The organism is uncultured Cellulomonas sp., assembly GCF_947494015.1.
Classification (GTDB): domain Bacteria; phylum Actinomycetota; class Actinomycetes; order Actinomycetales; family Cellulomonadaceae; genus Pengzhenrongella.
This window is the reverse complement of record NZ_CANLTL010000022.1, coordinates 1-50379: the sequence shown is the minus strand read 5'-3', so window position 1 is coordinate 50379 and position 50379 is coordinate 1. Positions and strand designations below refer to the sequence as shown.

Below are 50379 nucleotides of genomic sequence, written 5' to 3'. Positions count from 1 at the left end.
CCGCCGGCCCGTCCACCACCGTCAGGTCCAGACCGGCCAGCACGTCGACCGCGGCCTCCATCGCCGACAACGCCGCAGCCACCTGGGGAGAAAGGCACGAACCGTCGTCGGATCCGGCGTCGTGGAAAGGCGCAGGAACAGAGTCGTCGATGTTCATCGCGCACCGCCCTCCTGCCCGGGTCGCCCACGTAACGCTAATCCGATGGTGCAATTCTAGGACGGCCCACCGACACAGCCGACAGGGCGTGAAATCCTGGGGACGGAATCCATGACCACCAGCTCTGTGGTCGGCGCTGATGGCGTCGGCCGCGTGCCCTCCCGAGAAGACCGCGACGCTCCTGGACGCATCTCGACTTGCGGTCGCCCTCCGGTCGACGCCGAAATCGCTTCTCCGCATCGTGGCTGGGCGGCCGCCGACGGTGCGCGATGGCCCGGCATGCTGTGCCGGCCCGGCGCACATCGCAAACCCGGCACGCACCTGCGGGCCGGACCCGCCTCGCGGACTCGGCACCCCGGTGGTCGCCCGCACCAACCGCGCGGGCGCGGACATACCTCGCCGGCCGGCACCCACGCCGGGCCGACGGACCTCGTGCGCCGACACGACCTCGTGCGCCGACGTAACCTCGCGCGCCGATGCACTGCCCCGACACCCACCTCGCGTCGGCGCCGGGCGACACCCACCATCACCACCACCGGCCACCACCACAAGCCGCGCACCACGACCCCGGCCGCCACCACGACCGCCGGCAGCCCCAGCCCTACCCGCCGATGGCGCTCATCGGCCGGACCGGCTGGAGGAAGAGCGGGTCGTCGATGTCGTGCCCGGCCCGCTTCCCGGCCAGGCACGCACGGAACGCGTCCGCGAGCGCGTCGTCGTCGGCGCCCTCGCGGACCAGCGAGCGCAGGTCGGTCTCCGTCTGGGCGAACAGACAGGCGCGCAGCTGGCCGTCCGCGGTCAGCCGGACCCGGTCGCACGCGCCGCAGAACGGAGCCGTGACCGACGCGATGACGCCGACCGTGGCTGGGCCGCCGTCGACGTACCAGAGCTCGGCGGGAGCCGACCCGCGACCGGGGACCTCGGTGAGCGTGAAGGCCGTCCGCAGGGACGCCAGCACCTCGGCCTGGGTCACCATGGTCGTGCGCTCCCAGGTGTGCCCCGCGTCGAGCGGCATCTGCTCGATGAAGCGCATCTCGTAGCCGCCGTCGACGGCGTACCGCACCAGGTCCACGACCTCGTCGTCGTTGACGCCGCGCATCGCGACCGCGTTGAGCTTGATCGGCGTGAACCCGGCGGCCTTGGCCGCGGCGATCCCGGCGAGGGTGTCGTCCAGCCGGTCCCGGCGGGTGAGGTTCGCGAACCTCTCCCGGTCGAGCGTGTCGATGCTGATGTTCACGCGCGCGAGCCCGGCGTCGCGCAGCGGCGCAGCGAGAGCCGGCAGCCGCAGCGCGTTCGTGGTGATCGAGACCTCGGGGGACCCGCCCGGCCCCTCCAGCGCGGCCATTCGCCGCACGACGTCGACGACGTCGGCGCGCAGCAGCGGCTCGCCCCCGGTCAGCCGGATCTCGGTGACCCCGAGGCCCACCGCGACGCCCGCCACCCGGACGAGCTCGTCGGTGCTCAGCATCGTCGACCGCGCCAGCCACGGCACGCCCTCGGCCGGCATGCAGTACGTGCAGCGCAGCGAGCACCGGTCGGTCAGCGAGATCCGCAGGTCGCGGTGGACCCGGCCGAAGCGGTCGACCAGTCCGGCCGGCACCGGCGAGGCGTCGGGGGTGCTCACAGGCCCACCCACACGTGCGACCCGTCGCGCAGGACTTCGCGCTTCCACACCGGCAGCTCGGCCTTGACGGTCTCGACGAGGTCCCGGCACACGTCGAAGGCGAGCGCGCGGTGCGCGGTCGCCACCGCGGCGACGATCGCGACGTCCCCGACCGGCAGGACGCCCACCCGATGGCTCACGGCGACGCCCAGGACGCCGTCGACCCGCGCGGCGTCGCCCGCGATCCGGCCGAGGACGGCCTCGGCGTCGGGGTGCGCGGAGTAGTCCAGCGCCACCACCTCGCCCTCGACCGACGGGTCGTGGTCGCGCACGGTGCCGAGGAAGGTCGCCACGGCACCGGCGCGCGGGCCGGTCACCGCCGCGACGTGGGCCGCCAGGTCCAGGGGGGCGTCGACGACGCGGACGAGGGTCATCCGTGGTCCCCTCCGAGGAGCTGGTCGAGCAGATGGGGAAGCAGCGGGATCAGGACCGCCAGCCCGTCGGCGACCCCGCCGGGAGACCCCGGCAGGTTCACCACGACGGCGCCCGCGTCGGTGACGCCGGCGATGCCGCGAGAGAGCACCGCGGTGGGCACGTGGTCCGCGCCGCCCCGGCGCAGCGCCTCGGCCAGGCCGGGCAGCTCGCGGTCGACGACGGTGCGGGTCGCCTCGGGCGTGCGGTCCCTCGGCGCCACGCCGGTGCCGCCGCTGGTCACCACGACGCGCGCGCCCTCCGCGAGGGCGTCCCGCAGGGCGGCCGCGACGGGCTCGACGCCGTCGGGCACCACCCGGACCCGACCGACCTCGAAGCCGGCGGCACGCAGCGCGTCGGCCGCACGAGGGCCCGAGCGATCGTCCGCCTCACCCCGGGCGCACCGGTCGGACGCGACCACGATGGCTGCCCGGGTGGACGTCGCGACTGCCGCGGCCGGTCTCGGGTCGTTGCTCACTGGCTCCACGCTACGCCCGCCGCGGCGCGTCGGGCGCGCCGGACCGCGGGACCAGGACGGCCGACCGCCTCGAGTGGACCACCGAGGAGGTCGGAGCGTGGCCCGAGGGGCTCGACCCGGCGGGCCGGCGGCTGCCGCCCGCGGTTCGGCGGCCGACGCACGGTCCGCGACCTCGGACCCAGACCACCCCGCACCGTCACTGAAACGATTCACGCGTCCGCGATCCCGTCCCCGGAGGCCCCCATGCCGATCACCGAGCCGTACCCCGAGCTGGACGACCTGCTCACCGCGATGGGCGTGGCCGGCGCCCGCATCAGCGAGATCGACGCGAGCGAGGCGGGAGCCGGCAACATCTCCGTCTACGTCGGCTGGGACCTCGAGCTGCGGCGCCGGTTCCCGGTCCAGGAGGAGATCACCCTCCCGTTGCCCGCGGTCGCGCTGGCCGGACGCACCGTCCTCGTCACGGGCTCGGGCCGCCGCCTGCGGCAGATCCAGCATGACCCGCTGGCGAACGTCGGTGCCGTCCGGGTGCACGACGACGGCCGTACCGGGACCCTGCACACCTCGCCCCGGCGTCTGTTCGAGCGACTGACCAGCGAGCTCAACTCGCACCTCGCCGTGCACGACGACCAGGTCGGGCGCCGCCACCCGACCTTCCAGGCCGTCGTCCACGCCCAGCCGCCGCACCTGACCTACCTCAGCCACATCCCGGCGTACCGAGACCCGGCGGTGCTCAACCGCCGCATCCTGCGGTGGGAGCCGGAGACCGTCGTCGCGCTGTCCGAGGGCGTCGGCGTCCTGGAGTTCATGGTCCCGGGGTCGCCCGAGCTCATGGCGGCCAACGTGGCGGGCCTGCGCGAGGCGCAGGTCGTGCTGTGGAGCAAGCACGGGGTGATGGCGCGCTCGGACCTGTCCGTGACGCGCGCCGTGGACCGGATCGAGTACGCCGAGACCGGAGCCCGCTACGAGTACATGGACCTGGTGGCCGGTGGCCGGGCCGAAGGACTCACCCAGGCCGAGATGGGCCGGGTGGCGACGGAGTTCGACGTCCGGTCGCCCTGGGTCGACGGGGGCTGACCAGACGTGACGGGGACCTTGGGCCCACGTCGGCGACCCGGGCGGCGGGCAGGCTCGTCCCCGGCCGGCCCGGCGCGCGCGCGGGCCCGCCGCCCGAACCCTCCCACCGGCAGGAGCCGTCGATGACCATCGTCGTGTGCGTCAAGCAGGTCCCCGACGACGCGTCCGACCGCGGGTACACCGCGGACGGCCGGGTGCGCCGCGACGCGGACGACGCGACGCTGAACGCCGCCGACGAGGACGCCGTCCGGGTCGCCGTCGGGCTGGCCCCGGGGGCGGGCGCCGAGGTGACCGTGCTGACGATGGGACCGCCGTCCGCCGCCCGCGCGCTGCGGCGCGGACTGCAGCTGGGGGCGCACCGCGCCGTGCTCGTGACCGATGCCGTCCTGGCGGGGTCGGACGTCTTCTCGACCGCCACCGTGCTGGCCGCGGCCGTCCGTCGGCTCGCCGCCGACGGCGGTGTCGACCTCGTGCTGACGGGCGCCGCGTCGCGGGACGCCCGGACGGCGGTGCTGCCCGTCCTGCTCGCCGCCGAGCTCGACATGCCGTGCGCGACCGGTGCGACGGAGGCCGCCGTGACCGGCGGCGTCGTGCGGGTCCGTCGCCGGGCCGCCGGCCGGCTCGAGGTGCACGAGGCCGACGGGCCCGCGGTCGTCGCGGTCGCCACGGCGGTCACCGACGACCAGCCCGTGACCACGGCCGCGATCCGGGCGGCGCGTGCGGTCCCCGTGGTGACCTGGACGGTCGCCGACCTCGGGCTCGACCCGCTCACCGTCGGCCACCCGGCGGCGCGGACCCGGGTCGCCGAGGTCGGCTCGTGCCCGCCCGCGGGCCGGGTGCTGCTCGTCGACGACGGCACGGCCGGTGAGCGGCTCGCGGACTACCTCATCACGAACGGACTGGTGCCGTGACCGCCCGCTGCACCCCGTGCCGCATCCCGTCCGCGGGACCCGGCCGGCCGGCGGTGCTCGTCGTCCGGCACGCCCCCGACGCCCTGGACGCTCGTTCCGGCGCCGACCCGCAGGAGGCGGCTCGCCTGGTCACCGCGGCCCGCGCCCTGGGGGAGGTGCACGTCGTGCGGCTCACCGGCGCAGGCGGCGGCGCGTCGGACGACGCCGAGCGGGTCGGCCGGTACGGCGCCCGGGCACTGCACGACGTGCGCGTCGGCGGCGACGCCGCCCACCCGCGCACCCTCGCAGGCGCAGGCGCAGGCGCAGGCGCAGCCGCGGTCGCGGACCTGGCGGCGGCCCTGGGTGTGACGACCGTGCTGCTCGGCGCCCGACCGCACGAGCAGGAGCTCGCCGCGCTGGTCGCCCACCGCCTCGGCGCCGGGCTGGTGACCGGCGCCGAGCGCGTCGAGCCAGGCCCCGACGCCAGGCCGGTCGCCGTGCGTCGCAGCTTCGCCGGGACCTGGGCCGCCCGGGTGACGGTCGAGCGCCCCCGGGCGGTGGTGACCCTCCGGACCGGCGGGCTGCCCGCCGTCCCCGTGCCCGACGCCGCCCCGGCGCCGGTGTGCCCGCACGTCGCCGGGCCGCCGGCCGGCGACCGGGGATGGCGGCTGGTCGAGCGCGCCGAGATCGCGACGGGGGACCGGCCGCCGCTGGTGGGCGCGGACGTCGTCGTCGTCGGCGGGGGCGGGACCGGGGGCGACTTCGGGCCCGTCGACGAGCTCGCCGACGCCCTCGGCGGTGCGGTGGGAGCGACGGGGGTCGCGGTGGCCGAGGGCTGGGCCGACGCGGCGACCCTCGTCGGGCAGAGCGGCGTGACGGTCTCGCCCCGGCTGTACGTCGGGGCGGGTGTGTCGGGCGCCGTGCACCACAGCAACGGCGTCGCCGCCGCCGCGACCGTGGTCGCGGTCAATCCCGACCCGCAGGCCCCGATCTTCGCCCATGCGCACCTGGGCATCGTCGGCGACCTGTTCGACGTCCTGCCCCAGGCCGCCGCCGCGTTGCGCCGCCTGCGGACCTGACCCCGGAGCGGCGCGGGCGGCCCGGGCCCTGAGATCCCGGCATTCGGACGCCGTTGACCCACTCGCTGAGACTGCATACCGTCGCCGCAGGTCAAGAGTGCCAGCGTTGAGCCCCGGCTTGCTGGCCGGCAACCCCTCCCGTCGTGGGGGTGCTCCGGGTGAGGACCTGACCCGTGCCGCCCGGCACGGGTAATGACGACCAGGGCGCCGGCCCTGCCGGGAGGAGACCCGCCATGCCCCGCCGCATCGTCCTCAACGCGTTCGACATGACCTGCGTGACGCACCAGTCCGCGGGCACCTGGCGTCACCCCGACAGCCAGGCCTGGCGGTACAACACCCTCGACTACTGGACCGACCTGGCCCGGCTGCTCGAGCGGGGACGGTTCGACTCGCTCTTCATCGCCGACGTCGTGGGGGTCTACGACGTCTACCGCGACTCCGTGGCCGCGTCGCTGACGGACGCGGTCCAGGTGCCGGTGAACGACCCGTTCGCCCAGGTGCCCGCGATGGCCGCTGTCACCGAGCACCTGGGCTTCGGGATCACCAGCGCGCTGACCTACGAGCAGCCCTACGCGCTGGCCCGCAAGTTCTCCACGCTCGACCACCTCACCGGTGGGCGCGTGGCGTGGAACGTGGTCACCGGGTACCTCAACAGCGCCGCGATCAACCTCGGCTTCGACAAGCAGCTGGGCCACGACGAGCGCTACGACCTCGCCGACGAGTTCCTCGACGTCACCTACAAGCTGTGGGAGGGCTCGTGGGACGACGACGCCGTCGTCCGCGACAAGGAGCGCGGGGTGTTCACCGACCCCACCAAGGTGCACCCCATCGGGCACCAGGGCGAGTACTACAGCGTCCCCGGCATCCACCTGACCGAGCCGAGCCCGCAGCGCACGCCGGTGATCTTCCAGGCCGGGGCGTCCCCGCGCGGACGGGCCTTCGCCGCCAAGCACGGCGAGGGCGTGTTCATCAGCCCGGCGACCATCGACCAGGCACGGTCCACGAGCGACGACATCCGCGACCGCGCCGAGGCGCTGGGCCGCTCCCGGGACTCGGTGAAGATCTTCGTGCTGGTCACCGTCATCACCGCCGAGACCGACGAGGCGGCGCACGCCAAGTTCGCCGACCTGCTGTCCTACGCGTCCGCGGAGGGCGCGCTCGCCCTGTACGGCGGGTGGACCGGGGTGGACTTCTCCCAGTACGACCCCGACCAGCCGCTCGTCGAGATCGAGAACGACAGCCTGCGCTCGGTGCTGGCCTCGCTGGCCAACATCGACCCGGCCCGGCGGTGGACGCCGGTGGACATCGTCGAGCAGCGCAGCATCGGCGGCATGGGCCCGGTCATCGTCGGCTCGCCCGGGACGGTCGCCGACCAGCTCGAGCAGTGGGTCGACGACGGCGGCGTCGACGGCTTCAACTTCGCCTACGCCATCACCCCGGGCACCTTCGAGGACCTGGTGGACCTCGTGGTCCCCGAGCTGCAGCGCCGGGGACGGGCGCGGACGCAGTACGAGGGCTCGACCCTGCGCGAGAACCTGTACGGACCGGGCCGGGTGCTGGCCGAGGACACCCACCCGGCGCGCCGGTACCACGGCGCCTTCACCGGCGGACCGAGCGCCGCGGACGGCACCCGGGGCTCGCGGGTCTCCGAGCGGCTGGCGGACGGGCCGGCGCCCGGGGGTGGCGCGCCGGCCCCTGCTCCACGAGCGTGACGCTGGACCCGAGGCCCAGCCGGGCCGCGACCCGGCGGGCGGTCTCGACGGCGACGGACGGGTCGGACGCGTCCACCCGCAGCGGGAGCTGCTGCGCATGGTGATCTCCTGGTCGACGTCGGGTGTGCGCCTCCCGGCCTGACCCCCGACGGCGGCCGCGACCACCCGACCGTCACGACCGCCGTCGTGCCGGGCGGCGGTGGAGGTGCGACGCTGGCCCGGCAGGTCCGTGCCGGTGGCGATCGTGGACCCGCACGTCCCCGTCCCCGCCGAGAGGTCAGCACGATGTCGATGATGGAGCCGTTCATCCCGCACCCGGACCACGACGACGAGACGATCGCCGCGGCCGACCCGGGCGCCGGCGCACCGGACGCGGCGCCGGGATTCGGCGTCGGCGGCGAGGAGTCGGACGTGCGGCCCGGTGGCGAGGCGACGCCGGTCTCCGACGCGGCGGCCGGCCCGGACGGTGACGTGCCGTTCCGCACGCCCGACCCGGACGACGTCGGGGCCACCGCGGCCGGGACGTCGACCGGCACCTGACCGTGCCCGCCCGCCCGCCGCCGGGGCGCTAGGGTCTGCGGCCTGTGAGCCGACTCGTCGAGACCGTGGTGCCTGCGCGGCTCGGCACGAGCTTCCGGTGGCTGCTCGCGTCCTCGTGGGTGAGCAACCTGGGGGACGGCATCGCGCTGGCCGCCGGTCCGCTGCTGGTCGCCTCGCTGACCCACGACGCCCGGCTGGTCGCGCTCGCCGCGACCTTGCAGTGGTTGCCGCCGCTGCTGTTCGGGCTGTTCGCCGGGGCCCTGGCGGACCGCGTCGATCGCCGTCGGCTCGTGGTGACGGTCGACCTGGTGCGCGCCGCCGTGCTGACCGTGCTGACCGTGGCGGTCGCGACCGACCGGGTCTCGATCGCCGTGGTGCTCGTGGCGCTGTTCCTGGTCGGCACCGCCGAGGTGTTCGCCGACAACACCTCCCAGACCCTGCTGCCGATGCTGGTCGGGCGCGACGACCTCGCGGTGGCGAACTCGCGGCTGCAGGCGGGGTTCATCACCGTCAACCAGCTGGCCGGGCCGCCGATCGGTGCGGCGCTGTTCGCGGTGGGGACGGTGTGGCCGTTCGGCGCGCAGGCGCTCGTGGTCGGCGCGGGCGCGGTCCTGGTGTCGCGCATCGTCCTGCCGCGCCACGGACCCGACCGCGGCGTGGCGCCGGCGCGGCTGCGACACGACATCGCCGAGGGGTTCCGCTGGGTGCGACACCACGCGGCGGTCCGCACGCTGGTCCTGACGATCTTCATCTTCAACATCACGTTCGGCGCCGCGTGGTCGGTGCTCGTGCTGTACGCGACCCAGCGCCTGGGCCTGGGCGCGATCGGGTTCGGGCTGCTCACCACGGTGATGGCCGCCGGCGGGCTGGTGGGCCTGGCAAGCTACGGCTGGATCACCCGCCGGGCCAGCCTGGGCAACCTCCTGCGGGTGGGCCTGGTCACCGAGACGCTGACCCACGGGGCGCTCGCCGTCACGACGCACGCGTGGATCGCCGTCGGGGTGTTCTTCGTGTTCGGTGCGCACGCGTTCATCTGGGGCACGACGTCGATCACGGTGCGCCAGCGCGCGGTGCCCACGGCCCTGCAGGGCCGCGTCGGCAGCGTCAACCTGGTGGGGTCCTTCGGCGGCCTCGTGGTCGGCTCGGCGATCGGTGGGGTGCTGGCCGAGCGGTGGGGTGTCGTGGCCCCGTTCTGGTTCGCCTTCGCGGGCTCCGCGCTGTTCACCGTGCTGATCTGGCGCGAGCTGGTGCACGTGGCCCATGCCGACGAGGCGCGGGCGGCCGAATCGGCCTGAGGGTGCCGGCGTGCGGGCTACCTGGTGCGGCGCGCCGGGCACGCCTGCCCGGGGCTCACCGGGCGCGGTCGGACGCGTCCTGGTGCCGGGCGATGGTGTCGAGCAGCGTGCCGGAGAACTCCTCGGCGATCCGCAGCTGGTCGCGCAGGCTGCGGCAGCGCTCCTCGGCGGCCACCTGGTACATCGCGAGCTGGTCGAGCCGGCGCGCGCGCACGTCGGGGGAGACGCCGGGCTCGTCCAGCCGGCTCATGATGTCCAGGAGGTCTCGCATCTCCTCGAGGCTGAAGTCCAGCGGCTTCATCCGCTTGATCACCTCGAACCGGGCGATGTCGGTGTCGGAGTAGAGCCGGAAGCCGCCGTGCGTGCGGCTGGACGGCGTGACGAGGCCGACCTCCTCGTAGTAGCGGATGGTGCGCAGCGACAAGCCCGTGCGCTCGGCCACCTCGCCGATCTTGTGGTTGTCCACCTGACCTCCCTCGGAACTGCCCTCGACTCTACGGGGCGGTGCGGGGCCGGTCCGTCCGGGGCGCCGCGGCTGGACGTCGACGAGCGCACCGGGTCGCGCTCACGCCCGCGCGCTCACGCCCCCGGCGTCACGCCGACTCGCGCCAGACGACGTAGGTGTCCAGCAGCAGCCCGTCGAGCGCGGGCGGCGTGCCGCGCAGCTGGGCCAGGACCTGCTCGGCCGCCTGGCGGCCGAGCTCCCCGGCCGGCTGGTGGACGGTCGACAGCAGCGGCTGGCACCGCAGCGCCCACGCGCTGTCGTCGAAGCCGACGATGCCGACGTCGTCGGGCACGCGGCGACCGGCGGCGCGCAGCGCGTCGAGGGCACCCGCCGCGACGACGTCCGACGCCGCGAACACGCCGTCGAGCGCGGGTTCGCGGGCCAGCAGCTCCGCCATGCCGTCGCGGCCGGTGCCGTACTCGTACAGCGAGCGGGACACCACCAGGTCCGGGTCGAACCGGTCGCCGAGGGCGGCACGGAAGCCGGCCAGGCGGTCGGCGCCCGAGTCGCGGTCGAGCGCCGCGGCGACCATGCCCACCCGCGACCGTCCGGTGGCCAGCAGCCGCTCGGTGATGGACCGGGCGGCGGCACGGTTGTCGATCGCCACGAACGGGACCGCCGGCATGCCGGGCGGGCGTCCCACCACGGCCGCGGGGATGCCGAGGCGCGCCACGGCGGAGAGCAGCGGGTCGTTGCGCCGCGCCGAGACCACGACGACGCCGTCGACGAACCCGCCGCTGAGGTACCGCACGACCCGGCGGCTGTCGCGTTCGGAGTCGATCACCAGGCTGACCATCTGGTGGTCGGACGCCGACAGCGCCGAGTTCGCGCCCAGCAGGATGGCGCCGATGTTGGGGTCCTCCAGGAACAGCGTGTGCGGCTCGTGGACGACGATGCCCACGGCCTGCGACCGCCGCCGGGCCAGGTTGCGTGCGGCGGTGTTGGGCACGTAGCCGACCTTCGCCACGGCGCGCTCGATCGCCTCGCGCGCCTGCGCGGACACATACGGCTCGCCGTTGAGGACGCGCGAGACGGTCCCTCGGGAGACGCCAGCCTCCAGTGCGACGTCCCGGATCGTGGCACGCCGCGGGCGGGCGGACGGGGGTGGCATGCGCAGGATGCTAGCGGCTCGCGGTGGCCACGGTCCGGGTCGGACGTTGACATCCGCGACGCGCTGTTCCTACTCTGGGACCGGTCACAGAGAGCGCTCGTCGTCGCGCGCAGATCGGTCTGTGACCGGTCACAGACGGTGACCGAGACGCACGCAAAGGAGCGACATGCCTCCGTCGGCCCTGCCGGACACCTCTGCCCCCGCCACACCCGCGGACCTCACCGGTCGGCTCTACCTGGGCTGCGACTACAACCCCGAGCAGTGGGACCCGGCGGTGTGGCGCGAGGACGTCGTCCTCATGCGCGAGGCGGGCGTCTCGCTGGTCGCGGTGAACGTCTTCGGCTGGTCGGACGTCGAGCCCGCAGCGGGCCGGTACGACTTCTCGCGTCTCGACGCCGTGCTCGACCTGCTGCACGCCCACGGGATCCGGGCCAACCTGGGCACCGGGACGTCGTCGCCGCCGCCGTGGCTGACCGCCGCGCACCCCGAGGTCCTGCCGGTGATGGCGGACGGCACCACCCGGTACCCCGGCGGTCGCCAGGCCTGGTGCCCGAGCTCGCCGGTCTTCCGCCGCCTCGCCCTGGACCTGGTCGAGCAGGTGGCGCGCCGCTACGGCTCGCACCCGGCGGTCGCGCTGTGGCACGTCTCCAACGAGCTGGGCTGCCACAACGCGCACTGCTTCTGCGACGAGTCCGCGCGAGCGTTCCGCCGGTGGCTGGAGCACCGGCACGGCAGCGTCGACGGGCTGAACCGGGCGTGGGGGACGAGCTTCTGGAGCCAGCGCTACACCGCCTGGGACGAGGTCCTGCCGCCCCGGCTGACCGTCTCGACGCCGAACCCTGCGCAGGTGCTGGACTTCCACCGCTTCAGCTCCGACGAGCTGCTCGACCACCTGCGCGCGGAGACCGCCGTGCTGCGCCGGCACAGCAGCGTCCCGGTGACCACGAACTTCATGGTGACCGCCCACCAGCGGCAGATGGACTACTGGGGCTGGGCGCCGCACGTGGACGTGGTCGCCCAGGACCACTACCTCGACCACCGCCTGCCCGACCCGGCCGCGGAGCTGTCCTTCACCGCCGACACCACCCGGGGCCTGGCCGGTGGGGGCCCCTGGATCCTCATGGAGCACTCGACGAGCGCGGTGAACTGGCAGCCGGTCAACGTGGCCAAGGTCCCCGGCGAGATGCTGCGCAACTCGCTGACCCACCTGGCACGCGGGGCCGACGGGCTGTGCTTCTTCCAGTGGCGTGCGTCCGCCCAGGGGGCCGAGAAGTTCCATTCCGCGCTCGTCCCGCACGCCGGCACCGACTCGCGCGTCTGGCGCGAGGTGCTCGAGCTCGGTCGCACCCTCGAGGCGCTGCAGGAGGTCGCGGGCACCACCGTCCAGGCGGACGTCGCGCTCGTGTTCAGCTGGCAGTCCTGGTGGGCGGCCGACGGCGAGGGGCGACCGTCGACCGAGGTGCGGTACCTCGAGCAGGTGCACGCCGCGTACGGCGCTCTGCGGGCCGCCGGTGTGACGGTCGACGTCGTCCCGCCGGGGCGCAGCCTGTCGGGCTACCGCCTCGTCGTCGTCCCCGAGCTGTACCTGGTGACCGACGACGAGGCCGCGGCGATCACCCGCTACGTCGCCGACGGCGGGCACGCGCTCGTGACGTTCTTCAGCGGGATCGTCGACGAGGACGACCGGGTCCGGCTCGGCGGCCACCCCGGTGCCTTCCGTGACCTGCTGGGGGTCAGCACGCAGGAGTTCCACCCGCTGCCCGTCGGGCGCGAGGTGCACCTGGACGACGGCGCCCGCGGGCGGCTGTGGGTCGAGGACCTGGCGACCCTCACCGCGAAGCCGGTCCGTACCGCCGTCGACGGGCCGCTGCCGGGCGTGCCGGTCGTGACCCGCAACGACCACGGCGCGGGCGTGGGGTGGTACGTCGCGACCGCGCTCGACCCCGCGTCGTACGCCGCCCTGGTCAGCGAGGTGGCCGCCGCGGCCGGCGCGCGCGTCGAGCCCGCGGCCGGCCCGCTCGTGGAGGTCGTCCGGCGGGCGGGCGCCGAGCGGCGCTACGTCTTCGTCGTCAACCACTCGGCCGACCCGGTCGACGTGCCCGTCATGGGTCTCGAGCTCATCACGGGCGAGGAGGTCCGAGGCCTGCGCGTGCCCGCCGGAGCGGTCCGCGTGGTCCGTGAGAAGGAGGAGCTGTGACCACTGCAGTCGTCCCCGGCCGACGCCGGGCACCGCGGGTGACCCACAAGCGCGCCATCGCCGTCTTCGTCGCGCCGTTCGCCACCCTGTTCACCCTCTTCTACCTCGTGCCGATCGGGTACGCGGTGTACCAGTCGACGCTCGTGGTCGAGCGCGAGGGCACCTTCGGTCCGCCGACGCAGGTGTTCGGGGGCCTGGCCCAGTACGCGCAGGTGATGCAGAGCAGCGCGTTCTGGGACTCCGTGCTGCGGGTCCTGCTGTTCGGCATCGTCCAGGTGCCGGTGATGCTCGGCCTCGCGCTGCTCTTCGCGCTGCTGCTGGACTCCCCACTGGTCCGCGGACGCCGGTTCTTCCGGCTGGCGTTCTTCGTCCCGTACGCGGTCCCCGGCGTCATCGCCGCGATCATGTGGGGCTTCCTGTACTCGCCGAACCTGTCACCGTTCCGACCGGTCACCCAGTCGGTCGACCTGCTCTCGGCCGACCTCGTGCTGTGGGCCATCGCCAACGTCGTCACCTGGGTGTTCGTCGGCTACAACATGCTCATCATCTACTCCTCGCTGCTGGCCATCCCGGCCGAGGTGTACGAGGCGGCGCGGCTCGACGGCGCCTCCCAGGTCCGCATCGCGTGGTCGATCAAGATCCCGCTGGTGATGCCGGCGATCATCCTGACCGCGATCTTCTCGATCATCGGCACGCTGCAGCTGCTCGCCGAGCCGCAGGTGTTCCGCACCTTCTCCTCGGCGGTGACCAGCACCTTCACCCCGAACCTGCTCGTGTACTCCACGGCGTCGGTGCCCAACGTCCCGCTGGCCGCCGCCTTCTCGGTGGTGCTCGCGCTGGCGACCTTCGTCCTGTCCTTCACCTTCCTCAAGGTGACCCAGCGGAAGGCCTTCCAGTGAGCACCACCGCCCGGCCCTCGGTCCCCGCCGTCCCCGGACCCGCCACGGGCCGGACCCGTACGCCCGACCGGCCACCCGCACGACGTGCGGCCGGCGGCCCGCACGAGAGCCCGGTCTCCCGCACGGTCGCGATGACGATCATGGTCGTCTTCACCGTCTACTTCCTCATCCCGATCTGGTGGCTGCTCGTGGCGGCCACCAAGGAGCGCGGCGACCTGACGACCACCAACGCGCTGTGGTTCAGCGACCTGAACCTGGTCGAGAACCTGGCCGCGACGACCGGGTACGGCGGGGGAGTGCTGCCGCGCTGGCTGCTGAACAGCGTGCTCTACGCCGGCGGCGGTGCGCTGCTGGGCACCCTGCTGGCGGGCATGTGCGGGTACGCGCTGGCCAAGTACCGCTTCCCCGGGCGCGAGCTCGTCTTCAACGTCGTGCTCGGCGGCGTGCTGGTGCCGGCCACGGCCCTCGCGCTGCCGCTGTTCCTGCTGTTCAGCCAGGTCAACGCCACCAACACGTTCTGGTCGGTGTTCCTGCCGAGCATCGTCAGCCCGTTCGGCGTCTACCTCACCCGGATCTTCGCCGCGTCCGCCGTCCCCGAGGAGCTGCTCGAGGCCGCCCGGCTGGACGGCTCCGGGGAGGTCCGGACGTTCTTCACCGTGGCCGTCCGGCTCATGTTCCCGGCCCTCGTGACCGTGTTCCTGTTCCAGTTCGTCGCGATCTGGAACAACTTCTTCCTGCCGCTCATCATGCTGCGCGACGAGCGCCTGTTCCCGGTGACCCTCGGTCTCTACACCTGGAACACCCAGGTCAACCAGGTCCCCGAGCTGCGCCTGTACGTGCTCACCGGCGCACTGCTGTCGATCGTGCCGCTCATCGTCGTGTTCCTGCTGCTGCAGCGCTTCTGGCGCGGCGGGCTGGGAACCGGCGCCCTCAAGTGACCACCCACCACCCCTCGCCAGCCCCGACATCCCCCGTCCCACCCTCCGAGAGGACCACCATGCGCACCACCACCCGAGCGGCCGGCGTCGCCCTGCTCGCGCTCACCGCCGTCACCGCCTGCTCGTCCGGGTCCGGCGACACCGGCGCCGCGGCGTCGGGCGCCGCCGCCGCCTGCGAGCCCGCCGGCGAGCCGGTCACCCTGACCTTCACCTCCTGGATCCCCGGCATCGAGGACGTCGTCGCGCTCTGGAACGAGGACAACCCCGACATCCAGGTCGAGGTCCAGACGGGCCCCAACGGCAACGGCGGCACCTACCAGAACTTCTTCAACCAGCTCGAGGCCGGCAACGCCCCGGACCTGGGGCAGGTGGAGTACGACGCGCTGCCCAACTTCCGCGTGCAGGACGGTCTGGTCGACCTGTCCGCGTGCGACGACGTCGTCGCGGCCCAGGACGAGTTCGTCGACTGGACCTGGCAGCAGGTGCAGCTGGGCGAGGACGACGCGGTGTACGCCATCCCGCAGGACGCCGGTCCGATGGCGCTGTTCTACCGCGCCGACCTCTTCGAGCAGTACGGCATCGAGGTGCCCACGACGTGGGAGGAGTTCGCGACCGCGGCGGAGCAGGTGCGCGCGACCGGCGGCTACATCACCAACTTCTCCCAGGCGGACGTCAACCAGTTCGCCGGCCTGGTGTGGCAGGCGGGCGGCTCGTGGTTCGGCAACGACGGCGACCAGTGGACGGTGGACCTGACCAGCGAGGAGTCGGAGAAGGTCGCCGCGTACTGGGACGACCTCATCGAGCGCGACCTCGTCTCGACCTACCCGGGCTGGACCACCGAGTGGGACAACGCCTACAACACCGGCGAGGTGTGGACGTGGAACTCGGCGGTCTGGGGCGCCAACTCCATCATGACCGGGGCACCGGACACCGCCGGCGCCTGGCGGGTCGCGCCGTCCCCGCAGTGGGAGGACGGCGGGGAGTCCGCCGGCAACTGGGGCGGCTCCACGACCGTGGTGTTCCAGGGGACCGAGCACGTCTACGAGGCCGCGCAGTTCGCCCTGTGGCTCAACACCTCCGAGGAGGCGCTGACGGCGCTCATCGAGGCCGCCAACCTCTACCCCGCCACGACGGAGGGTGCGGCGCTGCCGGCGCTCGCCGAGGGCGTGGAGTTCTACGGCGGCCAGCCGATCTACGACGTCTTCGCCGAGGCCAGCACCCAGGTCTCGCCGGACTTCGTCTGGGGACCGACCATGACGCAGGTCTACAACGACGTGTCGGACGGCTTCTCCACCGCCATCTCCGGTGACCAGACCCTGCCGGAGGCGCTCGCGGAGGCGGAGGAGTCCACCGTCGCCGCGCTGGAGGCGCAGGCCATCCCGGTCGCCTCCTGATCGCGGGCCGGCGCCGACCAGCGCGCCCGCCGACGCCGGCTGACGCGGGCTGACGCCGGTCTGTCGGCGTCACGGCCCGGTGCCGCGGGTGCCACCCTGACGGGTGTGCGCCCGCGGCACACCGCTGTCCCGGCGACCACGGCCACCACCCATCCCGAGGAGATCCGCGTGACCCCACCCTCCACCTGCGCGCTGCGTGCCGCCGGCGTCAGCCTCGTCCTCGACCTGGCCGGGCCCGGCCTGCCGGTCGTCCTGCACTGGGGTCCGGACCTGGGCCCGCTGGACGACGACGCCCTGGCCGCGCTGCGCCGGACGGCCGCCGCACCGGTGGCCGGCAACGGGATGGACGTGCCGGTCGCGGTCTCGCTGGTGCCCGAGGCGAGCACGGGCTGGACCGGCACGCCCGGGCTCACCGGCCACCGGCCGGACGGATCGGCGTGGTCGAGCGCGTTCCGCACGGAGCGGGTCGTGCTCGAGCCGCTCGACGCGGAGCCGGACGCAACCTCGGACGCCGGCCCCCGCGTCGCCGCGACGGACCCGACCGGCGCCGGCGGACGCGTCGTCGTGCACGCCGGGGACGACCACGCCGCGCTCGGCCTCACCCTGGAGGTCGAGCTGCTCGCCGCGGGGCTGCTGCGCACCCGGGCCACCGTGACGAACCGGGGCGAGACCCCCTACGACGTCGGCGGGCTGGCGCTGGCCCTGCCGGTCCCCGCGGTGGCGACCGACGTCCTGGACCTCGCCGGCCGCTGGGCCAAGGAGCGCGTCCCCCAGCGCCGGCCGCTGACCGTGGGGACGCACCTGCGCGAGGGGCGGCACGGCCGCACCGGTGCCGACGCCGCGACCGTGCTGGTCGCCGGCGAGCACGGGTTCACGTTCGCGCGCGGGCCGGTGTGGGGCGTGCACGTCGCCTGGAGCGGCAACCACCGCACGTACGCCGAGCGGGTGCCGACCGGTGAGCGGCTGCTCGGCGGCGGCGAGCTGCTGCTGCCGGGCGAGGTGCGCCTCGCGCCCGGCGAGGACTACCGGTCGCCGTGGCTGTACGGGGCCCACGGCGACGGCCTCGACGCGCTCGCCGCGCGGTTCCACACCCACCTGCGCGCCCGTCCGTCGCACCCGAGGTCACCGCGGCCGGTCGTGCTGAACGTCTGGGAGGCGGTCTACTTCGACCACGACCCGGCGCGGCTCGCCGAGCTGGCCACCCTCGCCGCCGAGGTCGGCGTCGAGCGCTTCGTGCTCGACGACGGCTGGTTCCGCGGGCGCCGCGACGACACCGCCGGCCTCGGGGACTGGTACGTCGACCCCGACGTCTGGCCGGACGGCCTGGCGCCGCTCGCGGACCACGTGCACGCCCTCGGCATGGAGCTCGGGCTGTGGTTCGAGCCCGAGATGGTCAACCCGGACTCGGACCTGGCCCGGGCCCACCCCGACTGGCTGCTGCAGGTCCCGGGGCGGCTGCCGGTGCCGTCCCGCAACCAGCAGGTGCTCGACGTCGCCAACCCCGCGGTGCACGCCTACCTGCTCGAGCGGATCGTCGACGTCGTGCGCGCGGCCGGCGTCGACTACGTCAAGTGGGACCACAACCGCGACCTGGTCGACGCCGGCTCGCTGCCGTCCGGCGCACCCCGGGTGCACGCCCAGACGCTCGCCGTCTACGCCCTGCTCGACGCCGTCCGCGACGCCTGCCCGGGCGTCGAGATCGAGTCGTGCTCGTCCGGCGGGGCGCGGGTCGACCTGGAGATCCTCGAGCGCACCGACCGCGTGTGGGCGTCGGACTGCATCGACGCCCACGACCGGCAGCACATCCAGCGCTGGACCGCCCAGCTCCTGCCGCCCGAGCTGGTCGGCAGCCACGTCGGCTCCGGACGCGCCCACACCACCGGGCGCACGCTCGACCTGTCCTTCCGCGCCGCCACGGCGCTGTTCGGCCACTTCGGCATCGAGTGGGACCTCGCCCGCGCGACCCCGGCCGAGCGCGCCGAGCTCGCCGGCTGGGTCCGCACCTACCGCGAGCACCGGGACCTGATCCACACCGGCCGCACGGTCCGCGCGACCGCGGCCGACGACGCCGTCTGGCTGCACGGCGCGGTCGCCCCCGACGGCGCCGAGGCGCTCTACGCCGTCGTCGTGCTCGACCGCCCGGTCACCTGGCCGCCGGGACGGCTGGCGCTGCCCGGCCTGCGGCCCGACCGCACGTACACCGTCCGGCCGCTCGTGCCCGGGTCCGTGCCGGACGACGTCCGGGTCGTCCCGCCGTGGTGGCCCGGACCGGTCACCCTGCCGGGCTCGGTGCTGCTGGCGGCCGGGGTGCAGCTCCCGGCCCTCGACCCCGACCACGCGGCGGTGCTGCACGTGCGGGCGGTGGACTGAGGGGTCGACATGATGCCCGGCGCGGTCAGCGCACGGGTACCGGCCGGAGCACACCGCGCGCCACCAGCTCCAGCGTGACGGCGACCGCGATCGTCTCCGCGGCGAGCAGGGCGACGAGCACGAGCAGCTGAGTGGCGCCCGCCTGGACCGGGGACCCACCGCCGAGCAGCACCCCGACGAACGCGCCGGGCAGGGTCACCAGCCCCACGGTGCGGGTCTGGTCGAGAGCCGGGACGAGCGCCTGCGCCGCGCCGGGGCGGCAGAGCTCCAGCACGGCGTCGCGGTCGGCGAGCCCGAGGGCCAGGGCCGCCTCGTACTCCCCGTGCCGTGCCCGCAGCTCGTCGACCGCACGCCGGCCGGCCAGCGACGTCGCCGTCATGGCACCGCCGACCAGGATGCCGGCGACCGGCAGGACGCTGACGGTGGCCAGCGGCATGGTCCCCGCCGCCACGACGGCCAGCGCGACCGGCAGGGCGCCCGCGGCGATCGGCGCGGCGACGCTCCACCGGTGGGACCGCGACGCGACGCGCCGGGCCGACGTCGCCGAGGCGACCACGAGCATCAGCGCGAGGAACGCGCCCGTCGCCCACCACGAGCGCAGCACGGCTGCGATGAGGAGCGAGACCATCCCGAGCTGGAGCACCGCACGCAGGGCCGCGGTCGCGACGCCGCGGCTCACCCCGATCCGTCCCGCCGCCGCGACGGCGGCCGCCACCGCGACGAGCACCACGAGCAGCACCAGGTAGGCCGGCGAGACCGAGACTGCTCCCTGGCCGGCGGCTGGGTCCACCCGGGGCCTCCTGGGTCAGGTCGTGCTGCGCGCGGGCGTCTGGTCGAACTGGCGGGCGACCACGACGTCGGTCGAGGAGTGGGCGAGGATGGACAGGAAGATGACCAGCCCCACGAGGTGGAACAGCTGGTCGCTGAGGCCGATCCCGGACTCCAGCACGATCAGACCGTAGACGACCGACGCGAAGCCCTTCGGGCCGAACCACATGGCCGCCACCTTCTCCCGTCCGGGCAGGCCCGAGCCCCAGAACGACACCTGCAGCGCCACCGGACGGGCCACGACGAGGGCCAGCACCGCGAACACCCACCCGGCCGCGTCGATCTCCCGGAACAGGAACACCGGGGTGATGAGCGCCCCGAACACCAGGATCGCGCCGAGCTTGAGCAGCTCGGTCACGAGCTCGCCGAACTGCTCGAACTCGTGACGCAGCCCCGGGCTCAACGAGGCCAGCGTGATGCCGGCCGTGAACGCCCCGAGGAACAGGTTGGCGTGCGTGGCCTGGCACACCGCGAGCACGAGCAGACCCACCGAGACCGCCACCAGCGGCTGGAGCGCCCGCGTGGCCTGCAGGAAGGGCAGCCGTTCGAGCCGGACCACCACGACCGGGACGAGCAGACCGACGAGGACCCCCAGGCCGATCTCCTCGGCGAGCTGCCAGCCGCTGGTGTCCCCGCCGGCCGCCGCCGCGAGCAGGACCAGCACGATGGGCAGCGCCAGCCCGTCGTTGACGCCGGACTCCACGTTGAGCAGGTGGCGCAGGCGCCGCGGGACCTCCTCCCGCCCCACGATCGCCGAGGCGAACACGGGATCGGTCGGGGCGAGGACCGCACCCAGCAGGAACGACTCGAGCCAGGGCAGCCCGGCCACGTAGTGGGCCAGGGCGGCGGTCACCACGAGCGTCAAGGGCAGACCGAGCAGCAGCGCACGGCCGGGCAGTCGCCACGCGCGGCGCAGGTCGTGCACGCCGACGCGCATGCCGTCGGTGAACAGCACCGAGAACAGGGCCAGCTCCGCCAGTCCGCCGACCACCGGGTCCCCGGTCTCGACGTCGATGACGCCGAGCACGCCCTGTCCCAGCACGAAGCCGCCCAGCAGGAAGAGCACCGCCGTCGACAGCACGGTGCGGTTCGCCCGCTCCGAGATGAGGACGGCCGCGAGCAGCAGGACCGAGAAGCTCAGCAGCAGCGAATCCACACGGGTCCTTTCGGTGACGAGCCGACGGTCCCCACCGGCGGCCAGCGGCCATCGGACCACGTCGCGGACACCGTCGCGCGTCGGCGGCCACCCCGACCCGCCCGGTGGCCACCCGTCGCGCTCGGCCCGCGCCGCCGCGGCTTCCCGCCCGGGGAGGCGCCGGCCGTCGCCGCGAGCCGCGGCGTCGAGGCGATGGCGGGCTCGCGCAACGGTCGCTACCTGTCCCCGATCGTCGAGGCCGCGCTGGTGGGCGACCCGGACCCGCGTCGCCGCGTGGTGTACGAGCTCGACACCCGCACCGGTCGGTACACCGGTGACACGTGGAGCGTGCGATCCGGCCGCGACGCCAACGTCGTCGGGGACGCGTCCATGACCGGCGACGAGGAGATGCTGGTGGTCGAGCGCGACGAGTTCCGGGGCGCCGCGTCGGTCACCAAGCGCATCGACGAGATCGACCTGCGCCGGGAGGACGACGACGGGTACGTCAGCAGGACCCTCGTGCTGGACGTGGTGAAGATCGCGAGCCCGGACGACCTGGCGGCCGGCGCCGGGTACGGCACCGGGAACCCCTTCTCGCTGCCCGTGCAGTCCCTCGGGACGGTCGTCCAGCTCCGCGACGGCCGACTGCGGTACGGACCGGCACGGTGCCTTCCCGCACCGGCGCTGACACCCCGCTGTGACGCCCCGCACGGCCGTCCTTGACACCCACCTGGACACGCAGTTGAGTGACCGCGGACCATGTCGACGGCGACGTGGCCGACGTCGGGGAGACGCCCATGCGCAGCTGGCCGAACCGTCACCGCCGGACCTCCGCGCTGACCGCCGCCCTCGCGCTGGTGGCCGTCGGGATCCCCACCGCGGCGCAGGCGGATCACGTCCCGACGCCAGGATCGGTGACCCTGGTGGGGGACCTCCAGTCCGAGCTCGGCTGCCCCGGGGACTGGCAGCCCGAGTGCGCCGCGACCCACCTGGCCGACGCCGACGGGGACGGGGTCTGGTCCGCGACGTTCGAGGTCCCGGTCGGGACCTGGGCCTTGAAGGTGGCCCTGGACGACTCGTGGGACGTCAACTTCGGCGCCAACGGCGCCCAGGGCGGCGCCGACATCGCCCTGACCGTCGAGACCGCCGGTGCGGTGACGTTCTCCTACGACCACGCGACCCACGGGGTGACGGCGGACGGCGAGGGGCTGGCCGGCCCGGCCCTGACCGAGGCGCGCGCGCACTGGCTCACCGAGGACCTCATCGCCTGGGACGTGACCGACCCGGCCGCGACGTACACGCTGCACCTGTCCCCGGACGGCCTCGAGCTCGGCGAGGACGGCGTGACCGGCGGCGTCGAGCAGCCGCTCACCTGGGTCGGCGACTCCCTGCCGCCCGAGCTCGCGCAGCGCTGGCCGCACCTGGCCGACCTCGCGCTGCTCCGGGTGCCCGACGCCGTGGCGGCCCGCACCGCGCTCCTGGGGGCGCTCGCGGTCTCGGCCGAGGTCGACGGCGCGTTCGTCGACGCGACCGGGCTGCAGGTCCCGGGTGTCCTCGACGACCTCTACGCCGCCGACGCGCGGGACGCCGAGCTCGGCGTCAGCTGGGACGACGCCGGCGTCCCGACGCTGCGGCTGTGGGCGCCCACGGCGCGCTCGGTGACCCTGCACCTGTTCGACGACCCGGACGCCCCGCCGCCCGGCCAGACCGTGCCCATGACCCTGGACGTCGGCACCGGCATCTGGACGGTGGTCGGCGCCCCGGGCTGGGACCGTCGCTTCTACCTCTACGAGGTCGAGGTCTTCGTGCCCTCGACCGGCCAGGTCGAGCACAACGTCGTGACCGACCCGTACAGCGTGAGCCTCGCGGCCAACTCCACCAAGAGCCAGGTCGTCGACCTCTCCGACCCCGACCTGGAGCCCGCGGGCTGGGACGCCGTGGGCACCCAGGCCCCCCCGACGCCGGAGCGGATCGACCTGTACGAGCTGCACGTGCGCGACTTCTCGATCGGCGACGAGTCGGTGCCCGCCGAGCACCGGGGCACCTACCTGGCGTTCACCCACCCCGAGACCGACGGCATGCAGCACCTGCGCGCCCTGCGGGCAGCCGGCCTGACGACGGTCCACCTGCTGCCGACCTTCGACATCGCCTCGATCGAGGAGGTCCGCGCCGAGCAGGCCGAGCCGCAGATCCCGCAGGCAGCGCCGGACTCGCCCGCGCAGGGTGAGGCCGTCCTGGAGGTGGCCGCGGACGACGCCTTCAACTGGGGCTACGACCCGTGGCACTACAACGCACCGGAGGGGTCCTACGCCACCGACCCCGACGGCGCCCGGCGGATCCTGGAGTACCGGCAGATGGTCCAGGGCCTGAACGGGGCCGGTCTCGGCGTGGTCAACGACGTCGTCTACAACCACACCGCCGCGGCCGGGCAGGCGGACAGGTCCGTGCTGGACCGGATCGTGCCCGGCTACTACCACCGCCTGCTGGAGGAGGGCAGCGTGGCGACGTCGACGTGCTGCCCGAACACCGCCACCGAGCACGCCATGATGGAGAAGCTCATGGTCGACTCGGTCGTGCTGTGGGCGACGCAGTACAAGGTCGACGGCTTCCGTTTCGACCTCATGGGTCACCACTCCCGCGACAGCATGCTCGCCGTCCGCGCGGCCCTGGACGCCCTGACGCCCCAGGACGACGGCGTCGACGGCTCGCAGGTCTACGTGTACGGCGAGGGCTGGAACTTCGGCGAGGTGGCCGACGACGCGCGGTTCGTCCAGGCCACGCAGGCCAACATGGCCGGCACCGGCATCGGCACGTTCAGCGACCGGCTGCGGGACGCCGTGCGCGGCGGCGGCCCCTTCGACGAGGACCCGCGGGTGCAGGGCTTCGGCTCCGGCCTGCTCACCGACCCCAACGGGGCCGCCGTCAACGGTGACGCCGCCGCGCAGCGTGCGGCGCTGCTGCTGGCCATGGACCAGATCCGGGTCGGCCTGGCCGGCAACCTCGCGGCGTACACCTTCACCGGCCGCACGGGGGAGACGGTCACCGGCGCCCAGGTGCCCTACAACGGGCAGCCCGCCGGGTACACCGCCGACCCGCAGGAGAACGTCCTGTACGTCTCCGCGCACGACAACGAGACGCTGTACGACTCCAACGCCTTCAAGCTGCCGCCGGGCACCTCGATGGCCGACCGGGTTCGGATGCAGCAGCTCGCGCTGTCCACCGTGGCGCTCGGCCAGGGCGTGTCCTTCTTCCACGCCGGCTCGGACATCCTGCGGTCGAAGTCCCTGGACCGGAACAGCTACGACTCCGGTGACTGGTTCAACGCCCTCGACTGGAGCCTGCAGAGCAACAACTTCGGGGTCGGGCTGCCCCCGGCGCCGGACAACGAGGCCAAGTGGCCGTTCATGCAGCCGCTGCTCGCCGACCCGGCCCTGGTCCCGACGCCGACCGACATCGCCGCGTCCGCGGCACGGTTCCGCGACCTGCTCGCGGTCGCCGACTCCAGCCCGCTGTTCTCGCTCACGACGGCGCAGCAGGTGCAGGCGAAGGTCCGGTTCCACAACACCGGCCCGGACCAGGTGCCCGGCGTCATCGCCATGCACCTGGACGACACCGCCGGCGTCGACGTGGACCCCGCCCTCGACGGCGTCCTCGTGGTCTTCAACGCCTCCGACGAGCCGGTCAGCCTCACCCTCGACGAGCTCACCGGCCACGCCTTCGCGCTGTCGCCGGCCCTGGCCGACGGGGCCGACGACGTCGTCCGCGGCACCACGTGGGACCCGGCGTCCGGCACCGTGACGGTGCCCGCACGGACGACCGCGGCGCTCGTGGAGGCTGCGCCCCGCGCGCCGCAGCGCATCCTGGACGTCGCGGCGGTGACGCCCGGCACCGTCCACTGCGTCGGTGTGGCGGGGGAGCACGGTGTGCCGTCCGGCGCGGCCGGCGTCGTGGTCAACGTCACCGCCGTCGCGCCGTCCGGGCCGGGGTACGCGGTCGTGTTCCCCGACCGCCGGGGCGGCGGGACGACGCCGATGCCGGCCACCTCGACGGTCAACTTCGAGCCCGGCCGCGACGTCGCCAACTCCACGTTCGTGCCCCTGCCCGCCGACGGTGACCTCTGCTACGCGACCCAGGGTGCCGCCGAGGTCCGGCTGCTCGTCGACCTCACCGCCGTGGTCGCGGCCGACTCCGGCGTCGTGCTCACGCACCCCGCCCGGCTGCTGGACACCCGCCCGCTGGGGGTCGGCGAGATCGACGGGCCGGTCCCCGGCCGCAGCGTGCGGACCATCCAGGTCGCGGGCGTGGGCGGCGTCCCCGCCGACGCCAGGTCGGTCATGCTCAACGTCACGGTGGCCGGCGCGACGGAGCTGGGCAACCTGCGGGTCTTCCCTGGCGGCGCCCCGGTGCCCGACACCTCGGTGCTGAACTACGCGCCGGGCGTCGACAGGGCCAACGCGACCGTGGTGGAGCTCGCCGACGACGGGACGATCTCGCTGTGGTCGGACACCACCGCGCCCGTGCACGTGATCCTCGACGTGCTCGGCCACACCGCACCAGGGTCGGCGTACACGCCGGTGAGCCCGACCCGGGTGGTCGACACCCGCGCCGGCACGCAGGTCGGTGCGCTGACCGGGCCGCTCGCGGCCCGCCACGTGCACACCCTGCCGGTGGCGGGCGCTGCGTCGACCGGCGTGCCCGCCGGCGCGACGGCGGTCGTCCTCAACGTGACCGCCATCGACCCGACCACGGCCGGCAACCTGCGGGTCTACCCGGGAGCGGGCGCGCCGCCGTCGGCGTCCGCGATCAACTACGTCGTCGGACGGGACATCCCGAACCTCACCGTGGTGCCGCTGGGCCCGGACGGCCGGGTCAGCTTCTGGTCCGACCAGGAGGGTGGCGCGGTCGACCTCGCCGTCGACGTGCTCGGCTACCTGGCTCCCTGATCCGTTCTCTCCTGACGCGGGCCGGTCAGCGATCGGGCGCCCCGACGGCGACCACGCGGTCCGGCTCGCCGTCGGGGCGATCCGGGGCGCCCGTGTGGTGCCGGCCGATCGGGACCATGAGCGGCCGGCCGGAGACCGGGTCCTCGACCACGCGGCTGTCCAGACCGAAGACGGCGCGGACGGTGTCCTCGGTCAGCACCGCCGCCGGGTCCCCGGCCGCGTGGATGCGCCCGCCGACCAGGGCGATGAGGTGGTCGGCGTAGCGCGCCGCGAGGTTCAGGTCGTGCAGCACCATGACGATCGTCGTGCCCCGCGAGCGGTTGAGGTCGGTCAGCAGGTCGAGCACCTCGACCTGGTGGCTGACGTCGAGGAACGTGGTCGGCTCGTCGAGCAGCAGCACGTCGGTCTGCTGGGCGAGCGCCATCGCGATCCAGGCCCGCTGGCGCTGCCCGCCGGACAGCTCGTCCATCGCCCGGTCGGCCAGCTCGACCGTGTCGGTCGCCTCGAGGGCCTCCGCGACGGCGACGTCGTCGGCGTGGCTCCACCGCGAGAACAGGCGCTGGTGCGGGTGGCGCCCGCGTCCCACGACGTCGGCGACGGTGATGCCCTCGGGTGCGACCGGTGACTGGGGGAGCAGCCCGAGCGTGCGGGCCAGCGCGCGGGCCGGCAGCCGGTGGATCGCCGTGCCGTCGAGCAGCACCGCGCCCGAGCGGGGCGCGAGCAGCCGGGACATCGCCCGCAGCAGCGTCGACTTGCCGCACGCGTTCGGTCCCACGACGGCCGTGATGCGCCCCGGCGGGACGGTCACGGACAGGTCCGCGACGACGGTGCGGTCCCCGTAGCCGACGGTCAGGGCCTGCGCGGCGAGGGTGTGCGAGGTCGTCACAGCGAGGCTCCGGAGCGGTGGGTGCGGACGATGAGGAGGAGCAGGTACGGCGCGCCGAGGACGCCGGTCACCACACCCACCGGGAAGCGGGTGCCCAGGGCGTACTGGCCCACGAGGTCCGCGGCGAGGACCAGCAGCGCACCGACGAGCGCCGCCGGCAGCAGCAGCGAGCCGCGCGGCCCCACCACGCGTGCGGCGATGGGGCCGGACAAGAAGGCCACGAACGCGACCGGCCCGGCGGCCGCGGTCGCGAACGCGATCAGACCGACCGCGGCGACCACCACGAGCAGCCGGGTGAGCCCGACCCGCACGCCGAGCGCGGCTGCGGTGTCGTCGCCGAGCTGCAGGGCGCCGAGGTGCCGCCCCCGGCTGAGCAGCACGGGGCCCAGCACGGTCAGGGCCAGCACGGTCGGCACCGTCGTGCCCCAGGTGCTCCCGTTGAGGCTGCCGGTGAGCCAGCGCAGCGTCTCCTGCAGGTCCCACTGCCCGGCCAGCGACAGGATGTGGACCGTCGCGCTCTCGAGCATGGTGGCGACGCCGATGCCGACCAGCACGAACCGCGCACCGGCGCTGCCGCCGCGGGCCGACAGCCCGTGCACGACCAGCGCGACGGCGAGGCCGGCGACGATCGCCACGGCCGAGACGGTGCTCCCGGACAGGCCCAGCACCACGATCGCGAAGGCTGCGGCGGCGCTCGCCCCCGCCGTGATGCCGATGATGTCCGGGCTGGCGAGCGGGTTGCGCAGCAGGGTCTGGAAGGTGACTCCGCCGAGCCCCAGGCTCAGGCCGGTCGCCACGGCGAGCACCGCGCGGGGCAGCCGCAGCGTGCCGACGGTGAAGGTGGCGCCGTCGACGTCCTGCCCGACGACGACGCGCAGGACGTCCATCGGCGGGTAGAACGTGCGGCCCACCATGAGGCTGGCTGCGAACGTCGCCGCGACGAGCACGACGAGGGTGAGGACGACGGCACGACGCCGGGACGCCCGCCGACGACGTCCCGAGGCGACGAGCCGCACCGTCGCCGGCGACGCGGGGCCCGAGCCGGCCGCGGCGCGGACGGCCGGCTCGGTCTCGGTCCCGGTCACAGCGCACGCACCTTCTGCCGGCGGACGACGTGGATGAAGAACGGCGCCCCGACGAGCGCGGTGATGATCCCGACGTCGATCTCGCCGGGCCGGGCGACGACCCGGCCGAGGACGTCGGCGCCGACCACCAGGCAGGCCCCGGTCAGCGCCGAGAACGGCAGCAGCCACCGGTGGTCCACGCCGACCAGGAGCCGGCACAGGTGCGGCACGACGAGCCCGACGAACCCGACGGGACCGGCCAGCGCGGTCACGGTCCCGCACAGCAGGACCGCGCCGAGGGCCGCCACCCCCCGGGCCAGCGCGACCCGCTCGCCGAGCCCGGCCGCGACGTCGTCGCCGAGGGCGAGGGAGTTGAGGCTGCGGGCGCACAGCAGGCTGACCGTGATCCCGACGGCGAGGAACGGCACGACGGGCTCGATGGTGGCGAAGGAGGCCCCGCCGACCCCACCGACCTGCCAGGACCGGATGGTCGCCGAGATGTCTCCCCGGGGCAGCGACACCGCGGTGATGATCGAGGCCAGCGCCGCCGACGTCGCGGCCCCGGCCAGGGCGAGCTTGAGCGGCGTCGCACCGCCCCGTCCGAGCGAGCCGATCGTGTAGACGACGACGGCCGCGACGCCGGCACCGGCGATGCCTGTCCACACGTAGCCGGTGGCGGTCGACAGGCCGAACCAGGCGATGCCGACCACGACGGCCAGGGATGCGCCCATGTTGACGCCGAGGATGCCCGGGTCCCCGAGCGGGTTGCGCGTCACGCCCTGCATGACGGCACCCGACAGCCCCAGCGCGGCACCGACCGCGACCGCCAGCACCGTGCGCGGGACGCGCTTGGCGACCGCCGCCTGGCCCAGGCCGTCGGTGCCGCCGCCCACACCGGCGACCACGTCGGACCAGCCGACCACGCGGGACCCGACGGTCACCGACAGGACGGCGAGGACGACCAGGACGGCGACGACGGCCAGCAGCCAGAGCGCGCGCACGCGGCCCGGCCGCCGCACGGGTCCGGGGGCCGGGCCGGGTGTCGTGGCCACCGACGGCGACGCGGTGGTCACGAGGAGGCGTCGGCGGCCCGAGCGAGCAGCTCCAGGTAGTCCTCGAGGACCCAGGAGATCGCGAGCGGCGTGGGGTTGGCCGCGGTGCCCAGCGGGCTCGTGCCCGGCAGGGAGACGATCGCCCCGGTCGCGACGGCCGGCATCTGCGACAGCAGGGGATCGGCCTCGAGCGTCGACACCAGCGCGTCGTCGCCGTAGGTCACCACGATGTCGACGTCGGCGAAGGTGTCGACCTGCTCGGCGCTGATCGTGCCCGAGAACTGGTCGCTCGCCGCAGAGGCCTCCGCGACGCTCGCCGGCGTCGCGAGCCCGAGGTCCTCGAAGAACGCCGTCCGCGTGTCGTGCGTCGTGTAGAAGCTGACCTCGCTGAGGTCCGCCGGGTCGACGTGGGTGAGGAACATCGTCGACCGGCCCTCGAGCTCCGGGTACTTCGCGACCGCCTCGGCGATCTCGCCCTCGATGCTCGCGACGAGCTCGGCACCCTCCTCGGCCATCCCCATCCCGGCCGCGTTGGTGGTGATCACCTCGCGCCACGGCGTGGACCACGCGGCCTCGGGGTACGCCACGACCGGCGCGATCTCGCTCAACGTGTCGTAGTCCTCCTGGGTCAGCCCCGAGTAGGCGGCGAGGATGACGTCGGGATCGGTGTCGGCGACCGCCTCGAAGTCGATGCCGTCGGTCTCGTCGAACAGCACCGGCGTCTCGGCGTCGAGCTCCTCGAGCCGCTCCTCGACCCACGGCAGCAGCCCGTCCCCGTCGTCGTCGCCGAAGTTCGCGGCGGCCATGCCCACCGGGACCACGCCGAGCGCCAGCGGCACCTCGTGGTTCGCCCAGTTGACCGTCGCCACGCGCTCGGGCCGCTCGTCGAACGTCGTGGTGCCGAAGGCGTGCTCGATCGTGATGGCTCCCTCCCCGGCGGACGGCGCACCGGAGCCGTCCGCCGCCGGGGCTGCGGTGCTGGAGCTGCACGCGCTCACGGTGAGGGCCGTCGCGACAAGGGCGGCGGACGCGGACAGGGTCCGGCGAGCGGGCATGGAGGCTCCGGTCTGTGAGCTGCGACGGCGGTCCGGGACGATCACCCCGAGGACGTCGCCGTTAGGTAAGGCTTACCTGCGAGCGGACGCTAGGGCACGCAGCGGTCGCGGCGCAAACATCCCTCGTCCGGGCGGCACGACGCCCGCTCCGCAGTGCCCGGCGAGCGCGAGCGCGTAGTCGATGCTTAGGTAACGGTCGGATAACGACTCTGACCGACGAACCTGAGGAGGGTGCCGTGCACTCCGTCGCGAACGACGGCCGCGCGGTCGTGCACGTCGCCGGTCAGCTCGACGTGGCGGGCGCCGCACCGCTGCGCCGCGAGCTCGTGCGCCTGGCCGACGCCGACGTCAGCGACGTGCTCGTGGACCTCACCGCGGTCACCTTCATCGACTCCACCGGCGTCGGCGTCCTGGTGGGAGGGCTCAAGCGGTTCCGCGGCACCGGCGGACGACTGGAGCTCGTGGTCGACGACGCCCGGGTGCTGCGGGTGCTGCGCATCGCCGGGCTGCTGCGGACGTTCACCATCCACGCGTCCGTCGAGCAGGCCCTCGCCGCCGAGGTGTGAGGGACGGGCCCGTCAGTGCCCGACTGCGCGGTCGGGCGCGGTCATGTCACCCGTGGCGGGTGTGCCGGCAGCGAGCGCGTACCGCAGGAGCACCGTGCCGCTCGGGCCGGCCACCGGCGGCTCGAGCAGCGTGAGGTTGGTGGGGACGACGCCGCCCGCCAGCACTCGCTTGCCGGTGCCGAGCATGATCGGGTGCACCCACAGGTCGAGGCGGTCCCACAGCTGGTCCCGCAGCAGGGTCTGCACCAGGTCGAGGCTGCCGACGACTCTCACGTGCTCGTGCCGGTCTCGCACCTCGCGCACCGCGCCGGCCAGGTCACGGCCGAGCTGGGTGGACCGGTTCCAGGAGAGGTCCGGCCTACCCCGGGAGGCGACGTACTTGGGGACCCGGTTGAACAGGGTGGCGATGCTCCTGTCGTCGCCGTGCACCTGGTGCGGCCAGTAGGCGGCGAAGATGTCGTACGTCCGCCGGCCCAGCAGCAGGGCGTCGGTGCCCTGGTACGCCGACGCGACCTGGCCGCCGCCGACGTCGTCCAGCAGCGGTGCCTGCCAGCCACCGAACGCGAACCCGACCGGGTCCTCGTCGGGGCCGCCGGGCGCCTGCCCGACGAGGTCCAGGGTGGCGAACAGCTCGAGGTGGATCAGTCCCACGGTGCACTCCGGTGTGGTCGGTGGCGGATGCGGTCAGGGAAGGGACCGGCCGGCGCGCCGAACCTCATCGCCGCCCCCGCTACCCGGTCACGACCGCGCTGAGCACGGCGTACCCGACCTCCCTGCCGGTGACGGCGCTGTGGTCGGCGATGAACTCGTCCGACCGGAGGTTCGTGATGGTCCGCGGGGCGAAGTCGTAGCTGGCGCCCACGGCTCCCAGGGTGCCTCCCGGTCCCCGCGCCGCTGACGACTTCAGCGCGCCGTTGCGGCCGATCCCGCCGTAGACGTCGTCGGCGTCGCCGAGGCCGGCGGCGACCTGGTTCGCCAGCCGGGAGGCGATGGCGTAGGCCAGGCCGATGGCCGTGTCGTTCCGGGTGTGGGTGACCAGCAGCGGCCCGGACAGGCGCGCGGGCACGGCCTGGAACAGGCCCCGCCCGCCGGCGCCGTCCCAGTCCTCGGCGAACCCGTAGTGGCTGAACGCGCCCTGCAGCAGGCTGACCGAGTGCACCGTCGCCCCGGTGTGCGCGGCGGCGGCCGCGGCGACCCGGGCGCCGAAGGAGTGCCCCAGCAGGTGCACCCGCACGTGCTGCCCCCGCCGCCCGGTCTCGGTCACGATCGTCTCCAGCAGGGACGCGACGCCCCGCGTGCCCACCGTCCCCGCCCGCGCCTTCATCGCGTAGTACGTCACGGTGTTGAGCAGCTTGCGGGCGCCGTCGAGGAAGCCGCCGAGGCTGAAGCCGGCGGCGCCACCGCCGAGCTCGGGGGCGTTCTCCAGGTCGGTCGCCGAGCCGGCGAGGTCGAACGCCACGTCGGCGTCCGCGGCCCGGTCCCGCAGGGCCGTGGGGACCGCGTCGTCGTCGTCCACCAGGTCCGCGGGGGGCAGCAGGTCGCGCAGCACGCGCAGGTACTCACGCCGGGCCTCGGGGTCGGTCTCCAGGCGCGGCACGAGGTCCTCGAGCCGGGCGGCCGCCGTGGTGTCCTCGACGCGGTCGGCGATGTCGGCCCGCAGGCGGGTCTCCCCGTCGGCGAGGCCCACCCCACCGCCCGCGACGTCGTCGGCCCACCTGATGGAGGGCCACAGCACACCGACCACGGCGATCCGCCGGGTCCGCGCCGCCGCGACGTGCGGCCGGGCGGCGTCGATGCTGTCGGCGAGCGCGTCGTACATCCGGCGGGCGGCGGGCATGTCGTTGTTCCAGCCGTGGATCATCAGCAGCACGTCGGTGGCGCGCTCGTCGTCGAGCATGCCCAGGACGGCGTCCACCTGGGCGCTGTCGTGGACCGTCCCGTCCTTCTCGAACTCCACCTCGCGGTACGGCAGGCTCATCGACCTCTCCTCTCAGATGCTCTGGATCGCCCGCATGGCGTCGACGAGGCCGCTGCCCTGGAAGGTCCGGGCGCGGCCGAGGTCGGACGCGGTGCTCATGAGGATCCGTTTGACGTCGTCCGGCCGGCCGACGAACTCCCGGTGCACGGACAGGAAGGCGGCGGCGACGCCCGACACGTGCGGCGCCGCCATGGACGTCCCCGAGTCCTCGACGTAGAGCGCGTCCGGCACCGCCCGGCGGGCCGCCTGCAGCAGCTCGCCGGTGCCGGCGCTCAGCACCCGCTCACCGGGCGCGACGAGATCGGGCTTGAGCCGGCCGTCCCCGGTGGGGCCCTTCGAGGAGAAGTAGGAGATCCCGGTGGAGTGCGGGGACGTCGACGTCGCCCCCACCGTGATGGCGTGCTCGGCGTTGCCCGGGTCGTTGATCGTCATGTCGAACCCGAGCTGCATCTGCCGCTTCTGCCGGTCCAGGGCGTACCCGCCACCGGTGTTGCCGGCCGCGACGACGACCACCACCCCGCTGCGGACCAGCCGGTCGACCTCCCGGCACACCGGCGTCAGCCCGGTGGCGAACCACTCGGGGTTGAACGGGTAGCCGACGGACAGGTTGACGCCGTGCACGTGCAGGTCCGCGCCGCCGCGGTTGAGGGTCTGGATGTACTCCAGCGCGTCGAGCAGGGCGGCGACGTCCCCCGAGCCGTCGTCGCGCAGCACCTTGCAGGACACGAGCTTGCACAGCGGCGCCATGCCGGAGATGCGGGGGAGCAGCACACGCTCCACCCCGGTCATCTCGTTGCCCGTGCGGTACCACGTCGCGGCCACGATCGGCTTGGTCTTGGACGCCGCCTTGTGCTCGCCGGCGATGATCCCGGCGACGTGGGTGCCGTGCCCGCTGGCGTCCCGGAGCGCGTCCGCGTCGGTCTCACCGGGCACGAAGCTACGGTGCAGATCGCCCTCCAGGGTGTCGTGCTTGGCGAAGTGCGGATGCGTGGCGTCGATCCCGGAGTCCAGCACCGCCCACACCACGCCCTCCCCGGACGCGTCGAAGGACCGCTGCGCCGCGGCGCACTTGGTCGTGATGATCGTGCGGTGGATCAGCTGGTGGGTGCGGAAGTTGGGCCAGATGCGGTGGATCGCCCGACGTGGAGCGCCGGCCGCGGAGCGGCTGCGGCGTGCGTGGTGGGCGTGCAGGGCGGCGCCCTCGTCGGCCTCGACCAGCGCGCGGATCTGGTCGGCCGTCAGGTCCAGGGTGACGTACAGGGTCGTGACCCGGGCAGGCCGGGTGACGCCCAGCGCGTGCAGCACCGCCTGCACGTCCTCCAGGGCGCCGCCGATGCCACCGGGGTGGGAGGTGTTGAGCTCGATGGTGACGTCGAACAGCGCGGCGGGGGGCGCGTCCTGCAGCTCCTCGGCGAGCGGACGGGCGATCACCGAGTCGGCGACGAGCGACGGGGACGACGGCACCGGTGGTCGGGCGCCGTGCACGCTCGCGGGTTGCTCGCGCCTCCTGGTGACGTCGGCCGGGTCGGGCGTCCCCGCGCGTTCGTCATCCGCGCCTGTCGGCTCCATCGTCGCTCCCCGGGCCGCGCCGTCGGCGGCGGGTCACCCGCCGGTCCGCGACCGCCGGGCCCCGAGATCCGCCGTCGCTCGGGACGCTACTCGCGGTGATCGCCGCGGCGCCAGAGTCCCGGTCGCCCCCGTCCGCGTCCCGGCGTTCGCCGCGGTGCGCGCAGCGGCGACCTGCTCCCGTGGCCCCGGGGACCGACGCCGTCAGGTGTCGTACCAGAGCCCGTCGAACGGATCGTGGTCCGCGATGACGTCGCCCGGTTCGACGTCGATGTCGTGCGTGCCGTCGTCGTACTCGCCGATCCGCCAGCCGAACGTCACGCCGTCGAGCGTCACCGTGAACGGCTCCACGTCGATGGGCTCGAGGACGTAGTCGCCGAGCTCCGCCAACCGCGCGTCGACGACGTCCTGGGCGTCGGCCGGGACCGCTTGGCCACCGGGAACACCGTTGGGGCGAGCGACGTCGTCCACACGGATCTCGTCGAACGTGCCGTCCGCGTCCCACAGGAAGAGCCCGACGAATGCGGAGCCGTCCGGCGAGAAGAGCTCGTCGATGAGGAGGAACGTGCGTCCGTCCTGCGCACGAACCGGCTGCGGGTGCGTCCCGCCTCACTGACGCATCGGCTGCGACCAGGCGCACCTGAGTGCGTGCGACCACCGCCCGCGCCCGGCCGACGACGACGACCCGCGGGCTCGTCGGCTCAGCCCAGGAGCGCCAGGTCCCGTCGCACGTAGCGCAGGTGCGCCCACTCCTCCTCGAGGATCACCCGGATGCAGTCGCCCACGCTCGGGTGCCAGTCACCGCCGCCCCAGGGGTCGTCGCGCTCCTCCGCGAGCAGCTCCGGCGTCGCCGTGGCCAGGAAGTCGGTGACGAGCTGCTGTCGCTCGGCGCGGACCGCGAGGACCTCCTCGAGGGGCGGCGGATCCGTCCGGAAGACCGACATGTCGAAGCCCATCTCCTGCGCCCCGGTGAAGATCTGGCCGATCTCGTGGAACGGCTGCTCGATCCGCAGGATCCCGCCACGCAACCACGCGTCGGTCGCCAGGACCAGGTGCCGCAACGTCTGGGCCAGGGACCACTCGTCCTCGACGTGGGCGTCGACGAGATGGGCCGGCGCGGCGTCCACGGTGGTCTGCCACGCGGACTGGACGGCGACCCACCCCGCGCGCAGGCCCTCGGGCGTCTGCGCCTTCTGCAGCTCGCGGCCCGGGAACTGCCGGTTCAGCTCGGCGTCCACCAGCGGCACCACGTCGACCCCGTTGACGATCAGGCTGCCGAAGAACAGGTCGTGGCTGTCGATGTCGAGGCCGCCGACGTCGACGCCGCGCATCGTCACACCGCTGACGTCCGAGAACCGCAGGGTCGCGCCCTTGAAGCTCGCCCTGACGAAGGTCGCGCCCTCGAACTCCTTCGTGCGGGAGTACGTCGTCATCCACCCATGATGGCACCGCGGTGGTGGGCGCGGACCGTCGACCGGCAGCCGGCGAGCGGACACGCGCCGACGGTCGCTGCGACGGCGCACGCCGAGAAGCGCGTGAGGCGGGTCACCGCGGCGGCGACCATCGTCGGCCGGTGGTGCAGGCCTCGAGCGAGACGGTCGCGGACCGACCCGCTCGGAGCAGCGCAAAGGCCGCCCCGGATCTTCCCGGAGCGGCCTGCTGTGATGCTGGTGGGCGATACTGGGATCGAACCAGTGACCTCTTCCGTGTCAGGGACCTCTGGCGCGCACCCGGCCGCCGTCTCGAGCGGGCTCGACGTACGGGGCGGCACGCTGCTGGCCGGTCCGAACCGGGGGCATCGACTAGCAGTTTGACTAGCGGGAGCGGCGTGCTCCCGCGGCAGCGGTACCGCGGCTCGATGGCGTGGGTTCAGGCGGTCGGGGCCCCCCGGCGTCCGGTGCGCCGGCGGCGACAGCCAACGTGGACGGCATGGCCGACGCCTTCGGAGTGGCCGCGCGGCCCCCGCCGTGAGACGCGTGACCGAGCCGGGTGTGACGCAGGGGACCATGGCGGTGCCATTGACACCGATTTGTCGCCCCGTGTCTCATGAGGACGCCTCTGTTCAGGCGCGGCGCGGCACCCGGTATCCGCTGCGACGTGACGCGTGAGTGGTCACGTGCGACGGAGCTACACCACGAGTCTCGAGCAGGTGCTCGACGTCGTCAGGCGCGCTGACGCGCCGCACATCCAGACCGACCGAACACGGAGGCACTCATGAGCGCTCTCACCACGGCGCAGACCCTGGCCACGCAGGCCGGCGGATTCGGGACCACGGGCCTGTCGGCCTGGATCCAGAACAACGTCATCACGATCATCCTGCTGCTCATCGCGGCGACCGCCCTGTGGGCGGGGAAGAACGGCAACATCTCCAAGGTCGTCACCATCGGCGCGTGCGCCGTCATCGGCGTGGCCATCCTCGCGCTCGCCACCACCGGTGCGGCAGCCGACATCGGTGTGTGGATCGTCAACCTCTTCCGAGCCTGAGGCTTCCCATGCGCCTGCCCGACGACGACGAGATTTACGACGTCGACCAGACCTACCTCGGCCCGCCCGGGCGGTACATCGGGCGGTTCCGCTACCGCGCCATCCTCATCGGGCCCGTGGTGTTCCTGCTGGGCCTCGTCACGATCAACCAGAGCGGCATCGGGTACTCGCTGCTGTCGGTAGGGCTGCTCACCATCGGGACGGCCTGGCTGACCGGCTGGCTGGTCGACCACACGAGCCAGGAGCGTCCGGTCGGCGTGCTCATTCAGACCTTCGTGCACGAGCTCACCGCCCGACGCGCGGTCACCAAGGGTCAGCGGAGCCGGGCGACGCGCGCCTTCCGTGCCCGCACCACTGAGATCGGTGCGCCGCAGCCGATGCCCACGGGACGTCGTCGGTGGCGCTCCTACGCGAACCACGCTGCTGCAAGCAAGGGATCCTGATGCACATCGATCTCAAGGGGTTGTTCGTCAAGGGCAAGCCGCACGCCGAGGACGAGCCGTTGATCGACTACGACCCCTCGGAGGAGGAGGCCGTCACGGGTCAGCCGGCCAAGGCGGCCCGGCGTCGGTCGTCGCACCCGGACGTCCCCAAGCCGCACGGCACGGAGATGAAGTGGGCGCTGTCCCGGGTGGCCAACAACGTCACCTTCACCGACCGCCGGATGACCGCGTGGTACCTGCTCGACCCGCAGATGTGGAGCTTCCGCTCCGTCGCGGACGGCGAGTCGCTCATCACGGCGATGGCCGCCCAGCTCGCTGAGCTCACCGGTCGCACGATGTACGGCCGCATCACCAGCCGGCCCTACCCGGTGGCGACGTGGGCCGAGGCGGCGTACCGCAACTCGCCCGCACCGACCCAGGGCTTCGAGAAGATCCTCGAGCGCGACCAGCTTCAGCTGTCGACCCGGATGCAGAGCGACAAGCTCGTGTACTTCGGTGTGGACCTCGGCACGCGTTCCACCGTCGTCGACGTGACGTCGCGCGTGGTGTCCGACGTCGCCCGGCGCGAGCGGGAGGCGTTGCAGGCCAAGCTCGACGAGACCGACGCAATCATGGCCGGCCCCGGCATCGAGGCGATCCCCGCGGTGGGCAACGACATGGCGTGGCTGCTCGCACGCTCGTTCGCCCTCGGCTGCCCGGTGCCGCAGCAGGACACGATCGAGGAGCACTCCTGGACCAAGGAGGACCTCGACGAGTTCGCGGGCGCCGTCGACTGGACCGCCGAGCCGCTCGCCCTGTCGACCCGGGTCGAGTCCACGATGGGCGACCGGCGTCTGGCGCGGCACGTCGTGGTGCTCACCGTGGGTCGCATGGGCGAGCTGAACATCCCGGAGAAGGAGGAGCCCTGGATCGCCAAGACCGACAAGCTCCGCTTCCCGGTGGAGTGGTCGTTCCGGGTCGATGTCCGGCGTCCCGAGGACACGACGCGTGAGATGAACAAGCTGTCGGACCGGATCGTGGCGCAGATCGACCACTACGTGAAGGACCACGACAAGGAGCCGCCCCGCCAGCTCAGCCGCCAGTCGGCGCGGGCGAGCGAGGTCGAGGACGAGATGCGCTCCGGCTTCGACGGGCTGCGCACCCGCACGCGCGGGTGGTTCCGGATCGCCGTCTCGGGCCCCACCGAGGAGGAGGCGCTCGCCCGGGCGACCGCGGTGCAGAACCTCTACAAGCCGAACATCAAGGTCGAGCGCGAGTTCGACCAGTACCGCCTGGCCCGCGAGTTCGTCCCCGGCGAGCCGCTGGCCAACTCCGGGCACACCCGGCGGATGCCCATCCTCAAGCTGGCCGCGGGCGTGCCGGCGGCGACCGCGGAGGTGGGAGACAAGCGCGGCGTGCTGCTCGGGTACACCGCGGGGTTCGCCGAGCGGGCGGTCACCTGGGATCCCTGGTACGGACCAGAAGTGGTCGAGGGCTCCGGCCTAGTGCCGCTGGTGGGTGGCCTGGGAGCCGGCAAGTCGTGGCTGATGGGCGGCATTGTCTACAAGACCTGCGCCCAAGGAGTGGCCTGGACGATCATGGATCCGTCCGGTCGCCTCGGGGCGCTGACGATGCTGCCCGAGTTCCGCGGCATGGCGCTCAACGTGAACCTCCTCGACTCCGAGCCGGGGACCCTGAATCCGTACGCGATGGTCCGCAACCCGCTGCGGCAGTGGTTCCGCGACGAGGAGAACCCTGAGGTCGCGTGGCGGCTGGCGGTGAGCGCCGCGGAGGCTCAGCGCCGGGACCTCGCCTACGACACGCTGCGCTGGTGCCTGCCGCCCGCGACGGCCATGCGCGAGGACGTGCAGAGCGTCCTGCGCGACGCGATCTCCGCGGCGGCGGCGACGCAGAACTCCACGGTCGAGGCGGTGCTCTCCGAGCTGGCGGCACGCGCTCAGGGGGACGACTCGGTCGCGCGCACCATCCACGCCCGACTGCGGGAGGCGAAGGAACGCGAGCTCTCACGGCTGTTCTTCGCGACGCCGGGCCGCGGCCACGACGGGGGCGAGGTCAGCACTCCGCGGCTGACGGTGTTCAACCTCAAGGGCCTCGTTCAGGCGCAGGAGAACAAGCCGCGCGAGGACTGGTCCTACGACGAGCTCATGAGCCGGCCGATCATGAACCTGGCGGCGTGGTCCGCGCTGCGCAACGTGTACCGCGCTGACGTGCACGAGCGGAAGGGCATCGCGATCGACGAGGCCCACGAGATCACCAAGGTCGGTACCGGTGCGACGCTCGTGCAGAAGGTCGCGACCGACACCCGCAAGCACAACATCGCCGCGCTGCTGTCGACGCAGAACGCGAGCAACGTGCTCGGCCAGAACATCAACAACTTCGTGGGCGCGGCCTTCGTCGGCAAGACGACCGACGAGCAGGCGCAGGCCGACGCCTGTCGGCTCCTGGGGCTACCAGTCGGCGTGGGCTACGAGGCCGTGATGGGCCGGCTGAGCCCGCGATCGCGCCGGTCTGCCGAGCGCAACCAGGAGCCGCGCGAGTTCATCTTTCGCGACGGCATGGGCGGTGACGGCGGGCGCGGCGGCATCGAGAAGATCCGGATCGACTTCACCAACCACTCGGCCCTGTCGGCTGCGCTGGACACCACCGCCGACCCGACCAAGCGCCGTTCCCTTCAGCTGGTGGACGAGGGCGCCGAGGTGGTGGCGTGATGAACGCAGGGAGGGTGACCAGGATCGGTTGGCTGGGTGCCCTGCTGCTGGCCTGCCTCGGCATGCTCGTCGCGGCACCGGTGGCGGCGGCCTCCCCGATGCCCTCCGGCGCATCGACGGCGGTCGACCCGCTCATTCCTGGCCCGTCGGGGAAGGCGTGCGCACCGGCGCCGGCGCCGAACCGGCCGACCGCGGGGCTACCGGGGAAGCTCGCGCCGGCGCCCGCGGATGTCAGCCCTGGGGACCCGTTCACCGATCCCGACGTCGCGATCTCGGAGGTGTACGGCTACAGCTACCGCTGGGTGAACTACGACAACGGCTGCGTGCCTGGGGCCGCATGGGGTCCGAACTTCGTGACGGGCGTGGGCAACCTGCTGCTGGCGGGAGCGGCGAGCACCAACGCGCTCGTGCACAGCACGCTCGGTTTCGTCGTCGACCCGACGTGGCTCGAGCCCCTGGACCGGACCATCACCGAGGCCACCGAGACGGTACGAGCGGGGGTGTGGGCGCCGTGGATCACGGTTGCTCTCCTGCTGGTCGCCGGGACCGTGCTGGTCGCCGCCACGCGCGCCGAGATCTCCAACGCCGTCACCTCGGCCGGCTGGGCGGTCCTCGTCCTCGTCGCGACGACCTACATCATCAGCTACCCGGTCTCGTCGGCCCGCGCGGTCGACGGGCTGATCCAGGAGACGGTCACCGCGTCCGCGCAGGCGAGCTCGACCGGGAGCGTGGAGGACGCCGCCGACGCACTCACGCTTCAGGTCGACGACATCAACCGGAACAGTCTCTACACCGCGTGGCTCGAGGGGACAGTCGGTTCTTCGGACAGCGCCGTGGCGCGTGAGCTCGGGCCAGACCTGTTCCGCGCGTCGCACCTGACCTGGTGGGAGGCGCAGACCCTCGACGACGATCCGGCCGCAGGGCAGGTCATCATTGAAGAGAAGAAGGAGCTCTGGACGCAGACCGCCGCCAAGCTGGCGAGCGCCGACCCGCTGGCTTACCAGCAGCTCACCGGTAATCAGGGACGGTGGGACGCGGCCGCCACGGTGACGATCATGACGGCGATCACGATGCCGTTCCTGCTCGTGGCCGGGGTCTTCGTCGTGATCGCGTACACGGTGACGCGACTGTTCATCCCGCTCGCGCCGGCGCTCGGTGTCTTCGGGATGCTCGAGATCGCCCGCGGATGGGTGATCGGCGTCGTCGGTCAGCTCGGGCGGTTCCTCATTATGGGGCCGCTTTACTGGATCGGGGCACTGGTCAACCTCTCCCTTGTGTCGGCGGTGTTCCGGTCGGACCTTCCGTTCGGACTGCAGGCGGTCATCGCCCTGGCGCTGCCGCTCATCTTGTTCAAGCTGCTCCGGCCGAAGAGCAAGGTGCCCGGTGGCAAGTTCCTGCGGCGCATGGGCCGGCTGGCGGTCAGCACGACGGCGACCCGTGGTGCGGTCCGGGCAGGGGTCGATGACGCCGTCCAGCCCGAACCCGCCTCCAGTGCGCGCAACGACGGCCCCGTGGCGCACGGTGCCCGCGCGGCCGGCGATGGCGCGACGGTGCGTCCGGCCTTGACCGCCGGCCCGGTGGGGACCGGTGGTGCAGACGTCGCCGCGCGGGCCACCTTCAGCCAGCGACCGCAGTACGCCGAAGCTGGCCACACCCGTCGCCCCGGGCGCGACGTCGACTTCGTCACGAGCGGCGGTGTCGCGACCCGGCGAGCCAGCTCGAACGCAGCGGTGGACGTGACCGACGGTCGAGCGGCCATGTCGGGCGGGGGAGTCGCGCTCCGTGAGCACCCCGCGCACACGTCGGACGACGTCGCCGAGCGCCTGCGCGACGGGACCGCCGGCGAGGGCCGGAGGGCAGCCCGGCGAGCGGCGTCATCCGAGTCCGCCGGCGCGCACGAGGACCTAGCGGCACCGGCGACGCCTCGAGTGCTTCGTGCCGAGGAGCGAGTGCCGCTTGGCATCGCCGAGGCCAATGTGCGGGACGTGGACGGGGAGGACGTCTTCGTTCTCTGGCGCCCCGACGGGATCAGCATGACGCCACGGCCCGACGGTGACGCACCGGGGGATGATCGCTGATGTGGCACATCTTCGGCCCGGTCGTGCGCTGGCCGCTGCACTCGCCATTGCGTCTTCTCGGGGTTATCGCCGGCCTGATCGCAGCAATCATGGTGCTGGGGGCGATCAACGACCGGGGGGCCGGGGCGGAGCCGACTGCTGTTCGCACGCCGACCGCCACGCCGACGGCCGATGTTCAGGACGAGCCCTCACCGACGCCCGTTCCGGCCGCAGCCCCGGCTGGGGCGCCCGACGAGACGGACAACGGTGCCGGCACCGCGGGAGCCACGGACGCCTTCAGCGTCGACCCCACCGGCGCCGATGCAGCGCTTGCTGCGCAGGTGGCTGCAGACTTCGTGGCCGCGTGGGCGCGTCCTGACCTCGACGCGGCGTCGTGGCAGGCCGGGCTGGCGCCGCACACCACGCCGCAGCTGATGGCCCTTCTCGGCGACACCGACCCGGCGAACGTCCCCGCCGTCACGGTGTCCGGCCAGCCGGTCGAGGTGGCCGCGAACGCCGAGGCGGGCGTCTACGACGTGCCGACCACGGGTGACTTCGTGCGCGTCCACGTCCAACTGATCGACGGCACCTGGCTGGCGACCGACGTCGAGCCAGCAGCCTGATCCCGACGAGTCGCCGAGGGAGGTGACATGGAAGTCCTCACGATGCTCGGCAAGTGGGCCGCGGAGCAGGGCGCGTCGTGGCTCCTGCGCAACCGTTGGAAGCTCGTCGCTCTCGTGGGCTTCCTCGGCGTCGCCGCCTTCGTCGTGGGCGCAGGGATCACGGCGAGCGTGTCCGGAGTCGGCTCAGACCAGGAGGTCCGCGCCGCGTGTCGAACTTTGGGGTACGACGTCGCTAGTGCCGCCGGGGGAGCGGAGGGCGGCTATGTGCCGGCACCGCTCACCGACGTGGCAGTGATCCCCGAGGGCGGCCTGGTCGACGGGTTCGGTCCTGGCGAGACCGAGCAGATCGCGGTCGCTCAGGCGATCGTCGCCGCGGGGACGGCAGCCGGCGTGGGGACGCGGGGCATGGTCGTGGCGATCGCGACGGCACTCCAGGAGTCGGGCCTTCGCGAGCTCGGCTACGGCGACCGCGACTCGGTCGGTCCCTTCCAGCAGCGCCCGTCACAAGGGTGGGGGACGCCTGACGAGGTCCGCCGCGCCGACTTCTCCGCGCGTGCCTTCTTCGGCGGCCCCGGGTCTCCGCACTTCGACCCAGCCTCGGGTCGTGCCGGTCCGGGCGGCCTGCTCGAGGTTAGCGGCTGGGAGCAGATGCCCGTCACCGTCGCCGCTCAGAAGGTGCAGAGGTCGGCGTTTCCCAACGCGTACGCGCGCCATGAAGCGCGGGCGGCCCGGATCGTCGCCGCCCTGACCGGAGGCACGCCGATCCCGACGCTTCCTGCCGTCGACGCCAGCGGTTCGGGCGACGCGACCGACGTGTCCGCCGTCGTAACCGCGGAGGAGTTCCGGGCCAGCGGCTTCGACATCGACTCGTACTGTGCAGCGAACGGAGGCGCGAGCGGGGCCGCCTTTGCCGACTGGTCGACGATCCCGCAGGGGACCTGGACCGCTCCGCTGGCCAGCCCGATCAGCTCGGAGTTCGGCATGAGACTCCACCCCGTCACCGGCATCTGGAAGCTCCATGCCGGCACGGACTTCCAGGCCGCGACCGGGACCCCGCTGCGCGCCGCGTCCAACGGCGTCGTCTCGAAGGTCACCTGGCACGCGACCGGGGGGCTCATGGTCGTCATCGACCACGCCGGCGGTGTCCAGACGTGGTACCTCCACCTCTCGCAAGCCCTCGTCGCACCGGGTGACTCGGTCGAGGGTGGGCAGGTCGTGGCACTCTCCGGGGACACCGGAGTGGGCACCGGGCCGCACTTCCACTTCGAGACGCACGTCGGCGGTGTGCCGGTCGACCCCATCGCGTTCATGGCGCAGCAAGGCGTCGCGCTCAGGGGCGTGGCCTCGTGAGCGAGCCGTGGGACGCCGAGGTGTTCAGGGTCCCCGACATCGCCTGGCAGGCCGAAGCGCCGCCAACGCGTCACCCTGTACCGGTCGGTCATGTGCCGGACCTAGACGTCGGCGACGACGTGACGATAGGCGTCCCGGGGCACTACTTCATCGACGGGCAAGTTGTCGCTCTGGTCGAGCGAGGGCACGTCGAACTACCCGAAGTCACGGAGAAGCAGGAGGCACTCGCCGTCGCGGCCCCGTTCGCTTACTGGTTGGCGAAGGGGTTCCCTCAAGCTGGCCTCACCATGCAGTGGTGGCCGGTCGAGCACTGCTGGACCTACCGCGACGCTGCTACGGGCGGTTGTGCTGCAAAACTGCGAGACCCGCTCCTCCACGACGCGGAGAACGAGTCCTGGCTCGACCATGTGCAGCCGACCTTGCAGTTTCCTCCGGATCGGCGGCCGCGGCCTGCCCGTGAGGTGGGTGTGCTCTCCGGGCGGACGTTGCGCTTGCAGAATGAGCCCGAGACGTGGTCATGGTGGATCGGTGTAAGCGAACCGGTCCACGCGGACGGCGAGGTCGTTGTGCACGTCATGCGCCCCAGCGACTACTGGCTGACCCAGGTCGCGCGCGAGCCGGTCGAACCTGTGCTGGCTGTCCCGCTGTACCGGCTCTGGGGGTACGAGTAGCGGACCGACCCCGAAGCCGCTGATTTGGTCTGGACACAACCGTGCGTTGGCCGCACGACCTGAAAGCGCAGGTCAGACTTGTGGACGCGCCCGACCCGCCATGGTGGTTCTAGCCGCGACGTGGACCCGCACGTGGACCCGCTCTCAACGGACACGACGGGGCGCGGGCTTTGGGGCAGGGGCTCGGCCAGGGAGAGCCGCCGACCCGATAGCGGAGCACAGAGCCCGACGGAGGTTCGGGTCAAGGGTGAGCGCAGCTCATCACGTAGTGACGCCGCAGGCGCCCTTGAGCCGGTCCGGAGGCGGGCGGATGCTCAGGGATCGGGTCGGCGGCTCGGGGGTGTGGAGAACCAGTCTCGCCTGGCGCGCTGCATCACCACATGCTTGCCCCCGGACGTACCCTGGCGCAGTGAAGCGCATATGGGCGACGTGGATATTGAGCGTGAGTGTCGCGCTTCTCGTTTTGGCAGTATGGCTCTACACGCGGTCGAGTACGGTCGTCACCGTTGACGCAAACGCGTGGGAGGCCGTCTCTGCCGTGGGGACCGTTGGCGCGACCCTCGTAGCGCTCGGCCTGGCACTGGACGCCTGGCATCAACGAAAAGACGCGGTCGCCCGCCTCGTCTCGGCGTGGGTGACGGAGGAGTACACCCCTCGCCGCGATCGAAGGGCGTACCAGAGGAAAGTCACACTCCATGTGGCGAATGAAGGTGACCAGCCGGTATTCGATGCCCAAGTTTCAGTCATACTTGGCACCCACGACACTCCTGTCGGCCCTCTTACCGCCCCGTCTCCTATCGCCGTGGTGCCTCCGAGGCGGGCGTTGACATTTGACCTATCTGTCGCCTTGCTGGCACATGAAGACTCCTACAAACCGCGCGCAGAAGTGTCTTTCCTCGACCCGCGCCGCCGTCGCTGGGTTAGGGACGGCAGCGGCATCCTGCAGCGAGTCACCAAGAATCCGAAGTGGGAAACACTCTCCGGCACAGAGCACGAGCGGCAAATAGGAGGCGTGACGCTGAACAACCCTATGGTTGTAGCGTTGGCGTTTCTTGGCGGGCTCCGCGATGAAGACTCGCCGGACGTTGCGGCACTTGAGGCTCTGCTTGCGCCAGAGGCGGAAGGCTGGCGCTCGATCGACTGGGCGGAACTTAGGGAGGCCTTCAGGAGGTACCAGCCCACGTCGATGGTCGACTATCCCGCCCCGTACATAGCTCGCGTGAAGTTGTCAGGTGACCCATCGCTGGAGGGCAAGGTCGTCGCGGGGTATGGCCATATGCAACTGAAGGATTGGCGGTTTTTAACGCTAACCTATGTCCCCGAGCGAGGGTGGCGTGTATTCGGTGTGGGAGCAAGTGTTCCGCCCGAAGCGATTCTGTTCCCAGACGGGGCATTCCCACAGGATGGCTGACGCGACGCCAGGCTTTTGTCGACGTGCGATATGGACGTCGAGCGCCTTGCACCCACGTCGGTCGAGGACGGCGCGCCAGCGCCGCCCGCAGGCCGAGCGGCGGCGGAGCCGGCGCGCCTTGATCTCAGAGAGGGCAACTCGGCAATTCTCGGCCCGAGTCCCGAGGATGGCAGCGTGCTTCTGAAGGATCGAGCCACCACGGTCGGACGACCTGCGACGCGAGGGGGCTGGCCCCGGATCCAGCGGGACGGAGTGCGTGTCAGTTACCGGTCATGCCGATGAGCGAGCGAGTTGCTGAGCCCTGGCAGGTTGCAGATGGCGGCGGTCGCGCGGGCCCTTCTGTTACGCACTAGCACCGGGAGGCGGCAGTCGTCTCATCGCACGTCGGTGCCCGCGCGACGCTGATACGGAGCCGAACGAGGACGCCTAGCCACACGTAGCCGGCGTCGATTGGTGCACTCGTCGTCGTGTTCGGCCGGAACCTCGCGGGCAGACGGCCCAGGGCGGAACGGCCGGGCAACCCCTGCGCGCACCGCCCGCTTGAAAGCCAGTTCAACGAGAGCCTTCGCTTGCGACACGGTGACGTAGCGTCCTGCCATAATACTTTCATGATGCTACCCACAACCGTCGAAGAGTTGGCGCGCAGACTCGCGGTCGATCCCGCCCTGATCACCAAGCACTTGATGGAGATCGGCGAGCCCGATGAGGGCAACGCCACATCGCTCGACGCCGCGACTGCCAGCGAGGTCGTGGAGCTCGTAGTGAATCGCAACGAAAAGCCTCGACCCCCGCTGCCTCCCGTTGCACAAGATGAACCTACGCCTAGGACTGCGCCTCGCGTCCGGACTATCGCTGTTCAGAGCCTGGGCAGCCCCGCCGCTTTCGAGCGGATTCTGCTCGAGTGTCGGCGAGCGGTCACACAGGGGCGCGACGGTCTCGTTCTCGACTTTACTGACGCCGAGGGATTCTTCCCGAACGCCGTCGTGCCAACCGTGGCGGCGATAGAGCACTATAGGCGCCGAGGCCTCGACATACGGCTTGAGGGACTACCACCAGCCGCTAGTGCAATGCGCCTCGACTCGCCGATTGCGGTTGAGCCAGAGACGCTTCGAAGGGAGCCAACGATGGCGCGCGTCTGGCGGTACACAAGCCATAAAGAAGCCAATGACTTGACGACTGCGATCGTCGAAGCTATCCGGTATCGCGTTGAGTGCACCGAAGGCGTCGCCGAGGCTCTGGAATGGTGTCTATATGAGGTGCTCGATAACGTGACACAACACTCAAAAGCGCCAGCAGGATTCGTCATGGTGCAGCATCACTCCAATAACAAGACCTTGGCCGCGTGTGTGGCCGACACCGGGATTGGCATTCAGCGCTCGTTGGCTAGCTCGGTCACACACAGGCCCAAGAGCGCATTTGATGCCCTTACGCTAGCCATTCAGGAAGGAGTAACGAGAGACCCTTCCACCAACCAAGGGAACGGCCTTTTTGGACTCTTTCAGATAGTCGAGCAGAACCGCGGCCGACTAAATATTGGTTCCGGCAGAGGCTCCATGCGCATCGACGGAAATCGGGTTTCCGGTGATAGCGATCGACTCGTCATCGGCCCCGACAACCACGGCACCACCGTCGACTTCCAACTCGCCACGAAAAACGCCGTAAGCCTTGCCAGGGCGCTCAATTATGACCATCAGAACTTGTTTTTAGAGTCGTTGGAGACTTCCGAGGGTGAACATGCTGTAGTCATCAGGCAGCAGGCCGGCGGCGCAGGGTCCCGCGCAGCCGCGCGCGAACTTAGAACTTTCATTCTCAATATCCTAAACGAGGGAGCGCCGCATGTAGTTCTCGACTTCACCGGCCAAGCCGTCGTTTCCTCGAGTTTCGCCGACGAGGTCATCGGAAAACTCGTGCTGGAGATGGGCTTCATCTCGTTCAATAATCGTGTGCGTCTGAGAAACATGACACCGACGGTCGCAACGCTGCTTGATCGCGCGATCGCCCTCAGGATCAAGGCCCGCTAACCTTTACTGGGCCGTATTGGCTGCTTCCGGCCCCACCGGTGCCCGTCGGCGACTCCCATCTGCTTGGGCAGGTCGGCTGGGCGCTGGCCGGCCTCCGCGTCGACGACGCCGAGATGCTGCACACCTGAGGCCGTACGCCGGGCACCGGCACCGCGTGGTGCGACGCGTTGCGTGCAAGCTGACAGCGGCACACCCTCCGGGCGGCTACGTCTTGGGTGGTGCGGCGGGCTTCTCCGAGGAATCGCCCGTCACTGTTTCGGTGTCCCCGTCAGGTGCGACTGTGTTTAGGTCGTCGACCGCTCGCTGAAGGTGCTTGCGCTCGCGCTGGCCAATCAATACGAGCCGCGCCCACCCCGCTTGGGCGAGTCGTCGCTCTTTGGCGGCCGCGTCCGGCACTCCGGTGTACTCCACGAGCGCTCTCGTCGCGCGTACCGCCAAGTAGAGGGCGCGGGACGAGCCGACGAGCGTCACCGCCATCGGGTTGGCGTCCGTCGCGTCGAGGTCGACCATCTCGTCCAGGAGGTTCAGGTACCGGCGCCGTTGGCCGTGCACCGCCGAGCTCAGCAGTCCGTAGTCCACGCCGGCGTCCACACCACCGGCAACTGCCAAAGCGTCGGCTATCCGGCGGCCGTCCGAGAGAGCGGCTCCGCCGATCCACTGTTCGCCTCTGTGGGCGGCAAAGCTCATCCCGGCGTGCTCGGCGAACCGCAACAGATGCTCGGCGATCTCCGCGATGTCGTCCGCCTCGGTTTCCTGCTCCGCCCACAGGCCCACTTCGGGGCGCCGTGCGCGTAGGTCGGTGAGGGTGTGGTTTAGACCGTAGGCCAGCCTGGCCTCGAAGGTCGCGTTCGGGTTGGTCAAGAGAGTGACCATCGCTGCGGCGTGCAGGACGGTCCGCAAGTGTGGTGGGGCGGCGTACCAGCCGGTCGGCACGCGAGCAAGGTCGGCCAGGACGGCGAGCTCCTTGACGAGCACGTCGAACTGCTGGGCGACCTGGTGCTGCCCGTGAAAGACCAAGGCGAGGACACGGTCAGCTGGACCCGTCAGCATCAGCTCGGTGAAGCGTTGAGCGGCTTCAGCAGCCAGGCACTCCTGACCCATCGGAACCACCTCCCGGACGAGCCGGCGCGGACCGTCAGAGCCGACGAAAATTACGCGGTCCCCGACCGCTCGAGCGGCGTCCCGGATCGCCGACAGCGCGCGATACAAGTCCCCGTCGGTGTGCTCACGCCGCTGCTCGAGCCGTGCAGTGCACGCTGGGCACAGGCCCTCGACGTTGGGGGCGCGGCAGAGGACGCATTTGGTCACCCGGTCATGGTCGCACCGCAGCGCAGGACCCGGCGGGGACGGATCCTGTGCGCTCATGCCGCGACGCGGTAGATCCGGGCGCTGGGCCGCCGGGCGTGCCCGCCGAGCTCGCGGTCCTGCCGATTTCGGCACGATCGTGTTGATTACCCCGGCCGCCGCGGCCGCGCAGTCCGGCCGAGGAGACCCCTACGCGATCGGCTGTGCCGAGGAGCCTCGCCTCGGGCGCCGGCCTGGGACTACCGCTCCGCCCGGGAGTGACATGCTGGTGCAGTGCGACTCATTCTCGATACCAACGTATGGTCTTACATCGCAGACGGCCACAGGGGGCCCGAGCTCGGCACGATGGCTGTCGATTCGGAGATTCGAATGGTCATTCCGCCTAGCGTGCTAGTTGAGGTGCTTCAACTTGGACGGGAAGACGTCCGCGACCGAATAGTGCGCACACTAACCGGCGCACACGCCGAGCGCTTGCGCACTGAAGCAGACCTCGAGGTTGAGGAACTGATCGCCAGCATCAGACGCTACCGACCGAAGTGGCTTCTTCAGACGCCCGACACGGCTACGGAACGGCGCCTGCGCGAGTTCTGGACCAACCGCCTGTGGAAGGGAGCGCGGCGAGACTCCAAAATACTTCACCGCTATGTGCTTGCTGGCGCGCCCGCGCGAGAGTTCGTAAGGGCGACTCAAGACTTGCAGCGCGGCGCATACCTGGAAGCTGGCGCGACAAGTGTGGATCTTTTGCACATGCAAGGCGAACTGCAATCAGCCAAGGCGGCCGGCTTTCCATCGAGTTGGCCAGATCGAACCGTCGAGGTATGGCGCGCGCAAGTGTTCAGCTTGTATTGGCACCAACTTATCAGGGTACCGAGTCGTGCCGTACTGTCGGGCGAGGACACAACCTATGCTGATTGGTTCAGGTGCTGGGTCGACCCGAGCATCCTCCGGAAGAACGAACAGTCATTCGTAGACCTGGTCGCGAAAGAACTCGAGATCAAAGATGTGCGCCGGAACTGGCTACGTTGGGCAATCAGCGCGGTGCAGCCTCTGGCAAAGGTCACACCAGGGAACCCAGTCGACGAGCAGCACGCCGCGTACTTGCTCGACGCCGACTTGTTCTTGACGGCCGACAAGCGCTACTTCGCGGCGCTTGCCGAAGTGCGGCGCCAGGCGCCATTCTCCTTCGCCGAGCCCCGACTTTTGTCTGGCAACCAGGAAGTGGATTTGCTCGAACGGATCGCAACCAGCATTAGTTGACGCCTAGACCGAGCCGATGTTGAGCGATGGGAAGTATTCGTTGTGGCATAGCGGCGGCCGGAGAAGTCGGCCACGTCTCGACTGAGTCGCGGCCAAGGGTCGCATTTAAACACCCGGCCGAGCTGGACGGGGCGGCGTGCACCGCAACCTTCGCCGCCTCCTCGCCGCCCAGCGGCGCCGTGTCCGCTCATGGCTCCCTTCTGTTGCGCCGGCTGTCAACCGGTCGTGATGGGGACCTGTCGGGCGCTCGGGGTCGGGGC

Annotated in this window: 41 protein-coding genes and 1 riboswitch; of the genes, 24 read left to right on the top strand and 17 right to left on the bottom strand. The window is 72.4% G+C overall.

Annotated features, from left to right (window positions below):
• Positions 1–758: 758 nt before the first annotated feature.
• From moaA to Q0840_RS18205, 3 genes are read right to left on the bottom strand one after another with little or no spacing between them, the layout of a single operon-like run.
• Positions 759–1781, bottom strand: a complete 1023-nt coding sequence (gene moaA, locus Q0840_RS18215; protein WP_298462336.1) for a GTP 3',8-cyclase MoaA — start codon at positions 1779–1781, stop codon at positions 759–761.
• Positions 1778–2194, bottom strand: a complete 417-nt coding sequence (locus tag Q0840_RS18210) for a molybdenum cofactor biosynthesis protein MoaE (protein ID WP_298462334.1) — start codon at positions 2192–2194, stop codon at positions 1778–1780. Before Q0840_RS18210 ends, moaA begins: the two co-directional genes overlap by 4 nt.
• On the bottom strand, positions 2191–2709 hold the full coding sequence (locus Q0840_RS18205) for a MogA/MoaB family molybdenum cofactor biosynthesis protein (RefSeq protein WP_298462332.1): 519 nt from the start codon (positions 2707–2709) through the stop codon (positions 2191–2193). Before Q0840_RS18205 ends, Q0840_RS18210 begins: the two co-directional genes overlap by 4 nt.
• A gap of 243 nt (positions 2710–2952) precedes the next feature.
• On the opposite strand from Q0840_RS18205, the gene Q0840_RS18200 reads away from it, so the two are divergent.
• From Q0840_RS18200 to Q0840_RS18175, 6 genes are all read left to right on the top strand, one after another.
• Positions 2953–3786 carry a class II aldolase/adducin family protein gene (locus Q0840_RS18200; protein ID WP_298462330.1) on the top strand — a complete coding sequence of 278 codons (834 nt, stop codon included), beginning with the start codon at positions 2953–2955 and terminating at the stop codon, positions 3784–3786.
• A 122-nt stretch (positions 3787–3908) separates the two neighbouring features.
• Complete coding sequence (locus tag Q0840_RS18195; RefSeq protein WP_298462328.1) at positions 3909–4697, top strand: electron transfer flavoprotein subunit beta; 789 nt, start codon at positions 3909–3911, stop codon at positions 4695–4697.
• Complete coding sequence (locus tag Q0840_RS18190; RefSeq protein ID WP_298462324.1) at positions 4694–5755, top strand: electron transfer flavoprotein subunit alpha/FixB family protein; 1062 nt, start codon at positions 4694–4696, stop codon at positions 5753–5755. Before Q0840_RS18195 ends, Q0840_RS18190 begins: the two co-directional genes overlap by 4 nt.
• An 89-nt stretch (positions 5756–5844) precedes the next feature.
• Positions 5845–5957: riboswitch (SAM riboswitch) on the top strand.
• Between the two features lie 31 nt (positions 5958–5988).
• Complete coding sequence (locus tag Q0840_RS18185; protein WP_298462321.1) at positions 5989–7467, top strand: LLM class flavin-dependent oxidoreductase; 1479 nt, start codon at positions 5989–5991, stop codon at positions 7465–7467.
• A gap of 285 nt (positions 7468–7752) precedes the next feature.
• Positions 7753–8007 carry a hypothetical protein gene (locus tag Q0840_RS18180; protein ID WP_298462318.1) on the top strand — a complete coding sequence of 85 codons (255 nt, stop codon included), beginning with the start codon at positions 7753–7755 and terminating at the stop codon, positions 8005–8007.
• A gap of 44 nt (positions 8008–8051) precedes the next feature.
• Positions 8052–9302: an MFS transporter gene (locus tag Q0840_RS18175; RefSeq protein ID WP_298462315.1), complete on the top strand. Its 1251-nt coding sequence runs from the start codon at positions 8052–8054 to the stop codon at positions 9300–9302.
• A 55-nt stretch (positions 9303–9357) separates the two neighbouring features.
• Here the strand turns inward: Q0840_RS18175 and Q0840_RS18170 are convergent, their stop codons facing one another.
• Positions 9358–9768: a MerR family transcriptional regulator gene (locus Q0840_RS18170; RefSeq protein ID WP_298462312.1), complete on the bottom strand. Its 411-nt coding sequence runs from the start codon at positions 9766–9768 to the stop codon at positions 9358–9360.
• Positions 9769–9895: 127 nt separating this feature from the next.
• On the bottom strand, positions 9896–10918 hold the full coding sequence (locus Q0840_RS18165; protein ID WP_298462308.1) for a LacI family DNA-binding transcriptional regulator: 1023 nt from the start codon (positions 10916–10918) through the stop codon (positions 9896–9898).
• Positions 10919–11084: 166 nt separating this feature from the next.
• Between Q0840_RS18165 and Q0840_RS18160 the strand changes: the two genes are divergently transcribed.
• The 5 genes from Q0840_RS18160 to Q0840_RS18140 all read left to right on the top strand — a co-directional run bounded on the left by Q0840_RS18160 (position 11085) and on the right by Q0840_RS18140 (position 18716).
• Positions 11085–13115: a beta-galactosidase gene (locus Q0840_RS18160; RefSeq protein ID WP_298462304.1), complete on the top strand. Its 2031-nt coding sequence runs from the start codon at positions 11085–11087 to the stop codon at positions 13113–13115.
• Positions 13112–14014 (top strand): carbohydrate ABC transporter permease, encoded by a 903-nt coding sequence (locus tag Q0840_RS18155; protein WP_298462301.1) that lies wholly within the window; start codon positions 13112–13114, stop codon positions 14012–14014. Before Q0840_RS18160 ends, Q0840_RS18155 begins: the two co-directional genes overlap by 4 nt.
• 131 nt (positions 14015–14145) lie before the next feature.
• Positions 14146–14952 carry a carbohydrate ABC transporter permease gene (locus Q0840_RS18150; RefSeq protein WP_298462298.1) on the top strand — a complete coding sequence of 269 codons (807 nt, stop codon included), beginning with the start codon at positions 14146–14148 and terminating at the stop codon, positions 14950–14952.
• A gap of 59 nt (positions 14953–15011) precedes the next feature.
• Entirely contained in the window at positions 15012–16346 is a 1335-nt protein-coding gene (locus Q0840_RS18145) for an ABC transporter substrate-binding protein (RefSeq protein ID WP_298462297.1), read from the top strand.
• Positions 16347–16514: 168 nt separating this feature from the next.
• Positions 16515–18716, top strand: a complete 2202-nt coding sequence (locus Q0840_RS18140) for an alpha-galactosidase (protein WP_298462294.1) — start codon at positions 16515–16517, stop codon at positions 18714–18716.
• A gap of 25 nt (positions 18717–18741) precedes the next feature.
• Here the strand turns inward: Q0840_RS18140 and Q0840_RS18135 are convergent, their stop codons facing one another.
• Positions 18742–19506 carry an ABC transporter permease gene (locus Q0840_RS18135; RefSeq protein WP_298462291.1) on the bottom strand — a complete coding sequence of 255 codons (765 nt, stop codon included), beginning with the start codon at positions 19504–19506 and terminating at the stop codon, positions 18742–18744.
• 15 nt (positions 19507–19521) lie between these two features.
• Positions 19522–20700 (bottom strand): sodium:proton antiporter, encoded by a 1179-nt coding sequence (locus tag Q0840_RS18130; protein WP_298462288.1) that lies wholly within the window; start codon positions 20698–20700, stop codon positions 19522–19524.
• On the opposite strand from Q0840_RS18130, the gene Q0840_RS18125 reads away from it, so the two are divergent.
• Positions 20695–21402, top strand: coding sequence for an esterase-like activity of phytase family protein (locus Q0840_RS18125; RefSeq protein WP_298462340.1), 708 nt, complete (start codon positions 20695–20697; stop codon positions 21400–21402). The two genes, Q0840_RS18130 and Q0840_RS18125, sit on opposite strands and share 6 nt — an antisense overlap.
• A gap of 23 nt (positions 21403–21425) precedes the next feature.
• Positions 21426–25622, top strand: coding sequence for a pullulanase-type alpha-1,6-glucosidase (gene pulA / locus Q0840_RS18120; protein WP_298462285.1), 4197 nt, complete (start codon positions 21426–21428; stop codon positions 25620–25622).
• Between the two features lie 25 nt (positions 25623–25647).
• Here pulA and Q0840_RS18115 read toward each other — a convergent pair whose 3' ends face one another.
• The 4 genes from Q0840_RS18115 to Q0840_RS18100 form a co-directional block, all read right to left on the bottom strand.
• Positions 25648–26508 (bottom strand): ABC transporter ATP-binding protein, encoded by an 861-nt coding sequence (locus tag Q0840_RS18115; protein ID WP_298462283.1) that lies wholly within the window; start codon positions 26506–26508, stop codon positions 25648–25650.
• Complete coding sequence (locus Q0840_RS18110) at positions 26505–27593, bottom strand: iron chelate uptake ABC transporter family permease subunit (RefSeq protein ID WP_298462280.1); 1089 nt, start codon at positions 27591–27593, stop codon at positions 26505–26507. The genes Q0840_RS18115 and Q0840_RS18110 overlap by 4 nt, the downstream gene beginning before the upstream one ends.
• On the bottom strand, positions 27590–28573 hold the full coding sequence (locus Q0840_RS18105; protein WP_367183154.1) for a FecCD family ABC transporter permease: 984 nt from the start codon (positions 28571–28573) through the stop codon (positions 27590–27592). The genes Q0840_RS18110 and Q0840_RS18105 overlap by 4 nt, the downstream gene beginning before the upstream one ends.
• Before the next feature lie 68 nt (positions 28574–28641).
• A complete protein-coding gene (locus Q0840_RS18100; protein WP_298462277.1) occupies positions 28642–29679 on the bottom strand; it encodes an iron-siderophore ABC transporter substrate-binding protein in 1038 nt (345 codons plus the stop codon).
• 236 nt (positions 29680–29915) lie between these two features.
• Between Q0840_RS18100 and Q0840_RS18095 the strand changes: the two genes are divergently transcribed.
• Positions 29916–30245 (top strand): STAS domain-containing protein, encoded by a 330-nt coding sequence (locus tag Q0840_RS18095; RefSeq protein ID WP_298462274.1) that lies wholly within the window; start codon positions 29916–29918, stop codon positions 30243–30245.
• A 12-nt stretch (positions 30246–30257) separates the two neighbouring features.
• Here Q0840_RS18095 and Q0840_RS18090 read toward each other — a convergent pair whose 3' ends face one another.
• The 5 genes from Q0840_RS18090 to Q0840_RS18070 all read right to left on the bottom strand — a co-directional run bounded on the left by Q0840_RS18090 (position 30258) and on the right by Q0840_RS18070 (position 35222).
• Positions 30258–30896, bottom strand: coding sequence for a dihydrofolate reductase family protein (locus Q0840_RS18090; RefSeq protein ID WP_298462271.1), 639 nt, complete (start codon positions 30894–30896; stop codon positions 30258–30260).
• Positions 30897–30975: 79 nt separating this feature from the next.
• Entirely contained in the window at positions 30976–32223 is a 1248-nt protein-coding gene (locus Q0840_RS18085) for a hypothetical protein (RefSeq protein ID WP_298462268.1), read from the bottom strand.
• Positions 32224–32235: 12 nt separating this feature from the next.
• Entirely contained in the window at positions 32236–33792 is a 1557-nt protein-coding gene (locus Q0840_RS18080; protein ID WP_298462265.1) for a S8 family peptidase, read from the bottom strand.
• A 201-nt stretch (positions 33793–33993) separates the two neighbouring features.
• Positions 33994–34260, bottom strand: coding sequence for a hypothetical protein (locus Q0840_RS18075; RefSeq protein ID WP_298462262.1), 267 nt, complete (start codon positions 34258–34260; stop codon positions 33994–33996).
• A gap of 230 nt (positions 34261–34490) precedes the next feature.
• The gene (locus tag Q0840_RS18070) at positions 34491–35222 is read right to left on the bottom strand and encodes a DinB family protein (RefSeq protein ID WP_298462259.1); all 732 of its coding nucleotides are present in this window, start codon (positions 35220–35222) and stop codon (positions 34491–34493) included.
• Between the two features lie 781 nt (positions 35223–36003).
• Here Q0840_RS18070 and Q0840_RS18065 point away from each other — a divergent pair.
• The 9 genes from Q0840_RS18065 (at position 36004) to Q0840_RS18025 (ending at position 47557) form a co-directional block, all read left to right on the top strand.
• Positions 36004–36273: a hypothetical protein gene (locus tag Q0840_RS18065; RefSeq protein ID WP_298462256.1), complete on the top strand. Its 270-nt coding sequence runs from the start codon at positions 36004–36006 to the stop codon at positions 36271–36273.
• Between the two features lie 8 nt (positions 36274–36281).
• Positions 36282–36716 carry a hypothetical protein gene (locus tag Q0840_RS18060; RefSeq protein WP_298462253.1) on the top strand — a complete coding sequence of 145 codons (435 nt, stop codon included), beginning with the start codon at positions 36282–36284 and terminating at the stop codon, positions 36714–36716.
• Complete coding sequence (locus tag Q0840_RS18055) at positions 36716–39424, top strand: ATP-binding protein (protein WP_298462251.1); 2709 nt, start codon at positions 36716–36718, stop codon at positions 39422–39424. The genes Q0840_RS18060 and Q0840_RS18055 overlap by 1 nt, the downstream gene beginning before the upstream one ends.
• 14 nt (positions 39425–39438) lie before the next feature.
• The gene (locus Q0840_RS18050) at positions 39439–41502 is read left to right on the top strand and encodes a hypothetical protein (RefSeq protein ID WP_298462249.1); all 2064 of its coding nucleotides are present in this window, start codon (positions 39439–39441) and stop codon (positions 41500–41502) included.
• Positions 41503–41525: 23 nt separating this feature from the next.
• Positions 41526–42104 (top strand): hypothetical protein, encoded by a 579-nt coding sequence (locus tag Q0840_RS18045; protein WP_298462245.1) that lies wholly within the window; start codon positions 41526–41528, stop codon positions 42102–42104.
• 27 nt (positions 42105–42131) lie between these two features.
• Positions 42132–43454, top strand: coding sequence for a M23 family metallopeptidase (locus Q0840_RS18040; RefSeq protein WP_298462242.1), 1323 nt, complete (start codon positions 42132–42134; stop codon positions 43452–43454).
• Complete coding sequence (locus Q0840_RS18035; RefSeq protein WP_298462236.1) at positions 43451–44125, top strand: hypothetical protein; 675 nt, start codon at positions 43451–43453, stop codon at positions 44123–44125. The genes Q0840_RS18040 and Q0840_RS18035 overlap by 4 nt, the downstream gene beginning before the upstream one ends.
• 409 nt (positions 44126–44534) lie before the next feature.
• Positions 44535–45536, top strand: a complete 1002-nt coding sequence (locus tag Q0840_RS18030) for a hypothetical protein (protein WP_298462233.1) — start codon at positions 44535–44537, stop codon at positions 45534–45536.
• A gap of 608 nt (positions 45537–46144) precedes the next feature.
• Positions 46145–47557, top strand: coding sequence for an STAS-like domain-containing protein (locus tag Q0840_RS18025; RefSeq protein WP_298462231.1), 1413 nt, complete (start codon positions 46145–46147; stop codon positions 47555–47557).
• 204 nt (positions 47558–47761) lie between these two features.
• Here the strand turns inward: Q0840_RS18025 and Q0840_RS18020 are convergent, their stop codons facing one another.
• Positions 47762–48865 (bottom strand): hypothetical protein, encoded by a 1104-nt coding sequence (locus tag Q0840_RS18020; protein ID WP_298462227.1) that lies wholly within the window; start codon positions 48863–48865, stop codon positions 47762–47764.
• 270 nt (positions 48866–49135) lie between these two features.
• On the opposite strand from Q0840_RS18020, the gene Q0840_RS18015 reads away from it, so the two are divergent.
• Positions 49136–50119 carry a hypothetical protein gene (locus Q0840_RS18015; RefSeq protein ID WP_298462224.1) on the top strand — a complete coding sequence of 328 codons (984 nt, stop codon included), beginning with the start codon at positions 49136–49138 and terminating at the stop codon, positions 50117–50119.
• The last annotated feature ends 260 nt before the right edge of the window (positions 50120–50379 follow it).

Excerpts from the sequence above, each read along its gene's own strand:
- Q0840_RS18210 (WP_298462334.1), bottom strand. The coding sequence starts at position 2,194 with ATGACCCTCGTCCGCGTCGTCGACGCCCCCCTGGACCTGGCGGCCCAC.
- Q0840_RS18200 (WP_298462330.1), top strand. The coding sequence starts at position 2,953 with ATGCCGATCACCGAGCCGTACCCCGAGCTGGACGACCTGCTCACCGCG.
- Q0840_RS18195 (WP_298462328.1), top strand. The coding sequence starts at position 3,909 with ATGACCATCGTCGTGTGCGTCAAGCAGGTCCCCGACGACGCGTCCGAC.
- Q0840_RS18185 (WP_298462321.1), top strand. The coding sequence starts at position 5,989 with ATGCCCCGCCGCATCGTCCTCAACGCGTTCGACATGACCTGCGTGACG.
- Q0840_RS18180 (WP_298462318.1), top strand. The coding sequence starts at position 7,753 with ATGTCGATGATGGAGCCGTTCATCCCGCACCCGGACCACGACGACGAG.
- Q0840_RS18165 (WP_298462308.1), bottom strand. The coding sequence starts at position 10,918 with ATGCCACCCCCGTCCGCCCGCCCGCGGCGTGCCACGATCCGGGACGTC.
- Q0840_RS18160 (WP_298462304.1), top strand. The coding sequence starts at position 11,085 with ATGCCTCCGTCGGCCCTGCCGGACACCTCTGCCCCCGCCACACCCGCG.
- Q0840_RS18150 (WP_298462298.1), top strand. The coding sequence starts at position 14,146 with ATGACGATCATGGTCGTCTTCACCGTCTACTTCCTCATCCCGATCTGG.
- Q0840_RS18145 (WP_298462297.1), top strand. The coding sequence starts at position 15,012 with ATGCGCACCACCACCCGAGCGGCCGGCGTCGCCCTGCTCGCGCTCACC.
- Q0840_RS18100 (WP_298462277.1), bottom strand. The coding sequence starts at position 29,679 with ATGCCCGCTCGCCGGACCCTGTCCGCGTCCGCCGCCCTTGTCGCGACG.
- Q0840_RS18085 (WP_298462268.1), bottom strand. The coding sequence starts at position 32,223 with ATGAGCCTGCCGTACCGCGAGGTGGAGTTCGAGAAGGACGGGACGGTC.
- Q0840_RS18080 (WP_298462265.1), bottom strand. The coding sequence starts at position 33,792 with ATGGAGCCGACAGGCGCGGATGACGAACGCGCGGGGACGCCCGACCCG.
- Q0840_RS18070 (WP_298462259.1), bottom strand. The coding sequence starts at position 35,222 with ATGACGACGTACTCCCGCACGAAGGAGTTCGAGGGCGCGACCTTCGTC.
- Q0840_RS18065 (WP_298462256.1), top strand. The coding sequence starts at position 36,004 with ATGAGCGCTCTCACCACGGCGCAGACCCTGGCCACGCAGGCCGGCGGA.
- Q0840_RS18060 (WP_298462253.1), top strand. The coding sequence starts at position 36,282 with ATGCGCCTGCCCGACGACGACGAGATTTACGACGTCGACCAGACCTAC.
- Q0840_RS18055 (WP_298462251.1), top strand. The coding sequence starts at position 36,716 with ATGCACATCGATCTCAAGGGGTTGTTCGTCAAGGGCAAGCCGCACGCC.
- Q0840_RS18040 (WP_298462242.1), top strand. The coding sequence starts at position 42,132 with ATGGAAGTCCTCACGATGCTCGGCAAGTGGGCCGCGGAGCAGGGCGCG.
- Q0840_RS18025 (WP_298462231.1), top strand. The coding sequence starts at position 46,145 with ATGATGCTACCCACAACCGTCGAAGAGTTGGCGCGCAGACTCGCGGTC.